Below are 55760 nucleotides of genomic sequence, written 5' to 3'. Positions count from 1 at the left end.
ATTCGTCGGTGCCGCCCCCGGACTCCTGGAGCGCGGCCCAGCGGTCGACCGCCGCGAGCGCGGCCGGCGTGTCGAGGTCGTCGGCGAGGGCCTCGCGGACCTCCTCGACGAGGGCGTCGGCGGACGGTCCATCGGGGCGGGAGACGGCGGCGCGCCAGCGTCCGAGGCGCTCCACGGCGTCCTGGAGGACCCCGTCGGTCCACTCCCAGTCGGCGCGGTAGTGGTGGGAGAGGAGCGCGAGCCGGATGGCGGCCGGGTCGACGCCGTCGCGGCGCAGCTTCGAGACGAAGACCAGGTTGCCCCTGGACTTGGACATCTTCTCGCCGTCGAGGCCGACCATGCCGGCGTGGACGTACGCCTTGGCCATCGGGAACTCGCCGGTGAGGGTCTGGGCGTGCGAGGCGCCCATCTCGTGGTGCGGGAAGATCAGGTCGGAGCCGCCGCCCTGCACGTCGAAGCCCATGCCGAGGTGGTCGAGGGCGATGGCGACGCACTCGATGTGCCAGCCGGGGCGGCCCGCGCCGAGGCTGCCGCCGTCCCAGCTCGGCTCGCCCTCGCGGGCGGCCATCCAGAGCATGGGGTCGAGCGGGTTCTTCTTGCCGGGGCGCTCGGGGTCGCCGCCGCGCTCGGCGGAGAGGTGGCGCATCAGCTCGGTGTCGTAGTTCGAGACCCGGCCGAAGTGCGGGTCGGCGTCGACGGAGAAGTAGATGTCGCCGTCGAGTTCGTAGGCGGCGCCGGAGTCCCGCAGGCGCTCGACGAGCGGGACGATGCCCGGTATGGCCTCGACCGCGCCGATGTAGTGCTGCGGGGGGAGCATCCGCAGGGCCGTCATGTCCTCGCGGAAGAGGGCGGTCTCGCGCTCGGCGAGGCCGACCCAGTCGACGCCGTCGCGGACCGCGCGCTCCAGGAGGGGGTCGTCCACGTCCGTCACGTTCTGGACGTAGTGAACCTGCCGCTTGGTGTCGAGCCACACGCGCTGAACGAGGTCGAACGCGTTGTAGGTCGCCGCGTGACCCATGTGGGTCGCGTCGTACGGGGTGATGCCGCAGACGTAGATGCGGGCGACGGGGCCGGGGACGAGGGTGACTCGTCCGCCGGTCGCGGTGTCGTGGATCCGGAGGTCGCGGCCCTTGCCGGGAAGGGCGGGGACCTCAGAAGCGGGCCAGGCATGCATGACCCGAGCGTAACCGGACAGGTGTTCCGGATACGAACCGGATCCGGGATCTTGACCGATTAGGCGGTCTTGCGGGGCGGATGCGCACGTGCGTACCCCTGAGGGGTGCCTTTCGGTGCCGCTCGGCTTGGCCGAAACCTTTCGGTCGAACCTCTGGGGCGCCGGAGCCGCGCGGGCCCTGGAGCGGCGCCCGGGACGGCGGTTCTCAGACGGGCGGCCAGGGGAGGGCGGGCCACTGCCCCGAGGGCTCCGGGTGGCGTCCGCTCGCCCGCAGGGCCGCCACGCGGGCGCGTACCGCCGCCACCTCGGCGCCGGTGAGCAGTTCGGCCAGTCGGGTGGCGAGCGGCGCTCCGGGCGCCAGGGTCCGGTCGAGGCCGTCGAGGACCTCGACCGCCTCGGCGGTCAGCTCCTCGCCCGCCCATCCCCACAGCAGGGTGCGCAGCTTGTCCTCGACGTGGAAGGTGACCCCGTGGTCGATGCCGTACAGGTGTCCGCCGGGGGCCGGCAGCAGGTGTCCGCCCTTGCGGTCGCCGTTGTTGACGACGGCGTCCAGGACGGCGAGCCGCCGCAGCTCGGGGGTGTCGGCGTGGACGAGGAGGGCGGTGCGGCCCTCGCCGACCTCGGCCTCCCCGACGGCCTTCCAGCCCTCTCCCGGCTCCTCGTCCTCGGTGAGGGCCAGGAGCCGCGCCTCGGGGTCGGCCTCGATCCAGAGCTGGACCATGCCCTCCCCGTACGGGCCTTCGCGCAGGACCGTCGGCGGGACCAGGCCCCAGCCGGTGGCCTCGGAGACCTCGTACGCGGCGACCTCGCGCCGGGCGAGGTTGCCGTCGGGGAAGTCCCACAGCGGCCGCTCCCCCGCGACCGGCTTGTAGACGCAGGCGGCCTCCTGCCCCTCGTGCGCGACGGAGCAGTAGAGGACGGCGTTGGAGGCCTCGCGGATCCGGCCGCGCACGGTCAGCTCACCGCGGGCGAGCAGTTCCGCGCCCGGCAGGGTCTGGGGGCTGCTGCTCATGCTCCGCGGCGGTATCCGTTCTGGCGGGGGCAGACGTGCCCCTCGGGGTCGAGCGGCAGGCTGCACAGCGGGCACGGCGGGCGGCCGGCGTTGACGACGTCCAGGGCGCGCTTGGCGAAGGCCCGGGCCTGGGCGCCGGAGAGGCGGACCCGGAGCATCGGCGGGCCGTTCTCCTCGTCCTGGAGCATGCGCTCCTCGGCCTCGGCGAGGTCCTCCTCGGAGTCCGCGTCGAGCTCCACGAGGGCCTGCGCCTCGACGATCATGCGCTGCTCCTCGCCGTCCCAGGCGAGCGCCATGGTGCCGACCCGGAACTCCTCCTCGACGGGCACGTCGAGGGGGGCGGCGTCCGCGATCTCGGTGGGGGCGACGGCGGGCACGGGCGCGTTGCCCCCGGTGCGCCGGACGACCTCGTCGAGGAGTTCGTCGATGCGCTCGGCGAGGGCGGCGACCTGCATCTTCTCCAGGGCGACGCTGGTGACCCGGCCGCCGGCGGACGCCTGGAGGAAGAACGTACGGCGGCCAGGCAGCCCGACCGTACCGGCCACGAAACGCTCCGGTGGGTCGTAGAGGAACACCTGACGGGACACGTTCCCGACTCCTTGCGTCTCGACGGTCGTACTACAGCGGCGCGTCCACCCTACTGCGCGAAGGGATCACGGTGCGCCCGCACCGCCACCGACCTCGGCCGCCCCGCTGTCCCCGGGACGCTCGCGGGGGGCGAATCCGGCGAAGTCCCCCGTGTCGCCGAGCCGGAGGAGGAAGGGACGCAGGCGCGTGTAGCGGATGACGGTGACCGAGCAGGGGTCGACCTGGACGCGCTGGAAGAGGTCGAGGTGGAGGCCGAGGGCGTCCGCCACGAGCGACTTGACGATGTCGCCGTGGGAGCACATGAGGTAGCAGGCGTCCTCGCCGTGCTCGGCCTCGATCCGCGCGTTCCAGTCGCGCACGGCCTCGACGGCGCGGTTCTGCATGGCGCGCATGGACTCGCCGCCGGGGAAGGCGGCGGCGGAGGCGTGCGCCTGGACGACCTCCATCAGGGGCTCGTCGTTGAGCTCGGCGAGCTTGCGGCCCGACCAGTCGCCGTAGTCGCACTCGTTGATCCGGTCCTCGACGTGGAGCGGGAGGTCCGGACGGGCGTCGAGGAGGGGCCGCAGGGTCTCCCGGCAGCGCTGGAGGGGGCTGGAGACGGCGGCGGCGAGCGGGACGTCCGCGAGGCGCCCGGGAAGGGCGGCGGCCTGCGCGGCCCCGCGCTCGTCGAGCGCGATCCCGGGCGTGCGCCCGGCGAGGAGCCCGGAGGTGTTGGCGGTGGAGCGTCCGTGCCGGACGAGGATCAACGTGGCCATGGCGGCCAGCCTAGGCGGTGCCCGGTGCGGGCCCGTCCCCTCCAAGGGCCTCCGCACGCGCGCGCGTGCGGAACGCAGCACGTCCGGCGGCCCCGCACACGCGCACGTCCGGCGGCCCCGCACACGCGCGCGTGCGGAGCGCCGGGAGCGCCGCGCGAGCCGTACGCATGCATGGCGGAGGCGTTCGGGGGGAGAATGCGCCCCGTGATCGTGGACTCTGCCATCTACCGGGACGGGCGCCGCACGGACGGGCCCGCCGACCTCTCGGACGCCCTGGAGGAGGCGCGGTCGAAGGGCGACGCGTTCCTGTGGGTGGGGCTGCACGAGCCCACGGAGGCGGAGTTCGAGCACGTCACCTCGGAGTTCGCGCTGCACCCGCTGGCCGTCGAGGACGCCCTGAAGGCCCACCAGCGGCCCAAGCTTGAGGTCTACGACGACTCGCTGTTCATGGTGCTCAAGCCGGTCGTGTACGAGCCGGAGAGCGACCGGGTCTCCTCGGGCGAGCTGATGCTGTTCGTCGGCGACTCGTTCGTGGTCACGGTCCGGCACGGCGAGGGGGCCCCGCTGGCGGAGGTGCGCCGACGCCTGGAGGCCGACCCGGAGGTCCTGAGGAACGGGCCGACGGCGGTCCTGTACGCGGTGAGCGACGCGATCGTGGACCACTACCTGGAGGTCGCGGGCGAACTCCAGGTGGACCTGGAGGAGCTGGAGGCGAACGTCTTCGCACCCGCCGGGGACGCGGGCTCCAACACGGCGGCGCGGATCTACACGGCGAAGCGGCAGGTCCTGGAGTTCCGGCGGGCCAGCAATCCGCTGGCCGGGCCGATGGCCCGGCTCACGGCCGGTTCGGTGCCGTTCGTGAACGAGCACTCCCAGCCGTTCTTCCGGGACGTCAACGACCACCTGCTGCGCTCCAACGAGCAGGTGGAGGGCCTGGACCGGCTCCTGTCCGACGTCCTCTCGGCCCATCTGGCGCAGATGGGGGTGCGGCAGAACGACGACATGCGGAAGATCTCCGCGTGGGCGGCCATGGCCGCGGTCCCCACCATGGTCGCGGGGATCTACGGCATGAACTTCGAGCACATGCCGGAGCTGCGCTGGGGCATGGGGTACCCGGCGGTGATCCTGGTGATGACGGGCATCGTCATCACCCTGTACCGGATGTTCAAGCGGCGCGGCTGGATGTAGGCCCCGTTCGTTCGAGCGGCGCGGCTGGATGTAGGCCCCATTCGTTCGAGCGGCGCGGCTGGATGCGGGAACGTTTCCGCCGTGCCGGAGCCCGGATCAGAAGGCGGGGGCGGGGGTCGCCGGCCCTCCGAGCGCGTCGAGCCGCTCGGGCATCCTGAGGTCGATCATCTTGTGCCACCCGGCGGCGCGCTCGTACGCGTACATGCCGTGGATGCCGGCGGCGAGGGCGAGGGCCTTGGGCTTCGGCCACTTCAGGATGCGGCCCATGTGGCGCATCACGGCGAGGCTGACGTCGCGGTAGACCTGGATCTCGACGAGGGCGGACGCGCGCAGGGTCCGCTGGATCAGCCGGCCGTGGCCCCGGCGGGCGAGCCGGAGCAGTTCCTCGTGGCAGTAGGCGAGGTGGTTCGCCTCGTCGTTGTCGATCATGTGGATGGCCTTGCCCAGTTCAGGGTGGTCCCCGAAGTACGTGACGAGCATGTCCATCTGGTCGGCGGCCCGCTGCTCGGTGACCCGGCTGTGGGCGAGGTAGACGATGACGTCCCGCTCGGTCAGCGGCTCGTCGCGGCGGAGCTTGTCGTGCGCGAGGCCGATGCCGCGCTGTTCGAGGAGCATCGTGTAGTCGGTGTCGGGGGGCACCGGGACGGGTTCGAGGCCGCGCTTCTTCATCAGCGCGTTGAAGATCCGGCCGTGCTTGTCCTCGTCGGCGCCGTGCCGGACGATCTTGGGCGCGAGTTCGCGCATCCCGGGGGCGACGAGCGCCGCGATCCGGCCGTTCTCCCAGCCGCCCTGGGCCTCGCCGCTCGCCGCGATCGAGCAGAAGAGCCGGAAGGACTCGTCGTCGTCGATGATTTCCTGGAACAGGCCCTTGGCCGTGAGCATCGCCGCCACCTCCGTGCGGACGTTCGCACTCCGGTACGTCCGGGGGGCACCCCGTCCGGGGAGAACGAGTCAAGTCCGGTCCGGGGCGGCGGGCAACACGGGGGCGGGAACGGTTCGGCCGGAAGAGTGAGCCCCGAGGGCGTAACCAGGGGCCCGCCGGAGCCGTTGTGCTGCGTGACGGCCGTGGCGGGGAAGACCCCCGAGCCCCCACCACGGCCGCAGGCCTCACCGGCGGCTCCGTGCGGGACATCCCGTACGGAGCCGCCGGCGCGTCACGCGAGTCCCGCCCGCTCCAGGGCCTCGACGCCCGCCCGCAGGGCCGCCACCCGCTCGTCCAGGGTGAAGCCGGCCGGGGCGACGGTGAGGGTGGTGACCCCGGCCGCGGCGTAGGCCGCCATCCGGTCCGCGATCCGCTCGACGGAGCCGAGCAGGGTGGTCCGGTCGATCAGCGAGTGCGGCACGGCGGCCGCGGCCCCCGTCTTGTCGCCGGCCAGGTACTTGTCCTGGACCTCGGCGGCCTCCTTCTCGTACCCCATGCGCCGCGCGAGCTGGTTGTAGAAGTTCTGCTTGCGGCTGCCCATGCCGCCGACGTAGAGGGCGGTGTACGGCCGGAACACGTCGGCGAGCGCGTCGACGTCGTCGCCGAGGGCGAGCGGCACGGTGGGACAGACGTCGAAGCCGTCCATGGTCAGGCCGGCCTTCTCGCGGCCCGCGCGGATGTGCCGCAGGGCCGTGTCCTCCAGGTGGTCGGCGGAGGGGAAGATCAGCAGGGCGCCGTCGGCGATCTCGCCGGTCTGCTCCAGGTTCTTGGGGCCGATCGCGGCGATGTAGAGCGGGATGTGCTCGCGCTGCGGGTGCACGGTGAGCTTGAGGGGCTTGCCGGGGCCGTCGGGGAGCGGGAGGGTCCAGTGCTCGCCCTCATAGCTGAGCCGCTCGCGGGTCATGGCCTTGCGGACGATCTCGACGTACTCGCGGGTCCGGGCGAGCGGCTTGTCGAACTTCACGCCGTACCAGCCCTCGGAGACCTGGGGTCCGGAGACGCCGAGGCCGAGCCGGAAGCGGCCGCCGCTGAGCGAGTCGAGGGTGGCGGCGGTCATCGCCGTCATGGCGGGCTGCCGGGCCGGGATCTGCATGATCGCGGAGCCGACGTCGATCCGCTCGGTCTTCGCCGCCACCCAGGCGAGGACGGTGGGCGCGTCGGAGCCGTAGGCCTCGGCGGCCCAGCAGACGTCGTACCCGAGGCGGTCCGCCTCCTGCGCGACGGCGAGGTTGTCGCCGTCCATACCGGCGCCCCAGTAGCCGAGGTTGATGCCGAGCCGCATTCCACGCACCCCTTACCCATCGGTAACGTCTCTGTGGGCGGGACTCTAGCGCGCGGTCGGCGCCTCCGACAGGACGCGGTTGTCCACAGCCTCCCTCCGCGTGGTGCCCCGGCCAGTAATCTCGCGCCCATGGAGCAGAGGCATCTCGGACGTACGGGCCTGCGTGTGTCGCGCATCGGACTCGGCACCCTCACCTGGGGCCGGGACACCGACGAGCACGACGCCGCCGAGCAGCTGAAGGCGTTCTGGGAGGCCGGCGGCACGCTCGTGGACACCGCCGACGTGTACGGCGGGGGCGAGGCGGAGTACCTGCTCGGGCGCCTCATGGAGCGGCTCGTGTCCCGGCAGGACCTCGTCCTGTCGACCAAGGCGGGCAGCGTCCCCGATCCCGACCGGCGCACGGACGGCTCGCGCGGGCACCTGCTCGCCGCGCTCGACGCCTCCCTCGCCCGGCTCGGCACGGACCACGTGGACCTGTGGCAGCTCCACGCCTTCGACCCGCACACGCCCCTGGAGGAGTCCCTCCAGGCGCTCGACATCGCCGTGCGCAGCGGACGGGCCCGGTACGCGGGCGTGGCGAACTTCTGCGGCTGGCAGCTCGCCAAGGCGGGCACCTGGCAGCTCGGCGGGGACCGGACCCGGCTCGCGGGCGCGCAGCTGGAGTACTCGCTGCTCCAGCGGGGCGTGGAGCGCGAGGTGCTGCCGGCGGCCCTGGACCTCGGGATAGGCCTGCTGCCCTCCTCGCCGCTGGGGCGCGGCGTCCTGACCGGGAAGTACCGGAGCGGGACGCCGACGGACTCGCGGGGCGCGTCGGAGACGATGGCGCCGTTCGTGGAGCCGTACCTGGACGACGCGGCGAGCCGGATCGTGGACGCGGTGACGACGGCGGCCGACGGCCTCGCGACGACCCCGCTGCACGTGGCGCTCGCCTGGGTCCGCGACCGGCCCGGGGTGACCGCCCCGATCGTCGGCGCGCGCACGTCGCGGCAGCTCGCGGCCGCGTTGTCGGTGGAGGCGCTTAGTCTTCCTGACGAGATCTGTCGGGCGCTGGACGACGTGTCGGCGCCCGTGCACCGCTATCCGGATCACGACTGGAGCACCTTGTGACCGAGCCTTCCGGGGAGACCGCGCCCGAGGCACCCGAGGACGTGGAGCCCACCGAGGACGTACGGGAGGGGACCGAGACGGCCGGGGAGGCCGGGACGGACCCGGACGACGGGCCGGGGGAGGCCGACGCGACGGGGGACGTGCCGGAGACGGCCGACGGGCCGGAGACGGCCGACGGGCCGGAGGAGACCGGGGAGGCCTCCGAGCAGCCGGCCCGGGACGCCGGGAAGACCGGCGGCTCCGACGACGCGCCCGAGCTGAGCGAGGCGCAGGCCGAGCTGGCGGCGCAGCGGGAGCTGCGGGCGAGGATCGAGGCGCGGAAGGCCGAAAAGGACGGCCCGGTCGCGGCCGGCACCAAGCTGAGCGGGACCGCCGCGGACCTCCTCGCGGCGGTCCGGGCCGTGGAGGGCGGTGCGGCCAAGGGCAGTGCCTTTTACGAGGCGGCCGACCCGGTGCCCCGGTCCCCCGCCCCCGAGCGGGCCCCGGTGGCGGCCCCCCGCTCCCCCGCACCGGAGCACCCCACGGCTCCGGCGCCCGCCACCACGGCCGCCGTCCGCGAGGTCCTGGCCAGGGGCGGCGCTCCGGAGGCGTTGGCCGGGCAGGTGGCCGCCGCGCTCGGCGAGGGCGCGGCCGCGGCGCTGTCCGACGACCCCTGGCAGCTCCTCGCGGTGGCGGGAGTGCGGCCGGAGCAGGCCGACGGCTTCGCGCGGGCGCTGCTCGGCCCCGACTGCGGCCCCGGCGACCCGCGCCGTACGGTCGCCCTCACCGTGTGGCTCCTGGAGCGGGCCGCGCTCCAGGGGCACACCGCCCTGGAGGCCGGGACCGTGCGCGCCGGGCTCGCCGCGCACTCCGTGCCCGACCCCGAGGAGGCGGTCGACACGGCGGTCTCCGAGGGGGCGGTCCACCTCTTCCAGGAAGAGCGGGAGGAACCCGGGGAGGAGGCGGAGGAGCCCGGCGAGGACGCGGACGGGGTCTCGGAAGAGAGCGGGGAGAGCGGCGAGGAGCCGCCCGCGCTGCTCGGCCTCGACCGGTACGCGCTCGCGGAGGAGAGCCTCGCGGAGGGCCTCGCCCGTCTCGTCAGGACGGCCACGGCGGACACCTGGGAGGGCTCCGAGCTCGAACGCGCCGCCGGCGCGCACGGCCTCGTCCTGCACACCGGCGGCGAGGCCGCCCGCGCCGAGCCGGTGGCGCTCGCGGCGGCGGCCCGCGGGCGGGGGCTCCGCGCCCTGGTCGCGGTCCACTCCGACGACGGGCGGCGCGCGCTCGGCGCCGCGGGGGCGGAGGCCGTGACGGTCGCCGCCCTGCTGTCCGGGGCGGCCGGACCGGGCCGGGACGAGGACGGGGCCCTCGCCCTGGACGTCCTGGCGGTGCTCGACGCGCCGCAGCTGGACGTGGAGACGGCCGCGACGCTCGTGGAGTCCCTGCCGGACGGCTGCCGCCTGGTCCTGAGCGGCGACCCGGAGGTCCTCGGGGCCCCGGGCGCGGGCCGGGTCTTCGCCGACGCGCTCGCGGCCGGGGTGTGCCCCCGGATCGCCTCGCGCGTCCCCGACCCGGGGCCGCTCGGCGAGCTGGTGTCGGGCATCGGCGTCGGCGAACTGAACCAGGTCGAGGCACCCGGCAAGGAGGTCGTCATCGTCCCGGTGCGGGACGCGGGCGAGGCCGTGCACCGCACCGTCCAGCTGGTGGCCGACTCGGTGCCCCGGGCGATCGGGGTGCCGCCGGAGCGGACGCAGGTCGTCACGGTCGGCCACGGCGGCTCGGCCGGCACGCGCGCGCTGAACGCCGCCCTCAAGCAGCGGCTCAACCCCGGGCCCGGCCGGTTCGGCGGCTACGACCCCGGCGACCGGGTGGCGTACGCGCCGGTGCCGGGGCGGACGGTCACCGGCACGGTCCTCTCGGCCGACGCCGAGGGCCTGCGGCTGCGCTGCGGGGACGACGAGCTCCTCGTGCCGAAGGAGCGGGTGGAGTCGGCGCTGCGGCACGGCTGGGCGCTCACCGCGCACCAGGCGGCCGGGTCGCGGTGGCCCGCGGTGGTCGCGGTGCTGCCCGGGGACGCGGCCGGGGGCCTGAGCCGGCCGTGGGTGTACACGGCCTTCGGCCGGGCGGAGCGCCATCTGTCGGTCGTGCACGGCGTGGACCAGGCACTGCCCCGGGCGGTGGCCGAGGGGGTGGCCCCGGAGCGCACGACCCGGCTGCGTCCGCTCCTGGAGGGGCTGCTCGCCGCCGGGGAGTAGGGCGGCGCGGGAACGACGGGAGGGCCGGGACGCCTCGTACGGCGTCCCGGCCCTCCCGGGTGTTCGCGTCTCCGCGCCGCCGCCTCCCCGCGGCGGCCCGGAGGTCAGGCGCGGGCCCTCCCGGACGGGCCGCGGCCGTCGCCGTCGTCGCCGTCGTCGCCGTCCGCGTCCTCGTCCTCGTCCTCGTCGAAGACGGAGCTGACGTCGAAGCGACAGACGATCCGCTCGGGATCGGCGTGCTCGAAGGGGGTGTTGAGCCACTCCCCCGGTTCGGGGAGTTCGTCGGCCGCGACGACCCAGAGCGTGGAGTCGCCCTCCTCCAGGCCGAAGTCCTTGTGCCGGGAGGCGATCTCGTCCGGTTCGTACTCGCCGAAGAGCACGCCGAGCGCGGCGAGGGGCGAGACGCCGGCCTTGGCGGCCGCCCCGGTGACGTCCTCGCCGCCGGCCTCGGCGACGCGACGGGCCTGGGCGAGCAGTCGTCGGGGTTCCGCCACGGCGTAGTCGCGGCGGATCAGGAGGCTGAGGGCGTGGGGCTCGTCGGGCCCGGTGTAGGGCGGCAGGGAGCCGTCCGCGCCGGGGATCTCGAAGGGGGTGACCTCGTCGTAGTGGTCGTAGAGGAGTTCGTCGTAGGTCTCGGCCGCCGAGGCCAGGGCGTTGAAGGCCTCGTAGACGGCCGGGTCGTCGTCCCCCGTGCGGCGTTCGACCGCCGCGAGGTGACGGTCCAGTGCGGCTTTGACCGCCTCGGCGGCGGCACGTACCTCGGCAGCGGTGGGCTGCGCAGCATCAGACATGGGACAGACGCTATCCGTACCGGGGCCGTGCCCGCACAATAGATGCGATGCCGGAATACGAATTTGTCGACGTGTACGTGCCGCGCGGCGTCTCCCGCAAGGAGGCGACGCGCCTGCTGACCGACCATGCCGAGTACGGACACTGGGAGTTGGACCGTCTGAGCCTGCACCGGGACGGGAGCCGCAGAGTGCGGCTGAAACGGCGGATCATCCGCCAGGTCAGGGCGACCTGGTAGACCGGAGAACGACGAGAAGGGGCCCCGCGGTGTGCGGGGCCCCCGTGCGTGGTGCGCGTCCGCGCGTGGTGCTCGTCACACGGCCCCGGGCCGTGCGGCGGGCTCAGGCGGCGCGGCGGGCGCGGCGGTAGATCAGCGAACCGGCGAGCAGCAGTCCGGCGCCGGCGGGGACGATCACGCCGAGCGGCCCGGAGCCGGTCTCGGCGAGCTCCTCGACGGCCCGCGGCGTCGTCCCGGTGTGCGTGCCGGGGGTGTTCGACCCGCCGTCGGTGCCGGGGGTGCCCGGGTTTCCGGGGGTCCCGGGGTTGCCCGGGTTTCCGGGGTTCTCCGGGGTCTCCGGATTCCCCGGCCGCGTCGGCTCGACGCCGTTGCCGCAGTCGTTGCCCGCGGCCGGGTTGAGGAGCCCGATGACCGAGACGCTGTTGCCGCACACGTTCACCGGGACGTCGACCGGCACCTGGACGTTGTTGCCGGAGCCCACGCCGGGCGAGCCGCTCGTGTGGCCACCGGCGGAGGATCCGCCACCGGGCTTGCCCGGCTTGCCGGACCCGGAGACGTTGGCGCACTTGTTGCCCATCGCCGGATTCAGCAGTCCGACGACGCTGACGGTGTTTCCGCAGGCGTTCACCGGCACGTGGACCGGGACCTGGACGGAGTTCCCGGACGCGACGCCCGGGGAGTTCACGGCCGCGCCGTTCGCACCGGAGTCGGCGTACGCGTGACCGCCGCCGATCGCGGCGAAGACGCCGCCGGCGGCCGCGACGGTGATGAGGCCCTTGCGCGTGACCTGTCGCATAGCTTGTTCCCTGCCTGCTCGGCTTCCAAAGGGTGCCACCGGGCGGAGGGCCCGGGGCTGAAATGGCCACCGGCCCCGGAGTGCATGGCACGCACTCCGGGGCCGGACCGGCTCACGCCCTCACGGGGCGGGGCACAACGTCAGGCGTTGACGCAGGTGTTGCCGAAGGCGGGGTTCAGCAGGCCGATCACGGAGACCGTGTTGCCGCACAGGTTCACGGGAACGTGAACCGGCACCTGGACGACGTTGCCCGAGAGGACACCGGGGGAACCGATGGCCGCACCCTGGGCACCCGCGTCGGCGACGGCCATGCCCGCACCCGCGAGAACGAGACCGCCAGTGGCAGCCGCAGCAGCGACGACCTTCTTGATCATTATTCCTCCTAGTTGGCAATGCGGCCCCAGCCGCGGACCGCACACCTGTAACGAGGGGGAAGGGTGGGGGCTACGAGCCCCCGGGTTCATTCACTCTTTTCGGGCAAGGGCAAACGCGCGGACGAATTCGGCGCGCGTCGGCGGTGATCGCGCTCAGGAGGCGTCCAGGAAGCGGTCCAGGACGCGGGCGCCGAACTTGAGGCCCTCGACCGGGACCCGCTCGTCCACGCCGTGGAACATGCCGGCGAAGTCGAGCTCCGGCGGGAGCTGGAGCGGGGCGAAGCCGAAGCAGCGGATGCCGAGGTCGTCGAAGGACTTGGCGTCGGTGCCGCCGGAGAGCATGTACGGCACGGCGCGGGCGATCGGGTCCTCGGCGCGCAGGGCCAGCTGCATGGCGTCCACCAGGGCGCCGTCGAAGCTGGTCTCCAGGGCCTTGTCGCCGTGCACGTCCTCGCGCTTCACGCGGGGGCCGAGGATCCGGTCGAGGTCGGCCAGGAACTCCTGCTCGTACCCGGGCAGGAAGCGGCCGTCGACGTGCGCCGTGGCCTGGCCGGGGATCACGTTCACCTTGTAGCCGGCGCCGAGCATGGTCGGGGCGGCCGAGTTGCGCAGGGTGGCCCCGATCATCTTGGCGATGCCGCCGAGCTTGGCGAGGGTGGCGTCCATGTCCTCGGGGTCGAGGGGGGTGCCCAGGGCGTCCGAGAGCTCGTCCAGGAAGGACCGGACGGTCTTGGTGACCCGCACCGGCCACTGGTGGCGGCCGAGGCGGCCCACGGCCTCGCAGAGCTCCGTGATGGCGTTGTCGTTGTTGGTCATCGAGCCGTGGCCCGCGGTGCCCTCGACGGTCAGCCGCATCCAGTGCATGCCCTTCTGGGCCGTCTCCACCAGGTAGAGCCGCAGGTTCTCGTTGACGGTGAAGGAGAAGCCGCCGACCTCGCCGATCGCCTCGGTGACCCCTTCGAAGAGGTCCCGGTGCTCGTCGACCAGGTACCGGGCGCCGTAGGTGCCGCCGGCCTCCTCGTCGGCGAGGAAGGCGACCACGACGTCGCGCGGGGGCTTGCGGCCGCTGCGCATCCGGTCCCGCACGACCGCGAGGGTCATCGCGTCCATGTCCTTCATGTCGACGGCGCCGCGGCCCCAGACGCAGCCGTCGGCGATCTCCCCGGAGAAGGGGTGGTGGGTCCAGTCCTCGGCGTTGGCCGGGACGACGTCGGTGTGGCCGTGGATCAGCAGGGCGGGCCGCGACGGGTCCTCGCCCTCGATCCGGGCGACGGTGGAGGCCCGGCCCCGGTGCGACTCGAAGATCTTCGGTTCGAGGCCGACCTCGGCCAGCTTCTCGGCGACGTACTCCGCCGCCGCCCGCTCCCCCGGCCCCGAGTGGTCGCCGTAGTTGCTGGTGTCGATGCGGATGAGGTCGCGACAGAGGTCGACTACCTCGTCCTCGCCGCGGACGCTCCCGGCCGTGTTCGACTCGCTCACGCTGCTTCCTCCCACTACGTGCCCCCACGTGATCGCTGGTGGTCACCCCCCATCCTCCCGCGTGGCCCCCTCATGACCCAAGGCCGCCCGCCGACCGTCATGCGGCTGTCACATGCCGGGGGCCGACCGGGGTGGTGATCGACCACCCCGAATGTTTGCTATGGTTTTCCTCGTCGGAAGGGCCCAGCGGCCAGGAAGACAGACACCTTGTCCGGGTGGCGGAATGGCAGACGCGCTAGCTTGAGGTGCTAGTGCCCTTTATCGGGCGTGGGGGTTCAAGTCCCCCCTCGGACACCACACGGAGTCCCGGTCGAGATCTTCTCGACCGGGACTTTCGCATGGGCGCGCACACGCGCGCACGCGTACGGACGGCCACGAGGCGGAGCGGTGAGACGCAGGACCAGGCCCCCGGCGTCGCCGCTGCCCCAGCGGGACGGGATCGATCCCGTGCGGGTGCGGCTGCCGGAGGATCCGGACGGCGCCTGGGGGACCGTACGGGACCATCTGGTGGGTCGGTACGGGGCGGTCGTCGGGGCCGGGCGGGTCGAGGAGATGCTGCGGGAGGGGCGGTTCGTCGGGGTCGACGGGCCGGTCTCCGGGGACGAGCCGTACGCCGCGGGGCGGTGGATCTGGTTCCACCGGGACTTCCCGCCGGAGCCGCCGGTGCCGTTCGGGGTCGGGGTCGTGTACCGGGACGAGCGGATCGTGGTGGCGGACAAGCCGCACTTCCTGGCGACGGTGCCCCGGGGGCGGCACGTCACGGAGACCGCGACGGCGCGGCTGCGGCGGGACCTGGGGCTGCCCCGGTTGCAGGCCGCGCACCGGCTCGACCGGCTGACGGCGGGGCTGGTCCTCTTCGTCGTGCGGGAGGAGGACCGGGGGGCGTACCAGACGCTGTTCCGGGACCGGGCCGTGCGCAAGGAGTACGAGGCGGTGGCGCCGTACGACCCGGCGGTGGAGCTGCCGGTGACGGTGCGGAGCCGGATCGAGAAGGAGCGCGGGGTGATGGCCGCCCGGGAGGTGCCGGGCGAGCCGAACGCCGAGAGCCGGATCGGGCTGGTCGCGCACGCGGGCGGGCTCGGCCGGTACCGGCTGGTGCCGGTGACCGGGCGGACGCACCAGCTGCGGGTGCACATGAACGCGCTCGGGCTGCCGATCCTGCACGATCCGGTCTATCCGGTGGTCCGTGAGGACGGGCCGGAGGACTTCGGGCGTCCGCTGGGCCTGCTGGCGCGGACGCTGGAGTTCACCGACCCGTTCTCGGGCCGCGCGGTGCGCTTCGAGAGCCGGCTGCGGCTCAGTGGCCCCGGCTGATCCACTCCTGGAGGTGGGGGGCCTCGGCGCCGACGGTGGTGGTGTCGCCGTGGCCGGTGCGCACCACCGTCTCCGGCGGCAGGGCGAGGAGCTTGTCCCGGATCGAGTCGACGATCGTGGGGAAGTCCGAGAAGGACCGGCCGGTGGCGCCGGGGCCGCCCTGGAAGAGGGTGTCGCCGGTGAAGACCGTGCCGAGCTCCGGCGCGTACAGGCTGACCGCTCCCGGGGCGTGGCCCGGGGTGTGCAGGACCGTGAGGTCGGTGCCGGCGATGGTGAGGACCTGGCCGTCGGCGAGGTCGCCGTCCGGGCTGTGGTCGGGGTGGGTCTGCTTCCACAGCGGCAGGTCGGCGGGGTGGAGCAGGATGCGGGCGCCGGTGGCGGCGGCGAGCGCCGGGGCCGCGTCCACGTGGTCGTTGTGGGCGTGGGTGCAGACGATGGCGCGCAGGGTGCGTCCGTCGAGCGCGGCGAGGATGGCCCCGGCGTCGTGGGCGGCGTCGATGACGATCGCCTCGGTGTCGTCGCCGACGATCCAGACGTTGTTGTCGACGTCCCAGGTGCCGCCGTCGAGGCTGAAGGTGCCGGAGGTGACGAGGTGGTCGATCCGGGCGGTCATCACAGCACCACCACCGAGCGGAGGACGTCGCCCTCGTGCATGCGGGCGAAGGCCTTCTCGACCTCGCCGAGGCCGATGGTCTCGGTGACGAAGGCGGCGAGGTCGATGCGGCCCTGCTGGTGCAGGTCGACGAGCATCGGGAAGTCGCGGGAGGGCAGGCAGTCGCCGTACCAGGAGGACTTGAGCGCGCCGCCGCGGCCGAAGACGTCGAGGAGGGGCAGTTCGAGCTTCATCTCGGGGGTGGGAACGCCGACGAGGACGACGGTGCCGGCGAGGTCGCGGGCGTAGAAGGCCTGCTGGTACGTCTCCGGGCGGCCGACGGCCTCGATGACGACGTCGGCGCCGAAGCCGCCGGTGAGTTCGCGGATCGCCTCGACGGGGTCGGTGGAGCGGGAGTCGACGGTGTGGGTGGCGCCCATCGCCTTCGCCGTCTCCAGCTTCCGGTCGTCGATGTCGACGGCGATGATCTTCGAGGCTCCGGCGAGGCGGGAGCCGACGACCGCCGCGTCGCCGACGCCGCCGCAGCCGATGACGGCGACGGTGTCGCCGCGGCCGACGTTCCCGGTGTTGAGGGCGGCGCCGATGCCGGCCATGACGCCGCAGCCGAGGAGGCCCGCGACCTCGGGGGCGACGGTGGGGTCGACCTTGGTGCACTGGCCGGAGGCGACGAGGGTCTTCTCGGCGAAGGCGCCGATGCCGAGGGCCGGGGAGAGCTCCGTGCCGTCGAGCAGGGTCATCTTCTGCTTCGCGTTGTGGGTGTCGAAGCAGTACCAGGGGCGGCCGCGCAGGCAGGCGCGACAGGTGCCGCACACGGCCCGCCAGTTGAGGATCACGAAGTCGCCGGGGGCGACGTCGGTGACGCCCTCGCCGACCGACTCGACGATTCCGGCGGCCTCGTGGCCGAGGAGGAAGGGGAACTCGTCGTTGATGCCGCCCTGCTTGTAGTGGAGGTCCGTGTGGCAGACGCCGCACGCCTGGATCTTCACGACGGCCTCGCCGGGACCGGGATCGGGGATCACGATCGTCTCGACCCGTACCGGTTCGTTCCTGCCGGGGGCGATGACCCCCTGGACGTGCTGCGGCATCGCGAACTTCCTTCTCTGCGAACGGATCTTGCAAGGCTCCTGCGTACCACTATCTCCCGACAAAAGGCGAGACCCCCGCAGGCCGTGCCCGCGGGGGTCCCTTGACGGTACGTCAGTCCGTGGGGATCCGTCGGTCGCGCGGGGAACCGGCGGTCGCGCGGACCCGGCCGCGGACCAGGAACCAGCCGCCGACGAGGGCCGCCGCGATGAGCGGGAGGCAGTTGACGGTGGTGCGGCTGATGCCTTCGTCCATCCACATCAGGACGAGGACGGAGCCGAGGAAGACCAGGGTCACGATCTGGGTGTACGGGGCCCAGGGCAGGCGGTAGCCGGGGCGGGCGAGCCTGCCCTGCTCGGCCCGGCGCCAGAACAGCAGCGAGCAGACCATGATCATGGCCCAGGTGCCGATGATGCCGATCGAGGCGAAGTTGAGGACCAGCTCGAAGGCCTCGCCGGGCATGACGTAGTTGAGGGCGACGCCGAGGACGCCGAAGCCCGCGGTGAGCAGGATGCCGCCGTAGGGGACGCCGCCCTTGTTCATGACGCCGGTGAAGCGGGGCGCGGAGCCGGAGAGCGACATGGAGCGCAGGATGCGGCCGGTGGAGTACAGGCCCGAGTTGAGGCTGGAGAGGGCGGCGGTGAGGACGACGAGGTTCATCACGCCGGCGGCGCCGGGGATGCCCAGCTTGTCGAAGACGGTGACGAAGGGGCTCTGGTCGCCGGAGTAGGCCGTGTACGGCAGGAGGAGGGCGAGCAGGACGACGGAGCCGACGTAGAAGAGGCCCACGCGCCACATGATCGAGTTGATCGCCTTCGGCATGATCTTCTCGGGGTTCTCGGTCTCGCCGGCGGCGACGCCGCACAGCTCGACGGAGGCGTAGGCGAAGACGACGCCCTGGATGAGCAGCAGCATCGGCATCATGCCGTTGGGGAAGACGCCGCCGTTGTCGGTGATGTTGGCGAGGCCGGGGGTGTGGCCGCCGACGTCGTGGGAGGTCACGACGAGGAAGATGCCGACCAGCATGAAGGCGACCAGGGCGGCGACCTTGACGATGGCGAACCAGAACTCCATCTCGCCGAAGTACTTCACGGAGATGAGGTTGGCGGCGAGGACGACCGCGAGGGCGATGAGGGCGAGGATCCACTGCGGGACGTCGCTGAACATCGACCAGAAGTGGGCATAGGTGGCGGCCGCGGTGATGTCGGCGACGGCGGTGGTCGACCAGTTGAGGAAGTAGAGCCAGCCGGCCGTGTAGGCGCCCTTCTCGCCCATGAACTCGCGCGCGTAGGAGACGAAGGCGCCGGAGGAGGGGCGGTAGAGCACCAGCTCGCCGAGGGCCCGCACCACGAAGAAGGCGAAGACGCCGCAGACGGCGTAGGCGATGAAGAGGGAGGGCCCGGCCTGGGACATCCGGCCGCCGGCGCCCAGGAAGAGCCCGGTGCCGATGGCGCCGCCGATGGCGATCATGTTGATGTGCCGGGACTTGAGGTCCTTGCGGTATCCGGCGTCGCCGGCGTCGACGTGGGGGGTGGCGGCCGTGGGCCCGCCGGATGCCGCCGGTGCGGCGGACAGCGGGTCGGCCGCGGTGACGCGGTCACTCATGGAGTTGTTCGCCTTCGTGAGGGGGCTGGGCGGTACCCGGTCGCACCCGGTGGGGGGTCTCCCCGGTACGACCAGCGCACATCCTCACGGCACGGGGCGGTGACTGACTGTGGCGCATGTCACTGAACGCCCATATTTGAGCTAGTTCAGAGCTTGCGTCCGGTTGTCAGGGCGCGAGGACGTCCAGCTCCTGGAGGGCGCCGACGGCGATCTGGCGGGTCAGCTCCTCGGCGCGGGCCGCGTCCCGCTCCCGTACGGCCTCGGCGACCTGGACGTGGAGGGTGACGGCGGCCGGGTCCGGGTCCTCGAACATCACGTGGTGGTGGGTGCGGCCGGTGAGGACCTCCGCGACGACGTCGCCGAGGCGGGCGAACATCTCGTTGCCCGAGGCGTTGAGGACGACCCGGTGGAAGGCGATGTCGTGGACGAGGTACTCCTCCAGGCGCCGGCCGCGCGAGGTGGCGACCATGCCGAGGGCCTCCTCGGTGAGCTCCCGGCACTGCTCGGGGGTGGCGTTCACGGCCGCGAGGCCGGCGGCGACGGGCTCGACGGCGGAGCGGAGCACGGTGAGCGAGCGGAGCTGGCGGGGGCGGTCGGCGCCGGCCAGGCGCCAGCGGATGACCTGGGGGTCGTACACGTTCCAGCTCGCGGTGGGCAGCACGGTGACGCCGACGCGGCGGCGGGACTCGACGAGGTGCATGGACTCCAGGACCCGGACGACCTCGCGGACCACGGTCCGGGAGACGTCGAAGCGCTGGGCCAGTTCGTCGGTGCGCAGCACGGTGCCGGGCGGGTACTCCCCCGCGGTGATCGCGAGGCCCAGGGTGGCCAGGACGTGGGAGTGGAGGCCCTGGGCCTGTGTCGTCATGGAGGCCAGCCTATGCGGGTACGCGGGGACGGACACAGCCGGAGCGGGGGCCGGGGCGGCCCCCGGAGCAAGATCCGGAATTAAAAGTACTACTTTTATGTCACAGTCACTTGAATACGTCGTACCCAATGGGTTTCATGAGCGCGACGGACAACGGAATCGATGTCGAAGAAGACAGCGAGGCACCCCATGAGCAGCACCCCCCAGGCCCCTCCCGTCGTCGTCGTGATGGGCGTCGCGGGGACCGGCAAGACCACCATCGGTCCGCTGGTCGCCGAGGCCCTCGGCCTCCCCTACGCCGAGGGCGACGACTTCCATCCGGCGGCCAACGTCGCCAAGATGTCGGCCGGCGTCCCGCTGGACGACGAGGACCGGGGCCCCTGGCTCGACGCCATCGGGGAGTGGGCGCACGGCCGGGCCGGACTCGGCGGCGTGGTGAGCAGCTCCGCGCTGAAGCGGGCGTACCGGGACCGGCTGCGTGCCGCCGCGCCCGGCGTCGTCTTCCTGCATCTGTCCGGTGACCGGGAGCTCATCGAGGGCCGGATGGCCGCGCGCAAGGGGCACTTCATGCCGACGGCGCTGCTCGATTCCCAGTTCGCCACCCTGGAGCCGCTCCAGGCCGACGAGGCCGGCGTCGCCGTCGACGTGTCCGGCACCCCCGAGGAGATCACCGACCGGGCCGTCGCCGCACTGCGCGGCCGGGCCGGCTGACCTCCTCCGCCCCCCTTCTTTTTCTCCTGCCCGTACGAAGGACACCACCGTGACCAGTCTCAGCGTCGAGATCCTGGCAGCGGACGCCGCCGAACCGATCACCTCGGCAGGCAACGCCCAGCTCGGGATCGCCGTGCTCGCCGGCATCGCCGTCATCGTCCTGCTCATCACCAAGTTCAAGCTGCACGCGTTCCTGGCGCTGACCATCGGGTCGCTGGCGCTCGGCGCGTTCGCGGGCGCGCCGCTCGCGGACACCATCAAGTCCTTCACCACCGGCCTCGGCGCCACCGTCGCCGGTGTGGGCGTGCTGATCGCCCTCGGCGCCATCCTCGGCAAGCTGCTCGCGGACTCCGGCGGCGCGGACCAGATCGTCGACACGATCCTGGCGAAGGCGAGCGGCCGGGCCATGCCGTGGGCGATGGTGCTCATCGCCTCCGTGATCGGTCTGCCGCTCTTCTTCGAGGTCGGCATCGTGCTGCTGATCCCGGTCGTGCTGCTCGTCGCCAAGCGCGGCAACTACTCCCTGATGCGGATCGGCATCCCGGCCCTCGCCGGCCTCTCCGTGATGCACGGGCTCATCCCGCCGCACCCCGGCCCGCTCGTCGCGATCGACGCGGTCGGCGCCAACCTGGGCGTCACCCTCGCCCTCGGCCTCGTCGTCGCGATCCCGACCGTGATCATCGCCGGACCGGTCTTCTCCCGGTACGCGGCCCGCTGGGTGGACATCAAGGCCCCCGAGAACATGATCCCAACCCGGCCCTCCGAGGACCTGGAGAAGCGTCCCGGCTTCGGCGTCACCGTCGCGACCGTGCTGCTGCCGGTCGTCCTGATGCTGGTGAAGGCGCTCGTCGACATCGTCGTGGACGACCCGGAGAACGGCGTCCAGAAGGTCACCGACGTCATCGGCTCGCCGCTGATCGCGCTGCTCGCGGCCGTCATAGTCGCGCTCTTCACCCTGGGCCGGGCGGCCGGCTTCACCAAGGAGCGCCTGTCCTCGACCGTCGAGAAGTCCCTCGCCCCGATCGCGGGCGTCCTGATGATCGTCGGCGCGGGCGGCGGCTTCAAGCAGACCCTGATCGACATCGGCGTCGGCCAGATGATCCTGGACTTCTCCAAGAGCTGGTCCATCCCGGCCCTGCTGCTCGCCTGGCTGATCGCGGTCGCGATCCGGCTCGCGACGGGCTCGGCGACGGTGGCGACGATCTCGGCGGCGGGGCTCGTGGCTCCGCTGGCGGAGGGCATGTCGACCGGCGAGACGGCGCTGCTCGTCCTCGCGATCGGTGCCGGTTCGCTCTTCTTCAGCCACGTCAACGACGCCGGGTTCTGGCTGGTCAAGGAGTACTTCGGCATGAACGTCGGCCAGACGATCAAGACCTGGTCGGTGATGGAGACGATCATCTCGGTCGTGGGCATCGTGTTCGTGCTGCTGCTGTCGCTGGTGTTGTAGGCCCGGTACGACCGCTACTCGCTTGCTCCTTCGAGGATCGGGAGAAGCCGCGCGGCGAAACCCCGGACATCGGCCGAGACGTCCTGGGCGGCCGTGCGGAGCAGATCGAGGGTACGCGGGTCGTCACGGCCCAGATCGGTGAGGACCCGGAGAGCGGTACGCCGCACCTCCGGGTCCTCGTCGTTCGCGGCCCGGTCGTGCGCCAGGGACAGTGTGCCGAGGTCGCGGTGCCGGTCGCGGAGGGCCTCAAGAGCCGCGGAGCGGACGACGGGGCTCGGGTCGTGAACGGCGCGTTCGCGGGTGAGGCGCCCGCCCCGAACCCGGTCGGCCCGCGCCAGCAGACTGCCCGTCATCGCCGCACGGGCCTCGGCGTCCTCCTCCTTCGCGGCAAGGGCCTGGAGGAAGTCGAGCACCTCCAAGGACTGGTCGAAGGGGAGGAGTGCGGCAAACGCGGCCCTCCTGACCAAGGGCGTCTCCCCGAAGAGGGCCTGGGCTACGACGGCTTCCAACGTCCCGGCGTCCTCGGGCGGATCGTAGCGATACGAAGAGAGGGCAGCCACCCGGACTCCGGGGTCCTCATCGTGGAGCAGGCGGTCCAGGAGGACGGACCGCGTACCGTCCCGGTCATTCCACTCCCTGCCGATGGTATCCACGAGCTGCCTCCGGATTTCGGGAAACGGATCGTGGCGCACCCGGTACAGGACCACTCGGCGGGCCTCGCCGTGTCGGTGTGTGAGACCCGCCAGAGCCATCAGGGCGGCCGAACGCAATCCCGTGTCCTCCGCGTCGGCCATGCGCAGGGCGACGACGAGCAGCCTCTGCTCGTCATCGCCCATGGGGAAGAACGAAAGGGTGCTCAAAGCGCTCTCGCGCGTCTCGGGCTCGCCGTCCTCCGCGTTCCGGAGCAGGAGCACACGGATCTCACGGTCCCGCATCTGATGGAGGGTGATGTTCCGGATGATGCCGAGCCTTGTCGGGGTACTGCCCTCCCGCAGGGCCCTCAGCAGCCATGCGCGGGCTTCCGGCGCCGTCACGGCCGTCCGCGTCAGAGCGGCGAGAACGGACTCTCTCGCGTCGTGGTCCGTCTCGTGCCGGAGGCGGTCCAACAGGAAGGGCACGGTCTTCGGCCCCGGGTCCTCGTCGTGTCCCAGCTCGTCCACCATCGCGGCCCGCAGTCCGGCGTGCGTCTCGTGGACGAAGCGGTCGCGCAGCAGGTCCTTCGCGCCCGGCAGTCCGGCCTCGACCGCCTGCAGGGTCGCCACCAGGCGCGTGCTCGGATCGGGGTTGCCCCGAGCCTCTTTCCAGAGGACCGAGGACAGGTTTCCGGATTCGTGGTGAAGGAAGTGCAGGCGGATCTCGGCGGCCTCCCAGCCGATCCCGTCCGTGATGAAGCGGATTCCCCGGGTCCGGTGATCACGGGACCAGGCGTCGTGCCACCGGAGGTAGAGCCGGCGGGCGCTCGCGTGGTCGCCCAGTCCCGTCAGGGCCCGGGCGATGTCCTTGAACCCAGGACTTCCCCGGTCGAAGAACACGTTGTACTCCCGGCATAGTTCCAGGAGCCGGATCAACCGGCGGACGATCGAAGCCGCTTGGGGGGCCAGCGGTCCGGGCCGGCGCACCTCGGCCAAACAGCGCGCGGCAAACGGGAGGCCCGCCACAGCCCTGTCGTCCTCACTGTCCAGCGGTCGCGCGGGCACTTGGGGACCGAGCAGCCGGTCGATCACACGTGCCACGAAACGCTCGTCGAGGAGTCCCACCAGCAGGAGCAGGGTCTCGTGCCACGCCGGATCCTCGGCCTTCGCGACGTACAACTCCCCCAATTCCTCCTCCGAGACCGTGCGCTCGTGATTGAAGCGGTGGGCCAGGTCCGTCGCCGCCAGGTACTCCAGGAACGTGCGGTGGACGAAGCCGTAGATCTCGCCGCCGTAGCGGCTGAGGATGAAGTTGCGGTGGCGGAACTGGTCCAGCATCACCCGGGCCGCCGTCGCCGCGCGGTCCGGTGGGAGGGCGTAGCGGTCCTTCAGGTACTCCTCGAAGCTCTTCAGGAGGTCGGGGCCCGCGATGTGGTTGCCGGAGATGCCGCCGTGGCCCTCCTGCATCTGGCGGGCGATGAGGCGCAGGAGTTCGCGCTTGTCCTCGGGGCCGAGGTACGGGAGGTGCTCCTCGACCCGGCGGTCCTTGAGGTACTTGCTGGGATCCCAGTGCTCCACAAGGACGTCGACGGCGTGCTCGTACACCGTGCGCCGGTCGCGCGGGAGTTCGCGGCGGCGGCCGATGATGGCGAGGATCGTGAGGATGAGAGGGTTGCCCGCGAGTTCGCGGACGGAGGTCGACGCGTCGACGGCCGTGGTGACGCGTTCGATCAGCTTCCGGGCCTGGGCGGGGTCGTCGGGGCACGCGAGCGAGAACCACTGCTCCGCGAACGCGCCGATCTGCTCCCGGTCCAGGTCCTGGAGCATGAAGTTGGTGAAGCCCGCTCCGTCCAGGACGGCCCGCTGGTAGCCGTAGCCGCGCGAGGTGACGACGATCCGGGCCAGGGGATGGCGGGCGGCGAAGCCCGCGATGCGGCGGGTGACCGCGTCCCTGATGTCCTTTTCGAAGAGTTCGTCCAAGCCGTCGAAGATCACGAGGGCGGAGTACGGGCCCACCCCCGCCAGGAGCGCGGTCAGCGTCTCCGGCGGAAGCCCGAGGCCCTCCGTCGCGTGCTGGTGGGCGAGGAAGTCCTCGAAGGTCCGCTCCCGCCAGGCGGGCTGCGCGTACTCCCGGAGTTCGACGATCAACGGGAGGCTGCCGCGCAGGGCATGGAGGTCCGCGGGGGGTTCGGGAGAAGTAAGGGTGAGTGCCAGGTAGCGGGCCAGGGTGGACTTGCCCGAGCCCGGGTGGCCGAGCAGGACGACGCGGTCGTGCTCGGGCGCCGTCAGGACGTCGAGCACGGGCAGCGGCGGACGCTCCCGGTACGCGCGGCGGACGCGGTCGGCCGTCTCCCGGTCGATGCCGGGCGGCAGGTCGTGGAGCTCCGCCTCGGCCGGGTCCATCAGGCGGCGCAGGAGTTCCTGCGGCAGTTCCACGGGCGGCGGGTCGGCACGTACGGACTGGGGGACGAAGACGTCGCGCAGTTGGAGGACCGGGTGTTCGTCCTGTTCACGGAGCGGGGTGAGGACCTCCAGATCGAGGCGGCCGTAGCGCTGACGGACGCGGGTGGCGTAGGCCTGGCGGGCGGACTCGATCTCCGGCGGCGCGGGCTGGGACGGTACGGATCCGACGGTGACGTGGACGTCGCCCCGGACCCCGCTGATCTGGGTGAGGGGCCCCTGGACGGAGGCTCCGGACGCCGTCTGCGGCGCCTTCCGGCGCTTGAAGAACCCCCTCACGGCGTGGAGGAGGCCGGCGGTTCGACGCGGACCGAACCGCCCACCCCGTCGATCTGGTGCAGGCCCCCCGCCGTACGGGCTCCGTGGGCCGACTGCGTCCCGCCGCCCTGGCCCTCCGCGGGAGCGGCCGTGGGCGGGGCGGCCGCACCGCCTCCGGTCCTGATGACGACGTCGCTCGTGACGTTCCTGACCTGGTACAGGGAGCCGCCGGTGACCGCGTGGTCCGCCGACTGCTGGGAGCCTCGCGCGAAAAGGCCCACCAGAGTCAGGACGAACCCCGCCACCGTGAAGAACAGGCTGAGCACGCTGCTCCACTTGTCGGCGGCGTCCAGGCCTTGGAGCACGAGGAAGGTCGCGAGGCCGCCGAGGGCCACGACGCCGCCGACGAGCATCAGCAGTACACGTTTTGTCACACCGTCATCTTGCCCCGGCGCGGGATCCCCCGTCAGCCCACCGCCTTCACCGCCGCCCGGCCCGCCGCGCGGCCCGAGAAGACGCAGCCGCCGAGGAAGGTGCCTTCGAGGGAGCGGTAGCCGTGGACGCCGCCGCCGCCGAAGCCCGCCGCCTCGCCCGCCGCGTACACGCCCTCCAGGGGCTCGCCGCCCTCCGTCAGGACGCGGGAGTCGAGGTCGGTCTCCAGGCCGCCGAGGGACTTGCGGGTGAGGATGTTGAGGCGCACGGCGATCAGCGGGCCCGCCCCGGGGTCCAGGATGCGGTGCGGGGTCGCCGTGCGGATGAGCTTGTCGCCCAGGTACTTGCGGGCGCCCCGGATCGCCGTGACCTGGAGGTCCTTGGTGAAGGGGTTGGCGATCTCGCGGTCGCGGGCGGTGATCTCGCGGCGCAGCGCGGCCTCGTCGATCAGCGGCTCGTCGGTGAGCGCGTTCATGCCCCGGACGAGGGCGGAGAGGTCCTTCTCCACGACGAAGTCGACGCCCTTGTCCATGAAGGCCTGGACGGGCCCGGGCACGTCCGCCCGCGCGCGCCCGATGACGTCGCGGACCGACTTGCCGGTCAGGTCGGGGTTCTGCTCGGAGCCCGAGAGGGCGAACTCCTTGCCGATGATCTTCTTGTCGAGGACGAACCAGGTGTGGTCGTACCCGGTCCGCGTGATGTGTTCGAGGGTGCCGAGGGTGTCGAAGCCGGGGAAGAGCGGCACGGGCAGGCGTTTGCCGGTGGCGTCGAGCCAGAGGCTGGACGGGCCGGGCAGGATGCGGATGCCGTGGCGGGCCCAGATGGGGTTCCAGTTCTCGATGCCCTCGGTGTAGTGCCACATCCGGTCGCGGTTGATGTGGTGGGCGCCCGCCTTCTCCGCGATGCCGAGCATCAGTCCGTCGACGTGCGCGGGGACGCCGGAGAGCAGCTTGGCGGGCGGGGTGCCGAGGCGGGCGGGCCACTGGGCGCGGACGAGGTCGTGGTTGCCGCCGATGCCGCCGGAGGTGACGATCACGGCCTGGGCGCGCAGCTCGAAGGAACCGGTGGCCTCGCGGCCGCTGGCGGTGCCCCGGGGGGCGGCGGAGGGTTCCAGGACCTCGCCGGTGACGGTGTCGACGGCTCCGGCGGTGCGGCCGAGGCCGGTGACGCGGTGGCGGAAGCGGAGCTGGACCAGGCCCCGGGCGACGCCCTCGCGGACCTTCCGCTCGAAGGGGGCGACGAGGCCGGGGCCCGTGCCCCAGGTGATGTGGAAGCGGGGGACGGAGTTGCCGTGCCCGGTGGCGTCGTAGCCGCCGCGCTCGGCCCAGCCGACGACGGGGAAGAAGCGCACCCCGCGCGCGTGGAGCCAGGCGCGCTTCTCGCCGGCCGCGAAGTCGACGTACGCCTCGGCCCACTTCCTCGGCCAGTGGTCCTCGGTCCGGTCGAAGCCGGCGGTGCCGTACCAGTCCTGGAGGGCCAGGGCGTGGCTGTCCTTGACGCGCATGCGGCGCTGCTCGGGCGAGTCGACCAGGAAGAGGCCGCCGAAGGACCAGTGGGCCTGGCCTCCGAGGGACTGCTCGGGCTCCTGGTCGAGGAGGATCACGGTGCGGCCGGCGTCGACCAGCTCGGCGGTGGCGACGAGTCCGGCGAGACCGGCCCCGATCACGATCACATCAGCGTCGTAGGACATGGACCGCATCTTGGATACACCGGTGTATCCAGTCAACCGTTCGGACGCGCGGTCTCGCGGGGCGGCCCCGCCGGGTGGTCCCGCCGGGTTGTCCTGCCGGACGGCTTTGGTTGGATGGCGCCATGAGTTCCGCCGAAGAGCTTCTCGACGTCGTCGACGAGCAGGACCGGGTGGTAGGACGGGCCCCGCGCGGTGAGGTGTACGCGCGGGGCCTGATCCACCGCTGCGTCTTCATCCGGGTCCGGGACGCCGACGGCAGGGTCTTCGTCCACCGCAGGACGCCGACGAAGCTGGTCTTCCCCTCGATGTACGACATGTTCGTCGGCGGTGTCGTCGGCGCGGGCGAGTCCTACGACGAGGCCGCCCTCCGCGAGGCCGAGGAGGAGCTGGGGGTGCGGGGGCTCCCCCGCCCCGAGCCGGTGCTGCGCTTCCTGTACGACTCCGGGGGCGTGGCCGGGAAGTGGTGGTCGGCCGTGTACGAGGTCCGCTGCGACCTGCCGGTGGACCCGCAGGCCGAGGAGGTCGCCTGGCACGCCTTCCTGACGGAGGACGAGCTGGCCGCGCGGCTCGGCGAGTGGGAGTGGGTCCCGGACGGACTCGCCGCGTACGAGCGGCTGCGGGCGGTCGCGGAGGGCTGAGGGGCGGGCCCCGGGAGCCGCGCTGAAGCGGGCGGGGGCTCGGGCCGGGGGCCCGGTGAAGCGGGCGCGGGCTCGGCCCCGGTGGTTCCGGTGCGTCGGGCGGTCCGATGATCAGCCCGTTAGGGTGCACGTGTGAGCGATTTCGTGCAGAGTCTGCGGCTCTGGTTCGCGCCCCAGCGGATCCGGGACGAGGGGGACACCCCCGACTACCGCTTCTCCCTCGCGAACGAGCGGACCTTCCTCGCCTGGGTCAGGACCGCGCTCGCCCTGATCGGCGGCGGCTTCGCCGTCGACCAGTTCCTGCCGGACCTGCGGTGGGGGGTGCGGGTCGGGCTCGCGCTCGCGCTGCTCGCCGCCGGGGTCCTCTGCGCCCTGCGCGCGGTGAACCACTGGGTGCGCTGCGAGCGGGCGATGCGGCGCGGCGAGGACCTTCCCGTGTCCCGGTTCCCGGCGGTCCTCAGCCTCGCGGTGGCCGTGGTGGCGCTCGCGATGGTGGTGGTCGTCGTCTTCGGCTGGGCCGGGTAGTGGAGGGACCGCCGGACGCGGTGGTGACCCGGGACCCCGGGCTACAGCCGGAGCGGACCCGGCTCGCCTGGCGGCGCACCACGCTCTCCTGCACGGTCGTGACGGTGCTCGCCGTCAAGCTGGCCGTCCAGGACGAGACCACGCCCCGGGGGCTGGCCGGGCTCGCCCTCTCCGCCCTCGCGTGGGTCCTGTTCCTGTTGGTGGCCCACCGCCGGATCCGCTCCCTGGACACGGCCAGGCCGCGTCCGCTCACGCACCGGGGCGCGCTGCTCGCCGCCGCGTGCACGATCGGTCTCGCCTTCTTCGGGGCCGCGCTGATCTGGTGAGCCCGGCGGCCCCCGGCGCGGAGGCACGGAGGCACGGGGACACGGACACGGCACACCCTCCGAACCAGGACGAGAGGGACGTATCGGACTAGCCTGGAAAGGTCAGCCGTTCCCTCACGGAGGCCATGTGATGACCGTTCTCCACCACGAACACCCCACGCACGCCCACGCCCACGGCCCGGACTGCGGCCACCGGGCGGTGGACCACGGCGACCACGTCGACTACGCGCACGACGGGCACCTGCACCGCGAGCACTCGGGCCACTGGGACGAGTGCGAGCCGGCCGGTCACGTCTCCCACGAGGCGCACGCGCACGAGCACGGACCCGACTGCGGCCACGAGTCGGTGACGCACGGCGACCATGTCGACTACGTGCACGACGGACACCGGCACGCGGCGCACGACGGACACTGGGACGACCACTGATCTGCTGACCGGGCCGGCGCCTCGCCCCCGGACGTACCGCTTCCGACTTCCCCCGGACCGGGGCCGGCTGACACTCTTTCCCCCCGTCAGATCCGGCTCTCACCCGGGGGAATCCCTTGTCTTCCACCGACCCCTACGTGGTCACCCTTGCTCCGCGCGTGCACGCCTTCGTCCAGCCCGACGGCGGCTGGTGCCTGAACAACGCCGGCTTCCTCGGCGACGCGGATGAGTCCCTGCTCGTCGACACCGCCGCCACCGAACGGCGGGCCCTGCTGCTGCGCGAGGCGGTCCTCGCCGAGGGCCTTCCGCTGCCGCGCACCGTCGTCTCCACCCACCACCACGGGGACCACACCTACGGGAACGGGGTGTTCGCCCCCGAGGCGCGGATCGTGGGGCACGAGAACTGCCGGACCGAGCAGCTCGCGGCCGGGCACCAGCTCCATCTGATCTGGCCGCAGACCGACTTCGGGCGGGTCGAGATCCTGCCGCCGTCCGTCACGTACACCGACCGCCTGACGCTGCACGTCGGCGGGATCGAGGTGCGGGTGCTCCACCCGGGCACCGCGCACACCACGGGCGACTCGGTCGTGCACCTGCCCGAGCAGGGGGTGGTCTTCACGGGCGACCTGGTCTTCCAGGGCGGGACGCCGTTCCTGCCGATGGGGTCGCTCGCCGGTTCGCTGCGCGCGCTCGCCCTGCTGCGCGCGCTCGACGCGCCGACGGTGGTGCCGGGGCACGGGCGGGTCACCGACCCCTCCGCGTACGACGCGACGGAGCGGTACCTGCTGTGGGTGCGGGACCTTGCCGCCGAGGGGTACGCGAAGGGGGACGCGCCGCTGGAGACGGCGCGGCGGGCGGAGCTCGGCGAGTTCGCCGCGTGGCGGGAGAGCGAGCGCCTGGTGGCGAACCTGCACCGGGCGTACGCGGAGCTGGAGGGCCTGCCGGAGGGGAACCCGCTCGACCTGGCGGTGGTCCTCGGCGACATGGCGGCGATGAACGGCGGGGTGCCGGTGGCCTGTCACGCCTGAGCCGCCGGAGGGCGTGCGCCGAGGGAGCGACCGCCCCTCGGTGCACGCCCTCCGCGCCTTCGGGGTCTTCGGCGCCTTCAGCGTCTTCGGCGGGGGCGCGCGCGGAGTGTGGCGGACACCCCTCTGGACGACATACCGACTGGTCGGTCATCATGAGGGCCGACCGCAGCCGATCCGGAGGTACGCCCGATGAGCTCCGCCCCTGACCCGCAGTCCACGACGCGGGAGGTGCCCCCGCCAGGTCTCGACCCCGAGCGGCTGCGCGGTCTCCTCGACCGCGAGCGGCCCGGCCTGGTGGGCGGTCCCCTCGAAGCCCGGCTGATCGAGGGCGGGCGCTCGAACCTGACGTACGCGGTGACCGACGGCACCGACGCCGGCCGCTGGGTCGTCCGCCGGCCCCCGCTGGGTCACGTCCTGGCCACCGCCCACGACATGCGGCGCGAGCACCGCGTGATCAGCGCCCTGCGCGCGACGGAGGTGCCCGTCCCCGGGACGGTGCTGTTCTGCGAGGACGAGTCGGTGCTCGGAGCGCCGTTCTACGTCATGGAGTTCGTCGAGGGGACGCCGTACCGCTCGGCCCGCCAGCTCGCCCCGCTGGGCCCCGAGCGCACCCGCGCCGCCGTCCTCGGCCTGGTCGACACCCTCGTCGACCTGCACGCCGTGGACCCCGACGCGGTCGGGCTCGGCGACTTCGGGCGGCCCGACGGCTTCCTCGACCGGCAGCTGCGCCGCTGGGGCAAGCAGCTCGACGCCTCGCGCGGCCGGGAGCTGGCCGGGATCGACGAGCTGCACGCCGCCCTCGGCCGGGCGCTGCCCGCCTCTCCCCCGCCCACCGTGATCCACGGCGACTACCGGCTCGACAACGTCCTCGTCGGCCCCGACGACCGGATCAGGGCCGTCCTCGACTGGGAGATGTCGACGCTCGGCGACCCGCTCACCGACCTCGGCCTCCTCGTCATGTACAGCACCCCGCTCGACCTGCCGGGCTCCCCCATCTCCACGACCGCCACGGCCGCCGGGCACCCGAGCGCCGCCGAGCTGGTCGAGCGCTACGCGGCCCGCTCGGGCCGCGACACCTCCGCCCTCTCCTGGTACACGGCCTTCGCCTGGTTCAAGCTCGCCGTGATCCTGGAGGGCATCCACTACCGCTACACCCTCGGCCAGACGGTCGGCGCCGGCTTCGACCGCATCGGCGAACTCGTCCCCGTCTTCATCGAGCACGGCCTGACCACCCTTCAGGAGGGCTGAACCCCATGGACTTCGCCTACGACGCGCGCACCGAGGAGCTCCGCGCGAAGCTCCTCGCCTTCATGGACGAGCACGTGTACCCCGCCGAGGCCGTCGCCGAGGAGCAGCGGGCCCGGCTCGCCTCCCCGTGGGACACCCCGGCGGTGGTCGAGGAGCTGAAGGCCGAGGCCAAGCGGCAGGGCCTGTGGAACCTCTTCCTCCCCGACGCCGCGTACGGGGCGGGGCTGACGAACCTCCAGTACGCGCCGCTCGCCGAGATCACCGGCCGCAGCCCGCAGCTCGCCCCGACCGCCCTCAACTGCGCGGCCCCGGACACCGGGAACATGGAGCTGCTCGCCGAGTTCGGCGACGAGGCGCAGAAGAAGCAGTGGCTGGAGCCGCTCCTCGCGGGCGAGATCCGTTCGGCGTTCGCGATGACCGAGCCCGACGTCGCCTCCTCCGACGCCACCAACATCGAGACCCGGATCCGGCGGGACGGCGACTCGTACGTGATCGACGGGCGCAAGTGGTACATCTCGGGGGCGATGAACCCCGACTGCGCGGTCTTCATCGTCATGGGCAAGACCGACCCCGACGGCACCGACCTCCGCCGCCAGCAGTCGATGGTCCTCGTGCCGCGCGACACCCCGGGCGTCGAGGTGCGGCGCGCGATGCGGGTGTACGGGTACGAGGACCACTACCACGGCGGCCACGCCGAGGTGGTCTTCGACGGCGTGCGCGTCCCGGCCGCGAACCTGGTCGGCGAGGAGGGCGGCGGCTTCGCCATCGCGCAGGCCCGGCTCGGCCCCGGCCGCATCCACCACTGCATGCGGCTGATCGGCATGGCGGAGCGGGCCGTGGAGCTGATGTGCCGGCGCGCGGTCTCCCGCACCGCCTTCGGCAAGGAGCTCGCCCAGCAGGGCGTCGTGCAGAACTGGATCGCGGACGCCCGGGTGACCATCGAGCAGCTGCGGCTGCTCGTCCTCAAGACGGCCTGGCTCATGGACACCGTCGGCAACCGGGGTGCGCACACCGAGATCCAGGCCATCAAGATCGCGACCCCGCGCGCGGTCGTCGACATCATCGACAAGGCGGTGCAGGCGCACGGCGCGGGCGGGGTGTCGCAGGACTTCCCGCTGGCCGAGCTGTGGGCGGCGGCGCGGACGCTGAAGCTGGCGGACGGGCCGGACGAGGTGCACCAGCGGTCGCTCGCGCGCCGGGAGCTGAAGAAGTACCTGTAGGACCCGTCCGGCCGGCCGCACCCCCGGGAGGGGGTGCGGTCAGGGGCGCAGGGCCCGGAGCAGCAGGTCGGCGAGGTGGCCGGCGACCTGCTGGGGGCTGAGGGGGCCGTCCGGGCGGTACCAGGTGGACAGGTGGTGCACGGAGCCGAAGTGGTAGTCGACCACCAGGTCGGCGGGGGTCGCGGAGGAGAACACCCCGGCCTTCTGGCCCTCCTCGATCAGGGCCCGGAACCGCTCGTGGTAGCGGCGGCGCTCGGCCCGCACCCGCTTGTTCTTCTCCGGGCTCAGGTGGTGCATGGAGCGGAAGAAGATCGAGGCGTCGTCGAGGTTCTCGATGGTGGTGACGACGACGTCGGCGGCGGCGTCGCGCAGCCGCTCCTCCACGGGCGCGTCGGCGTCGGCGAAGGCGTCGAGCCGCTCCTGCTGGAGGCGCAGGACCCGGGAGTAGACCTCCTGGAGGAGGTCCTCCTTGGAGCCGAAGTAGTGGTAGAGGGCGCCCTTGGTGACCCCGGCGGCCTCGACGATCTCCTGGACGGAGGTGCGGTCGTAGCCCCGCTCCGCGAAGAGCCGGGTGGCGGCGGCGAGGAGCCTCTGGGGGACGGGGGTACCGCTCCCGTCCGTCGTCCTGGCCATGCTCCGCCGCCTTCCTTCATGCTTCTTCGTGATCGTTTTCGGTCAGGGGAACGAGTTCCCGCCGGACAGATCTTCCCATCCGCCGGGGACTACGGCCGACCGGCGCCCGTCTCCCAGGTCCGCTGGACGTGGTTCATGGTGCCGAGCCAGCGCTCGGGGTCGGTGGCCCGGTTGCGGTAGTAGCCGGCGACCTCGGGGTGGGGCAGCACGAGGAAGCGGTCGGCCGCGACGGCGTCGATCAGGGCGTCCGCGACGTCCTCGGGCTCGATGGCGGTGGGGGCGAGGACCAGCTCGCCCGCGCTCCCGGCGGCGGTCAGCATGTCCGTGCGGACGCCCTGCGGGCAGATGGCGTGCACGGAGAGGCCGCGGTGCCGGTAGGTGAGGGAGAGCCACTCGGCGAAGGCGTACGCGCCGTGCTTGGAGACGCTGTACGGCGCCGCGCCGATCATGGTGAGGAGTCCGGCGGCGGAGACGGTGGAGACGAAGCGGCCGCTGCCGCGCTCCAGCCACTCCGGGAGCAGGGCGCGCGCCGCGCGGACGTGGGCCATGACGTTGACGTCCCAGGCGGCGGCCCAGACGTCCTCGTCGGCGAAGGCGTCGCCGGGCGAGGACAGGCCGGCGTTGGCGCACCAGACGTCGACGGTTCCGCCGAGGGCCGCGCGGGCCTCGTCGACGACGGCGGAGGCGTCGCCGGGGACGGCGATGCCGCCGATCTCGGCGGCGACCGCCCCGGTACGGTCGGCGTCCAGGTCGTTGACGACGACGCGGGCGCCCTCGGCGGCGAAGCGGCGGGCGAGGGCGGCTCCGATGCCGCCGCCCGCGCCGGTGACGACGACCCCGGCGCCCCGGAGGTCCGCCCCGGCGCCCGTGCCGGCACCGGCGCGCGCGCCCGTACTCGTACCGGCACCCGTGTCCGCACCCGTGCCCGTGTCCGCGCCCATGTATGGACCCACCTCTCCGCGACTCTCCGGTCCGTCCGGTCTCCCCGGGACGACGACCTCGGCAGACTAACCGGTCGGTATGCGGAGAGGGAAGGGTCGGCGGGAGGAGGACCCCTCCGCACGCCTCGTTCCCCCGGGCGGTCGGGAGCGCTAGCGTGCGTGCCCATGTCATGTGCCCCGGCCGGGGCCGCGATCGAGGAGGTTCGCGCATGGGTCTGTCGCGACGGAGTCTGCTGGCCGCCGGAGGCGCCCTGGGGGCGGTGGCGGCGACCGCGCACCCCGCCACCGCCGGGACACCGGGCCGGGAGACGGGGGCTCCGGGGCGGGAGAACGGACGGCACCGGGTGCGCACCGGCTTCGAGCGGCTCGCGGCGGACGGGTACGCGCCGCTCGCCGGGCAGCGGGTCGGCGTCGTCACCAACCCGACCGGCGTGACCCCGGACGCCCGCCACCTCGTGGACGTGATGCACGCCGACGAGCGGGTGGACCTGATCGCCGTCTTCGGCCCCGAGCACGGCTTCCGGGGCACCGCCCAGGCGGGCGGCTCGGAGGGCCGGTACGACGACCCGGCGACCGGACTGCCCGTCTACGACACGTATCTGAAGAGCGGGCGGCCGCTCGCGGACGTCTTCACCGCCTCCGGCGTGGACACGGTCGTCTTCGACATCCAGGACGCCGGCGCGCGCTTCTACACCTACATCTGGACGCTGTACGACTGCATGGAGGCCGCCGCCCTCGCCGGGAAGCGGTTCGTGGTCCTGGACCGGCCGAACCCGGTGACCGGGCGCGCGGCGCTCGGGCCCGTCCTGGACCGGGCGTTCGCCACCTTCGTCGGGCGCGAGCCGATCGCGCAGGCGCACGGCATGACGGTGGCCGAGCTGGCGCTGCTCTTCAACGGCGAGTTCCTGGCCGCGCCCGTCGCCCTGGAGACCGTGCGGATGTCGGGGTGGCGGCGGTCGGACTTCTTCGACGCCACGGGGCTGCCCTGGGTGCCGCCGAGCCCGAACATGCCGACGCCGGAGACCGCGCTCGTCTACTCCGGCACCTGCCTCTTCGAGGGCACGAACCTCTCCGAGGGCCGGGGCACCACCCGCCCCTTCGAACTCCTCGGCGCCGAGGGGGTCGACCGCCGGTGGGCGGAGGCGGCGAACGCGCTCGGCCTGCCCGGGGTCCGCTTCCGCGAGGCCTACTTCGCGCCGACCTTCTCCAAGTTCCAGGGGAAGACGGTGGGCGGGGTGCAGCTCCACGTCCACGACCGGGAGTCCTTCGACCCGGTACGGACCGGGATCGGGCTCCTGGTCACCGCCCGCCGTTCGTGGTCCGGCTTCGCCTGGCGGCCGGACAACTGGATCGACAAGCTGACCGGCTCGACCCGGGTGCGGACCCTGATCGACGCGGGCGCGGACACGGACGAGGTCGTCGGGGCGTGGCAGGCGGACCTGAAGGCCTTCCGGGCGGTGCGGAAGGAGTACCTGCTGTACCGCTGAGGGCCGCCCCGGGAAGGGGGGGTGTCCCCCGTGTCCCGAGGGGGCGGGCGGGAGGCCGGGGAAGGGGGCGGGCGGGATGTCCCGACGGCGTCCCGCCGACCACGCTGGTCCCATGCGTACCGTCACCCTCCCGAAGTCCTCCTTACGGCGCCGGCTTTCCGTCGCCGGGCTGCTGCTCGCCGTCTGTCTCGGCGGCCTCGCCCCGGCGCCGGCCGGCGCGGCTCCCCCGGGCACCAGCGCTCCGGCGGCCGTCGCCGACCCGGCGCGCGAACTCGCCCGCTCCGCGCACCCCCTGGCCGATCTGCGGCCGCTCGACCGGATGATCGGCTCCGCCACGGTCGTCGGCATCGGCGAGGCCACCCACAGCTCGGCGGAGTTCTTCACCGCCAAGCACCGGATCTTCGAACACCTGGTGGAGGAGAAGGGGTTCACCACCTTCGCCCTGGAGGCCAACTGGTCCACCGGGCTCCTGATCGACGCGTGGGTGCGCACCGGCCGGGGCGACATCGAGGCGATCATGCGGGACGAGTTCCAGGAGTCGTACCGCCTCTGGAACACCGGGGAGTACCTCGACCTGTTCCGCTGGATGCGGGAGTACAACCGGCTCCACCCCGACCGCCCGATCCGCTTCATGGGCAACGACCTCGGGTACGCGGGCCCGAACCTCTTCGACGCCGTCACCTCGTACGTCTCCCGCACCCGTCCGGCGCTCCTGCCCCGCTTCCGGGAGCTGTACCGGGAGTCGCGGCCCACGGGCGGGGTCGAGGAGTGGATGAAGGGGTACCTGGGCCGGCCGCTCGCCGAGCGGCGGCGGATGGCCGACGACGTGAACCGGGCCCTCGCCCTCCTGGAGCGGCAGCGGCCGGGCGGGGGCGCCGGGGCACGGGAGGCGCACGCCTGGGCCGTGCGGCACGCGCGCGCGATCGCCCAGGTCGGCACCGAGTACGCCCACGACTTCGCGACCCCCGAGGGGGTCGCGGCGGCGATGCTGTACCGCGACCGGGTCATGGCGGAGAACACCGTGTGGTGGCAGCGCAGGACCGGACACCGGATGGTGCTCTCCGCGCACAACGGGCACGTGGGGTACGTGACGCCCAGCCCGGAGCAGTACCCGCGGCTCCAGGGCGCCTTCCTGCGGGACGCGCTCGGCCGGGACTACGTGAGCGTGGGCGCCTCCTTCGGGCGGGGGTCCTTCCACGCTCACGACACCGGGGCGCCGGGCGAGCCCCTGCGGGTCTTCACCGTCGGCCCGCTCGGGCCGGACAGCGGCGCCCACACCCTGGACCGGGTCGCCTCCGGGCCGTTCTACCTGGACATGAGGCGGACGACCCCGGCGGCGCGCGAATGGCTCGGGACGTCCCGGCCGGACCGGAACATCGGGACCGCGTACCCCTGGCCGGGCGACACCGTGCCCGGTCGGCTCTCCGCCTCGTACGACCTGCTGATCCACTTCCCCCGGATCTCGGCGGCCCGGCTGCGCTGAACCCCCGCCGAGGGTCTGGACGGGCCCGTGCGCGGGCATGCTGGCCGTGGAGCCGCCGCCCGCGCACGGGGCGCACTCGGTGCCGCGGCCCCCTCGATGCGGAGGGACGGTCGTGCCGTGGCCGGGATGAGTGTGGAGCCGTACCGGGAGATCTGCTTCGACCAGGACGGCGACGGTCCGCCGGGGCAGGCGTCGGCGCTCGCCGCGCTGGCCCGGCAGGGGGTCTCCGACCTGTTCCTCCTCGCGCACGGGCGAAACGGTTCGCCGTCCGGCGCGACCCGGCTCTGCTCGGACTTCTTCGCCCCCTTCCCCGGGCTGCTCGCCCCGGGGGCCGAGGCCGGGTACGCGGGGGTGGTCTGGCCCTCGGCGGTGTGCACGGGCGAGCCGGGCCGCGACCACCGGGCCCTCGCGACGGTCCTCCCGGAGAAGGAACCGGTCCTGGAACGGCTCACCGGTCTCCTCGCCTCGGGGCCGGCGGAGGAGGCGGAGTTCGCGGAGTTCGGTTCGCTGCTGCGGGAGTTGGCGGACGCGGCGGACGCCGAGGGGTCGGTGCCGGCGTTCCTGGTCGCGGACCCGGTGGAGGTGTGCGGCCGGTTCGCCGACGCCCTGGACCCGGATCTCCCGGAGGGCCCGGAGCGGTACCGGCGGGGGGCCCGGGAGGCGCTGCGGCAGACCGCGTACCACGTGCTCGGGCGGCGGGCCGGGCACGTCGGGGAGCAGGGGCTCGGGCCGCTGCTCGGCGAGGTCGCCCGCGCCGCCCCCGGGCTCCGCGTCCACCTCGTCGGGCACGGCGCGGGCGCCCGGCTCGTCGCGCACGCGCTGCGGGGGCTGCCCGCCGGGGCCCGGCCGGTCGCCTCCGTGACGCTCCTTCAGGGCTCCTTCTCGCACTACGCGTTCGCGGCGCGGCTGCCGCACGCGCCCGAGCGGGCCGGGGAGCTGCGGGACCTCCAGCACCGGATCAGGGGACCGCTGGTGGCCTGCCACTCGCGGCACGACGCGGCGCTCGGGGTGCTGTACCCGATGGCGTCGCGGCCCTCGGAAGACCCGGGCCCGGCCGGTGCGGACGATCCGCGCTGGGGGGCGATCGGGCACGACGGGGTGCGGGCGGTGCCGGGGACGGTGGCGCGGAGCCTGGCGGCGGTCCTGCGCACGGGGGTGCCGGGGGCGGGCTGCGTGAACGTGGACACGGCGGAGGTGGTCCGCTCGCACGACGACCTCTGCCGTCCGGAGCTGGCCCGGGTGGTGGTGTCGGCGTCGGGGACGGGGCGCTGAGCCGGGGCGACCTGCCGGACGCGGTGGTTCCGCCCCGTCCCACGGGCCCCTTCCGTCCCGCTGATGGCTGCCATCCGCATTTCGATGGAACACAGACGGCTTCCCGTTCGTCCCTCTGATACCGCGGAAGGACCAGCGACGGAGGTGGCGGGAGATGGCCGGTTTCCGGAGTCTCGCGAGACAGGTGCGCGATCCGGGGTGCGACACGGCGCTGCGCAGGTACTCCCTGCGCAAGTGCCTGGAGCGGTTCGCCCCGTACGGGCACCGCGCGACCTGGGACCACCTGTGCCGCAGGCACAGGTTCGGACCGGAGGACCGGGAGCTCGACCCGGGACGGCTCGTGGCGGCGCTCGACGAACTGGAGGAGGCGCGGGCCGTGTGGCTCGCGTACGAGGAGGAGTTCGCCGCCCGGCGGCGGCGCGAGAAGCACGAGGGGCTGCGCCGGCTCGGCGCGCTCGACGACTGGCACCGGCGGGTCTGGGGCGGCAACGGCGTGGTCCGGTGCGGCGATCCCGGGCTGCATCCGTCGGACCCGCTGCCGGAGGTGCTGCGGCGGCTGATCACGGCCCTGGAGCGCGGCCCGGGCGAGGCGTGCCCGGTGTGCGCGGGGCCCAGGATCGAGTGGGCGGGCCCCGGCGACCGGTACGAGCCGTGGCACGGCCCGGTGTGCGCCGACTGCGGCGTGGGCGTCCCGCGCGCGGTGCTCACCTCGGGCGTGCTGGCCCGGGCCCGGTCCGACGGGAGCCGACGGCTGGCGTCGGCCGCGTGACTTCTCGGGGCGCCGGGGCCGAAGGGCCCCGCGGCGCCCCGTACACGCGTCCGGGCGGACCCGTCCCCGCGCGGGACGGGCGCCGGATGCCCGGGGGCTTCGCGCGCGGTGAGCAGGGGGTGAGCACGGGGGCAGGCACGCGGTGGACGCGCGCACCCGCCGTACGGCTCCTACGCCCCGTCGTCCTCCGGGGCCGGGCGGCGCACCGGGAGGAGGCGGGAGCCCGCCATCCGCTCGCCGAAGGCGTCGTCGGGGTTGGACAGGACACAGGTCTCCAGGGAGAGACAGCCGCAGCCGATGCAGTCCGTCAGGTGGTCGCGGAGGCGGCCGAGCTGCTTGATGCGCTCGTCGAGTTCGGTGCGCCAGGCCGCCGAGAGGCGGGCCCAGTCCTCGTTGGTGGGCGTACGCTCCTCGGGGAGCCGGGCGAGCGCCTCGCGGATGGTGGCCAGGGGGATCCCGACCCGCTGCGCGGCCCGGACGAAGGCGACCCGGCGGAGGGTGTCGCGGCCGTAGCGGCGCTGGTTCCCGCTGGTGCGGCGGCTGCTGATGAGCCCCTTGGCCTCGTAGAAGTGCAGGGCGGAGACGGCGGCCCCGCTGCGGGCGGAGAGCTGGCCGACGGTGAGCTCGTGAATCTTCTCTGGAATCTGCGGCACCCCGCGACCCTACGGTAACCGTCCCTGCGTCCGGTCGGGCGTTGACAGCGGTCCGCCCGCACCACAATGCTGAGCAAGCGCTTGGACAGCGCGACCGGAGCGTGCGGGGCGCCCGGGGACGGCAGGACGAGAGGGAGCAGGGACATGGCCGAGCCGAGGATCTTCACCTCCGCCGAGGAGCTGCGCGCGGGGGTCGGCGAGCAGCTGGGACACAGCGACTGGCTGGAGGTCGACCAGAAGCGGATCGACCTCTTCGCGGAGGCCACCGGCGACCACCAGTGGATCCACGTCGACCCGGAGCGCGCCGCCGCCGGGCCGTTCGGCACCACCATCGCGCACGGCTATCTGACGCTGTCGCTGCTGCCGGTGTTCGTCCCGCAGGTCCTGGCGGTCGAGGGCGTGAGGATGGGCATCAACTACGGCACGGAGAAGGTGCGCTTCCCGGCCCCCGTGCCGGTCGGCTCGCGGCTGCGCGCCACGGCCGTCCTGGCGAAGGTCGAGGAGGTCGCGGGCGGCGTGCAGGTGACGGCGGCGGTGACCGTGGAGCGCGAGGGCTCCGAGAAGCCGGTCTGCGTCGCCGAGTCGGTCTCCCGCTACTACTTCTGAGCGCCGACCATCCTGAGGACGAGGTCGGCGTAGAGCGCGCCGACCTCGTCGGGGGTCCGGCGGCCCTGGGTGTTGAACCAGCGCGAGACGTCGATGCAGAGGGACAGCACGGCGACCGTGGTGCCGGCCACGTCGGGGACGTCGAACTCCCCGGCCGCCACGCCCTCGTCGATGATCCTGCGCACGGCCGCGTCGGACTCGCGGCGCAGCTCCACGATCTCTGCGCGGTGCTCGGGGCCGAGGGCGTCCAGCTCGTACTGGACGACGCGGGCGGTGGTGTGGCGCTCGGCGTGCCAGCGGACGAAGGAGTGGACGGCGTCGGCGAGCCGCCCGGCCGCCGTGCCCCCGCCGTCGGCGGCGGCCCGGAGGATCTCCAGGGCCTTGTCGTGGCCGATCCGGCTGATCCGGTGGAGCAGCTCTTCCTTGGTCTTGTAGTGGATGTAGAGCGCGGCCGGGCTCATCCCGGCGCGGCCGGCGATGTCCCGGGTGGTGGTGGCGTGGTAGCCGCGCTCGGCGAACGCCTCGACGGCGGCCACCAGCAACCGCCGCGCCGCCTCGGGCGTGACCTCGCCCCAGGGCATGTCCTCGCCCCCGGGCGTCTCCTCCGCCGCGCTCATCCCACACTCCTCTTCGGTCCCCGTCAGCACGGACCACCATACAACGAGGGTGAGCAAGCGCTTAGAGCCTGTCCGACGGACCCGGCCCCGATCCGCCGGACAGACCCTGGAGCCGTCGTCCCGGCCGTCCGTCCGGTTCCGCCGCCGCGATCGGTTCGGGAGCCTCGGAGGTGACGCCGAGGTCGTGGCGCATCGCGGCCCTCATGGCCCGGAGCAGGTTCCAGACCTCCGCCTGGTCCCGGGCGGCGGTGGCCATCGTCTCGCCGGGCCCGGGCGCTCCCCGTTCGAGGCGCTTGACCTGGCCGTAGACCCCGCTGAGGGCCCGGTTGACCGAGCTCATCCGGGCGAGCACGGCGTCGGGGCCGATCATCTGCGCCTCGGAGTGCCGGTCGCGGTGGTCCGCCTTCGCCTGTTCGAGGGCCTCCGTGTCGGACTCCTCGACGGCCCGCTCCCGCATGACGTGCAGGTGCTTGTTGAGCGCCGTGGTGAACTGGCGCGCCGCCCGGTTGAACTCCACGTAGCAGGTGCGCCGGAGGAGCAGGTTCTCGCGCACCTCCTCCTGGTCCCGGAGCAGGACCATCTCCCGCCGCCTCGCGCGCTCGGAGGCCCGCTGGGTGAAGAACGTTCCCCCCAGCGTGCCGGCCACGCCGGCCACCGCGATGATCACCGAACCCAGATCCACACCATCCCCCTCGAAGCCGTCGGCGACCCCATCACCGCCCACGGCCGGATCGGCTGTCAAGCCTTTCCGGCCGTGCGGTGGAGCCCGTTCAGAGCTTCTGGAAGGGGTCGTGTTCGGCGAGGAGCTTCTCCAGGCGGGCCTGGTCGACGCGGCTGACGATCTGGCCGGCCTCCTGCCGGTCGCGGACGACCTTGGCGAGGGTGAAGGCCGAGGTCGTGAGGTAGAGGACCGAGACCGCGAGGAAGGCGCGCACCCAGGCGCTGGCGTCGAGCTGGTAGACCCCGATGGACACGGCCGCGATCGCGATCCCGAAGGAGATGACGGCCTGCATGTAGTAGGCGGCGGTGTTCTGCTGCTTGACCGGTGTGTCGCTCATGCCGGACAGCATCGGACGGATGTGGTCCCCGCCACATCCGTCCGCGTACTCACTCCCCCTCATCCCCCGTACTCAGGGGCTCGGAAGGGCTCAGGCGCTCGGAAGGACTCAGGGGCTCGGAAGGACTCAGGGCCTCAGAAGGCCGAGACCCCCGTCAGCGCCCGGCCGATGATCAGCTTCTGGATCTGGCTGGTGCCCTCGTACAGGGTCATCACGCGCGCGTCGCGGACCAGCTTGCCGACCGGGTACTCGTCGATGTAGCCGTAGCCGCCGAAGACCTGGAGGGCGTTGTTGGCGGCGCGGACGGCGGCTTCGGAGGCGTACAGCTTCGCCTGGGAGGCGGCGGTGGCGAAGTCCCGGCCGCGGTCGATCAGGTCGGCGACCCGCCAGGTGAGCAGCCGGGCGGCCTCCACGTCCACGGAGACGTCGCTGATCAGCTCCTGCACCAGCTGGTACGAGGCGATCGGCTTTCCGAACTGCTCGCGCTCCCCCGCGTACCGCAGGGCCGCGTCGAGGGCGGCCTGGGCGATGCCGACGCATCCGGCGGCCACCGACATGCGCCCCTTGGCGAGGGCGGACATGGCGACGGCGAAGCCCTTGCCCTCGGGGCCGAGCATGGCGGCGGCCGGGACCCGGACGTCCTCCAGGACCAGTTCGGCGGTGGCCTGGCCGCGCAGCCCGAGCTTGCCGTGGACGGGGCGGCGGGTGAGGCCGGGGCTGTCGGCGGGGACGAGGAAGGCGGAGACGCCCTTGTGCCCGGGGGCGTCGTTCGTCCGGGCGAAGAGCAGCACCACGTCGGCCCAGGTGCCGTTGGTGATGAACATCTTGGTGCCGCTGACGACGTAGTCGTCGCCGTCCCGGACGGCCCGGGTGGCCAGGTTCCCGGCGTCGGATCCGGTGCCCGGCTCGGTGAGGCCGAAGCAGCCGAGCGCCTCGCCGGCCGCGAGCCGGGGCAGCCACGCCCGCTTCTGCTCCTCGCTCCCCCACGAGGCGATCGTCTTGGCGACCAGGCCGAGCGAGACGGAGACGATGCCACGCACGGAGGAGTCGCCGCGGCCCAGCTCCTCGGTCACCAGGCAGTACGCGAGGTGGTCGCCGCCCGAACCGCCGTACTCCTCCGGGATCGTGAGGCCGAGGAAGCCGACGGCGCCGAGCTTCTTCACGATCCCCCGGTCCACCTCCTCCGCGCGGTCCCACGCGGTGGCGTGCGGGCTCACCTCACGTGCGACGAAGTCCTCGGCGAGCCGCCGTACGGCCTCCTGCTCCTCGCTCAGCGCCAGATCCACCGTGCCACCTCACCCGTCCGACCGCGGTCACTTTAATTACCACTGCTAGTTTTACAAGCGCAGGCCTACTATGTGCGCCATGGCCCGACCGCGCAAGCCTCTGCTCAGCCGAGACCGCATCGTCGAGACGGCGGGCGCGCTGGTCGACGCGGAGGGCCTCGCCGCGCTCTCCACCCGGCGGCTCGCGGCCGAGCTCGGGGTGAGCGGACCCTCGCTCTACAACCACTTCCGCACCAAGGACGAGATCCTCGACGCCGTCGCGGACGCGGTGAGCGCGAAGATCGACCTGTCGATGTTCGCGGAGGACGACCCCCGCGACTGGCGGACGGCGCTGCACGACTGGGCGGTCTCCTACCGCGCCGCCCTCGCCGACCACCCGCACATCGTCCCGGTCCTCGCCCGGGGGCCCGGCCGCCGGCCGGCCGGTCTGCGGGTCGCCGACGCCGTCTTCGGCGCGATGGTCCGCGCGGGCTGGCCCCCGGCCCAGGCCACGCACATCGGCGCCCTGATGCGGTACTTCATCACCGGCTCGGCCCTCGGCTCCTTCGCCCGCGGGTTCGTCGACGACGAGACGGCGTACGACCCCGCCGAGTACCCCCACCTCGGGCAGGCCCACCTCCTCGCGGAGCACCGCCGGCAGGTCGACGAGGGCGCCTTCGAGACGGGCCTGCGGGCGCTCCTCGACGGCCTGGCCGCGCAGTACGCCTCGCGGACGGACCGGGCCGACCGGACGGACCGGCGGGGTGGTGGGCGCGACGGTTCGGCCGGCGCCGAAGGGTGAGTGCGGCAGTCTGGGGACATGACGGCCAGTGACCTCGCCGCGCTCGCGGCGCTCTTCGCGGACGAGAGCCGCGCCGCGTTCCTGCTCGCCCTGCTCGACGGACGGGCCTGGACCGCCGGGGAGCTCGCCCGGCACGCCGGGGTGGCGCCGTCCACCGCGAGCGAGCACCTCGGGAAGCTGGTCGGGGGCGGGCTGCTCACGGAGGAGCGGCAGGGCAGGCACCGGTACGTGCGGCTCGCCGACCCCGGGATCGCGCACCTCGTCGAGGACCTGGCCGCCCGGTCCGGTCCCCCGGCGCCGGCGCGGCCCCGTTCGCTGCGGGAGGCGAGCGCGGGGGAGGCGATGGCGCGCGGCCGGACCTGCTACGACCACCTCGCCGGACGGCTCGGCATCGCGATCGCGGAGGCGCTGACGGCGCGGGGCCTCCTCCGGCAGGACACCGGGTTCGCGCTCACGGACCGGGGCCTGGCGTGGTTCGGCGAGCAGGGCATCGCCCTGGTGCGGAAGGGGCGGCGGCCCGTCGCGCGCGGCTGCCTCGACTGGACCGAGCGCCGGCCGCACCTCGCGGGGGTCGCGGGCGCCGCGCTCTGCCGCCACGCGCTCGACGCCGGGTGGTGCGTGCGGATCGGGTCCGAGCGGGCCGTGAAGGTGACCCCGGCGGGCGAGGAGGCGCTGCGGGCGTGCCTGGGTATCGCGCCGGAGGCGCTGCGGTGACGGTCCCGGACAGGCCCCGGGTCCGTCGGACCTCAGTCCGCCCACCGCCATTCGACGCCGTACGCGCCCGGCGGGCACTTCATGGGCAGCAGGTGCGCCGTGTGGGAGGCGTCCAGGGGCGCGAGCTGCCGGTTCCGGGGCTCGGCGCCGAGTCGCGCGCGGTAGTAGTGCCAGCACGTCGACGGCACCGCCGAGGGGTGGAAGCGGACCTGGAGCAGATAGGTCCGCAGGGGGGTGGTGACGCGGCGTTCGTAGTGGTGGGAGACGCCCGCGGTGGAGGCGGAGCGGAGCGTGTACTCGACGACGGCGGTCTCGTTCCTGGCCAGTCGGCGGCCGAGCGGGATCTCGGCGACCACGCAGTTCGGTTCCGGCTGCGACCGGATGCTCGGGGGCGGCCCGTGGGGGACGGTGAGGCCGACCGCGTCGGGCTCCGCCGAGTCCAGGGTGTGGATGACCGTCAGGTGCCGCGCGTCGTCGCGGACGGCCCTGACCGCGACGGTGACGCGGATCTCGTCGATGAGCCGGTGCTCGTTCACGCGCAGCGACTCGTGGACGACCAGGCGTCGCAGACCGGCGTTGAAGTGCGGGAAGGTGTCGCCGAGGACCTTTTCGAGGTCGGAGTTCTCGCCGTAGACGCCGCGGACGGCGGCCGGGTCGTGCTGCGGGACCCAGCCGCGCGGCCGTCGCCTGAGCAGTGAGCGCAGGGCGCCGCGCGGAAGGCCGAGGAAGGGCTCCAGGGCGTCGACGGCGCGCAGGGACTGGGGCCTCTCCGGCAGGCTGCGGCCGCTCTGCCAGTAGCTGAGGGTGGCGAGGCTGAGGGTGATCCCGCACGACTCCAGATGGTCGCGCACGCGGTCCAGCGGCAGGCCCCGCCGCCGCAGGGCCTCTCTGAACACGGCCGCGAACATCGTGTCCGTGCCGTCGGTGTGGGGGGTGTTCGGCATGGCGTCTTCCAGCGGGCGGGGACGACGGACGGGCGGGACGCGGAGCTCCGTCGGAGAGCGGCCGGGGGCCGCTCGCCTCGTTGCGCGAGCGACCCCCGGCCGGTCCTGTCACGGACGTGTTCAGTTGGTGTTGAGCGTCAGCCCGTAGTGGCGCAGGGCGTCGTCGAGCGGCTGGAAGTGCGAGGTGCCTCGGGAGTTGACCCCGCCGGTGCACTCCTGGCCGATCGGGCCGCCGGAGGTCATGCCCTGGGCCTGGTTGCCGGAGATGTACGCGCCGCCGCTGTCGCCGCCCTCGGTGCAGACGCTGGAGGTGGCCAGACCGGTGACGACCGTGTCGGGGCCGCCGTTCAGGTCCTTGTAGGTGACGGTGTTGTTGTAGGAGCCGATCGTGCCGCAGGTCCAGCCGGTGGTGGCGCCGGACTTGCAGATCGCGGCGCCGGACGAGGCGCGGCTGCCGCCCTTGACGGCGACCGTGCCGGTGCTGCCCTGGCCCCAGGTGCCGACGCTGGTGACGATCGAGTGACCGGAGTTGACGGTCAGGATGCCCATGTCGACGCTGCGGGTGCCGAGCGCGTAACGGGTCTTGTAGCCCTGGGCGAAGGCCGTCCCGTCGTAGCGCAGGGTGTTGGTGACGCAGTGTCCGGCGGTCACCAGGTACTGCTTGCCGGAGCTGTCGCGGGCGCCGTAGCCGACGGAACAGTAGTTGCTGGTGTTGTTGAACGTCATCTTGCTGCCGGGGTGGATCGCGGCCTGGGGCGCGAACTCCCGCTGACCCCGCACGATCTCGACGGCGGAGCCGTGCTTCGCGGCCGCGGCGAGGAAGGCCCTGGCGGCGGCGCCCCGCTCGTTGTTGACCTTGACGGTCACCTTGTCGGAGGCCAGGTCCACGGACCATCCGACGACCCCGGAGGGGACCTTCTTCGCGGCGAGGGCGTCGAGTTCGGCCTTGATCCCGTCGAGCGCGGCCTGACCCCGGGCGGGCACCCGGGCGGCGAGGCCGGCCTTCTCGATCCTGGCCTCCTCCGCCGTGTCGCCGGCGTTGACGGTCAGCGTGCCGGAGGCGTCGAAGAAGGCGCCGTCGCCGGATATCCCGCTCTTCACCAGCCGGGCGAGCACGGCCTGCTGGACGTCCTGCCGGTCCAGGCGGTCGGCCGCGGCCTTCTCGCTCACGCCGAGCGAGGCGGCCAACGCCTTGACCATCTCGGGCTGGTAGCGGGGGGCGGGCTCCGTGCGAGGGGCGGGCTCCGTGCCCTGCGCCTGCGCCGCGGTCTGGATCCCCAGGGCCGCCGAGGCCGAGAGCGCGATGCCGAGCGCGGCCAGGCGGTACTTACGAGAGTGACGCACGTTGATTCCTTCCGGATGACAGCCGGGAACCCGATGGGGGGTGTATCGCCGGAATGCGCCAAAAACGCACCGACGAAGGGCGGTTCCTGCCTGACGGGGAGTGGGAAACTCGCCGTGGCCCGAACTATTGCGTAGCGATCGAATGAACTTCAAGGCACGTGCGTCGGGCAGTTTTTAACAGAATTCGCGGATCTCCTGTTGACCGGAGAGCGCCGCTGTTCGACCGGAGAGCGCCGCTGCCGACCGGAGATCGCCTCGCCGGAATCCGATCGGCATATGCCGGGATGCCGGCCGCCCGGTACGGCGAAGGGATACGTACGGGACGGGATACGCGCGATACGTACGGGATACGTATAGGTGATTCGCCGTTTCCGGATATTCAGGGCCCGGGCCGGTTCGTAGGTTGATGGGGTCCGGCCGGCGGCCGAGCGGACAGGAAGTCGAACGGGCCCCTGGGAGCCCGGCCCGCCGCACGGGAAAGCGCGGAACCGAGGAGACGGCACCATGACCAAGGTCTACTTCCAGGTCAATGTCCCCATAAAGAACTCCGTACGGCCCGAGCAGTGCGGGCTGCACGTCTTCACCGGCCCGGCCGACACCTGGTCGGACGCCCTCCGCATCGCGCGCGAGACCTGCGACACGGCGGCCGCCGCGCAGAGGGCGGGCTTCCCGCTGCCCCGCCGGCGCCCGGACGGCTGGGGAGCGCGCGGGCTGCGTCCCGGCTGGGTGTTCGACTGGACGGCCGCGACCGTGGACGCCTGGGCCCACGACGGAACGTTCCGGGACCGCGGGCCCCTCCTGTCCCGGCGGGGCACCCCCTAGGGGTGCCCGATCCCGATCCGCCGGACGGGCCTCAGGGCGTGCGTCCCAGCCGGTGGGCGAGGTCGCGGCGGGAGAGCGCCCCGGTCTTGCGCATGGCGCGGGCGATGTGCTGCTCCACCGTCCGGGGGGAGAGGTGGAGGGTCGCGGCGATCTCCCGGTTGGTCAGGCCGGAGACCGCGAGCTGGGCCACCTCCGTCTCCCGGGGGGACAGCTCGTCGGCGTGCGAGGGGCGCCCGGGCGGCCGGCCCTTCTTCGCCGGCAGGCGGGTGCGCAGCAGGGCCCTGGCCCGCGCCGCGTCCCAGACGGCCCCCAGCTCGGTGAAGCTCCGGGCGCAGGATTCCAGTTCGGCGACGGCCGACAGGGTGGCGGGGCGGTCGGGGGCCGGGTCGGGTGGTGCGGCGGCGCCTTCGGTCTCCGCGGCAGGAACGGGGCCCGCCCCGGTGCGCCTCCCGGCATCCGCACCGGTGTCGGACTCGGCGTCCGTCCCGGTGCCGGGTCCTTCGTCCGGCCCGGTGTCCGCTCCGGTGTCCGGCCCGCCGTCCGGCCCGCCGTCCGGCTCTCCGTCCGCCGCGAGCACGCAGCGCGCGGCGCCCTCCGCGGTCAGCGCGCGGGTGTAGGGGCGGGGCAGCTCCGCGTAGGCCGCCGAGGCCTCCCGGTACAGCTCCGCGGCCCGCAGCAGCCCGGCCCTCCCCTCCCCGTCCGGCGCCTCCGTCTCGGCGAGTACGGCCCTGCTCCAGATCAGCGCGGCCCCGGCGGCGGGCGCGTCGCCCCGGCCGAGGCCCCGGGAGAAGTCCCGGACCACGGTGTGCGCCGCGGCCCCGTCACCCGCGCGCGCCAGCGCCTCCACGGCCCACGGCGCGAGTTCCGCGGCCCACGGCCACACGCCCTTCGCGGCCACCACCGCCCAGGCGGCGCGCGCCTGTTCCGCCGCGGCCTCCACCTCCTGGCGGGCCAGGGCGAGGCGGATCATGGCACCGGCCGCCGTCGCGCCCAGCGGCACGGGCAGCTTCTCCGTCCCGAAGGTCCCCCGCTGGGACAGCCAGGACATCGCCTCCCCCCAGTCGCCCTGGGCGACCGCGAGCAGACCGCGCACGACGTAGGCGTCGGAGGCGATGAACGGCATGTCGGCGGTCGAAGCGACGAACTCCTCGCACCGCTCGGCCAGGCCCGGCCACCGGCCGGTCCACCACTCCTGGAGCAGCCGCGTTCCCAGCGCGCTCTGTTCGGTGTAGGGCGCGCCGTTCCGTACGGACAGGTCGCGTCCTTCCGCCAGCAGGTCCTCCGCCCTCGTGTGGAAGCCGAGCCAGACCGCGGAGTCCGCGGCGTTGCACAGGCCGCGTGCCGCCTGCCGGGCGCACGCGGGGTCGGTGCCCTCCACGGGCAGTTCCTTCACCAGTTCCCACGCCTCCGGGTCGGCGCAGCTCATGGCGAGCCCGATCCGGTTGGCCAGGACCGCCGTGCGCATGGCGTCGTCCCCGCTGGCGTCGGCGGCGGCCACCGCCTCGGCCAGCCAGCCCCGGTGGACGTCGATGGAGTGGCCCGGCCAGTAGGGGGTGAGGAGCGCCGCCATGGCCCGCGCGGCCAGACCGGGCCGGACCTCGCGCAGTTCGGCGGCGGCGGTCTCCAGGACCCGCCAGCCCTCGGGGAACCGGCCCATCTGGTTGCACAGCATCAGCCCCAGGTCAAGCCGCAGTTCTCCGCGCACGGCCGGGGGGAGGGAGGCGTCCCGCACGATCTGCGCGAGGACCTCCACGGTCTGGTCCGAGCGCAGCCCGGTCACCGCGCTGCGGGCGAGGAGCGGTGCGAGGCGGGCCCGGCTGCGCGGGGGCAGGCCGGGGGTGGCCAGCGTCCGTTCGAGGAGCACGATGGCCTGCTCGTGCCGGCCGGACGCCGCCGCCGACTCGGCCGCCCTCTCCACTGCCCCGAGCCATCTGCGGGTGTCGCCGGCCGCCCTGTGGTGCTCGGCCACGGCGTCCCAGGGCACGGGCTGTCTGCGGCCCAGCGCGTCCGCCGCCCGCCCGTGCAGGTCCTGGCGGACGGGGCCGGGCACGGAAGCGCGGACGGCCGGTGCGGCCAGCGGGACGGCGAAGCCGTAGCGGCCCTCGGCGGGCTCGGCCAGGGCCGCGACCTCCAGGGCCCGCAGCAGCGCGTCGCCTCCCGTCGCGGTGCCGAGCCCCGAGACCGCGATCAGCTCGTCGCGGCCGGCGGGCCCGTCGAGGACGGCGGCCGCCCAGACCACCGGCCGGTGGGCCGGGGACAGCGCGTGCGTGCGGCTCAGCACCAGCTCCGCGAGGCGGGCCGGCACCCCGGCCGCCTCCACCTCCGCGGCCGTACCGGCGAAGGGCGGATGCCGTTCCCCCAGTACGGCGAGGAGGTCGACGACCACCCGGGGCACCCCGCCGGTCAGTTCGCACAGCCTGCGCACCGCCTCGGGCGTGCAGTTCCCGCCCAGCGCCTCCGCGGCGGCCCGCCGGACGCGTTCCTCGTCCCAGGGTTCCGGCCGGTGCCGGAGCACCGTGAGCCGGGGCGGGTACGCCGTCGGCGGGGCGCCCAACGGCAGTCCGGGCACGGGAAGTTCCTCGGGGCGGTAGGCCACGGCCGCCGCCGAGCCCGGCCCCAGGCCCTCCAGGACCCGGCGCAGCCGCCGCAGCTCGTCCTCGTCCGCCCGGTGGACGTCGTCCACCAGCCACAGGGTCGGCACCCGCCGGTGCGCGTCCTCGTCCGGCGGCCCGCCGTCGGCCCCGCACCGCCACCGCACGCGGACCGTCTCCGCCGTCCCGGGCAGGTCGGCGAGTTCCTGGAGCAGATGGCTCTTCCCGGTGCCGGCGGCGCCTTCGACGAACAGCAGCACCGGTTCGGCACGCCCGTCGGCGAGGACCCGGGCCAGGGGCCGCAGAGCGGAACCACGCGCCTCGTTCACGCCGTCATCCTCGCTCTCCTTCTTCCGGGCGGACCGGATTCCTTCCGGGCCGACCGCAGTTCTTCCGGGCGGACCGGGGTTCTTCCGGGCGGACCGGGGTTCTTCCGGCGGCACGGAGTTCTTCCGGACGGTCAGGACCGGCCCGGACCGGGGCGGGGCGGGAATTCCGCGCGACGCATTCCGCTCCCGTTCCCGGATCACCGGTCCGCGCGAGTCGATTCCGGAACCGTATCAAGGAGGCAACGGCAGCACACGGGCACGGGAGCGGGATTTTCACCGTCCCTCCCCGTACGAAACGGAAAAAGCCGCGCGACGCGAAATCGTCGGCGGCGAGTGGCCGGATTCGCGAGGGGTCGCTCGCGTTCGGCCCGGTATTCCACAAGAACGAGTGCCCGGGCGCGCGGAAGAGCCTTCGGCGACGGGCGCGCCGCGGAGCACGCCCGGCCGACCGCGGAAAAGCAGGGCGCGATGCCATCCGGCCGGGACTGCCCGAGGGCGGCGCGCACAGCTCGTTCCGCACGCCCGTGCACAATGCCGGCCGACCGAGGCTGGGCCGGTCCCGCACGGGTTTCGCACGGGGCCGCGAGTCCGGTCGGCCGGCACCCGAACCTAGGGTCCCGCGCGCGCTCCCGAACATCCGGAGAGCCGGTTCCACGGATACGCAATCAACCCTCTGGTGCCGTCCCGGGCGTCGTGCACCGCTCCCCGGGCCGTCGCGGCCCGCGTCGAGATAAATAGGTGTCCGTATGTGCGGCACCCGGATGGTCTTGCGGTCGCTCCCGTTCGTAGGTTTCCGCCCATCGGTCGATCATCCGCCCTCCACGGCGGCCGACCGCACCACGACGGGCCACGGGCGCACCGATCCCCGCCCTTCGTGCACACCCCCACCTGCCGACCCCCCACAGCAGAACGGGCGGCATCCGGAAAGTAAGGAACCACAGTGCACGGTTTCACCCCCCTCCGCATATCCCTCGCGGTCGCGACCGCCGCCGCGGTGATGGGCACCGGCGTCGCCTTCGCCGGCGGCTCCTCCGACACGGCCCCTCCCGCCCGCACCGGCGAGGTCACCGCCCCCGTGGCCACCGACGTCACCGGCGCCACCGAGCTCGTCCAGGGCTTCATCGTCGGGTACAAGTCCCGGGCCGCGGAGGCGAAGTCGAACGCGGCGGCCGAGAAGGACGCCGAGGCCAAGGCCGGCAAGACCGGCGAACCGGTCTCCTTCGAACGCCGTCTGGGCACGGGCGCAGCCCTGGTCGAGCTGCCCGAGGCCGACGAGGTCCGGGACGCGCAGAAGGTCGCGGCGGCCTTCCTGGCCGACCCGGACGTCGCCTACGTCGTCCCCGACCGCCGGGTGTACGCCACCGCGGTCGACCCCGCCGAGTACGAAGCCCAATGGGACCTGTACGAGACCACGGCCGGCATGAACGTTCCTCCGGCCTGGAAGCGGGCCACCGGCAAGGGCGTCACCGTCGCGGTCATCGACACCGGCATCACCAAGCACGGCGAGCTGGGCTCCAAGGTGCTGCCCGGCTACGACTTCGTCTCCGACACCTGGACGGCCAACGACGGCGGGGGCCGCGACAACGACCCCTCCGACCCCGGGGACTGGCTGAAGAAGGGCGAGTGCGGCAAGGACAAGAACGGCAACCCCGTTCCGTCCGGCGACAGGAACAGCTCCTGGCACGGCACCCACGTCGCCGGCACGATCGCGGCCGCGGCCGACGGGTCCGGCACGGTCGGCGTGGCCCACGAGGCGAACATCCTGCCCGTCCGCGTCCTGGGCAGGTGCGGCGGAACGACCTCCGACATCATCGACGCCGTCACCTGGGCGTCGGGCGGAACCGTTACCGGCGTGCCCGCCAACAAGAACCCCGCCGCGGTCGTCAACATGAGCCTGGGCGGCAAGTTCACCTGCGACCAGGCCTACAACGCCGCCCTCAAGGGCGCCAGGGACCGGGGCACCACCGTCGTCGTGTCCGCCGGCAACGACAACACGGACGCCGCCGCCTACAGCCCGGCCGGCTGCGCCGACGTCATCACCGTCGCCGCCTCCGACCGCGAGGGCAACCGGGCCTCCTACTCCAACTACGGCAAGGTCGTCGACGTCACCGCCCCCGGCGGCGAGACCGCCGTGCGCGCCGCGGACGGCATCCGGTCCACGCTCAACAAGGGGACCAAGTCCCCGGGCGACGAGACCTACGCCTCCTACCAGGGCACCAGCATGGCCGCCCCGCACATCGCCGGCCTGGCCGCCCTGCTGAAGCAGAAGAGCCCCTCCCTCACCCCCGCCCGGATCGAGCAGACGATCAAGAGCAACACCCGCGCGCTGCCCGGCACCTGCTCCGGCGGCTGCGGTGCCGGCCTCTCCGACGCCGACAAGACCCTGAGCGCCGTCACCGGCGGCTGATCCGGGTCCCGCACCGGCCTGTCCCTTCCCCGATGTCCGCGCAGCCCCGGCGACTTCCCCCGCCGGGGCTGCGCGGCATCGCGTCGGCCGTCCGCCGACGATTCCCCCCACGCAGAAGGAAGACGATCGCATGAAGCGCGGAAGCCTCGGCATCACGGCGGGAGCCTGCGTGTTACTGGCGGCCTGCGGGTACCGGCTGCTGCCGTTCACGGCCTCGCCCGGAGAACCCGTCGTCATCGGAACGGCGAACAGCCTCACCCGCCTCGACCCCGCCGGGGGCTACGACAGCGGGTCCTGGGCGCTGTACAGCAACATCTACCAGGCACTGCTCACCTTCGACCCCGGGGCGACCGTCCCCCGGCCGGACGCGGCCGAATCGTGCGGGTTCACCGGGTCCCTGACCACCTACCGGTGCAGGGTGCGCGAGGACCTCGTGTTCTCCAACGGGCATCCGGTCACCGCCGAAGCCGTGAAGCACTCGTTCGACCGCATCCTGGACATCCGCGATCCGCTCGGGCCCTCGCCGCTGTTCGCGAACCTCGTCTCGGTGGAGGTGAGCGGCCCCTTCGTGACCTTCCACCTCGCGACGGCGGACGCCACCTGGCCCTCCAAGATCGCCACGCCGGCGGGGTCCATCGTCGATCCGGCCGAGTTCCCCCGGAGCGCGCTCCGGACGCGGCGGACCTTCCCGGGTTCGGGCCCCTACGTCGTCTCCTCCCACGAGGAGGGCGCCCGGATCGCCCTCGTACCGAACCCCTCGTACCGGGGAGCCGTTCCCGAGAAGGGCGAGCCGGTCGAGATCCGCTACTACAAGACCTCCCAGGAGGTCGAGAAGGCGTGGGACGCGAAGGAGATCGACATCGCCCACGCCGGGCTCACCGCCGCGACGCTGGCGACCCTGGAGGGCGGCGAGGACCCGGACGTGCGCCTCTCCGTCGGGGAGAGCACGGTGGGGCGCTACCTCGTCCTGAACACGCGCCCGCCGCACCGGCCCCTGGGGGACGTCGCGGTCCGCGGAGCCGTCGCCGCGCTCGTCGACCGGGGGCGCCTGGCGGAGACGGTGTTCAAGGACACCGTGTCGCCGCTCTACTCGCTCGTCCCGCGCGGCGTCACGGGACACGGCACCGACTTCTACGACGTGTACCCCGAATCGGACCCGGAGTGGGCGGCGCGGCGGCTGCGCGACGCCGGCGTTCCCACTCCGGTGCAAATCACCCTGGGCCACCAGGTCGGCAGCGCCGCCGTCGAGGCGCGCGCACTGAAGGCGCAGCTGGAGCGGAAGGGGCTGTTCCGGGTGGAGCTGGTCGAGGAGGCCGACTGGGTCGCGTACCAGGAGCGGTACAAGAGCGGTGAGTTCGACGCCTACGTCCTGCAGTGGAGCCCCGACTTCCCCGATCCCGACACGTTCGTCCAGCCGCTGGTGGGGAGCGGCAACGCCCTTCACAACGGCTACGCGTCGGCCTCGATCGACGGTTCCATCGAGGTGACGCAGCGGTTCGTCGACCGCGCCAGGAGCGTCGAGCGGTTCCGGGCGATCCAGCGGGTGGTGGCGCGGGACGTCCCGCTGGTGCCCCTCTGGCAGAAGAAGAACTACGTGGCGGCCCGGCCGGCGGTCGCCGGGGGCCACTACCTCGTCGCGGACAACAGCGGGGTGTGGCGGCTGTGGGAGCTGCGGCGGGAGCGGTCGACGGGGTAGCCGCGCTCTCGGCACGGTCCGGGGCCCGGCTCGGGCACCGGGCTCGGCATCGGGTTCGGGGTCGGCATCGGGTTCGGGGTCGGGGTCGGGGTCGGCTTTGGCCTCTGCTCCAGGCCCCCGGGCTCCGGGCTCCGGGCCCCGGGCCCCGGGCCCCAAAAATATTGCGGTGGGCCCCGAACGATCCTCCGCCTACCGTCGGGGCATGCAGAAGTCGTCCTCCCGGCTCGCGCTCGCCGCGGCCGGTGTCACCGTCGTCCTGTGGGCCTCCGCCTTCGTCTCCATCCGCAGCGCGGGTGCCGCCTACTCCCCCGGCGCGCTCGCGCTCGGACGGCTCCTCTCCGGGGTCCTGGTCCTCGGCGCCGTCCTCCTGGTCCGGCGGGAGGGATTGCCGCCCCGGGCGGCGTGGCCCGGGATCGCGGTCTCGGGGCTGCTCTGGTTCGGGGTGTACATGGTGGTGCTCAACTGGGGCGAGCAGGAGGTCGACGCGGGCACGGCCGCGATGGTGGTGAACGTCGGACCGATCCTGATCGCCCTGCTCGGCGCGCGGTTCCTCGGGGAGTCCCTGCCGCCCCGGCTCCTCGCGGGCATGGCGGTGTCGTTCGCGGGGGCGGTGACGGTCGGCCTCTCGATGTCCCGGGGCTCCTCCGGCGGCCACGCCTCGGTGCTGGGGGTCCTCCTCTGCCTGCTCGCGGCGGTGGCGTACGCGGGCGGGGTCGTCGCCCAGAAGCCGGCGCTCGCGCACGGCAGCGCGCTCCAGGTGACGACCTTCGGGTGCCTGGTGGGGGCGGTGGCGTGCCTGCCGTTCGCCGGGCAGCTGGCCGGGGAGGTGGGGCGGGCGCCGCTGTCGGCGACCCTGAACATGGT

Annotated in this window: 52 protein-coding genes and 1 tRNA gene (2 of these 53 cut by a window edge); 26 read left to right on the top strand and 27 right to left on the bottom strand. The window is 73.4% G+C overall.

Features of this window, described 5'->3' with window-relative positions; all coding sequences use genetic code 11:
* From mshC to ACWGSR_RS16995, 4 genes are all read right to left on the bottom strand, one after another.
* Positions 1–1174 carry the 5' portion of a cysteine--1-D-myo-inosityl 2-amino-2-deoxy-alpha-D-glucopyranoside ligase gene (mshC, locus tag ACWGSR_RS17010; RefSeq protein WP_376244981.1) on the bottom strand. 56 nt of this gene lie to the left of the window's left edge, so the window shows 1174 of its 1230 coding nt (coding positions 1–1174); the start codon lies at positions 1172–1174; its stop codon lies beyond the left edge, outside the window.
* A 205-nt stretch (positions 1175–1379) separates the two neighbouring features.
* Positions 1380–2186: an SCO1664 family protein gene (locus tag ACWGSR_RS17005; protein WP_453567190.1), complete on the bottom strand. Its 807-nt coding sequence runs from the start codon at positions 2184–2186 to the stop codon at positions 1380–1382.
* Positions 2183–2773, bottom strand: a complete 591-nt coding sequence (locus ACWGSR_RS17000; protein WP_376244976.1) for a DUF3090 domain-containing protein — start codon at positions 2771–2773, stop codon at positions 2183–2185. The genes ACWGSR_RS17005 and ACWGSR_RS17000 overlap by 4 nt, the downstream gene beginning before the upstream one ends.
* Positions 2774–2839: 66 nt before the next feature.
* Complete coding sequence (locus ACWGSR_RS16995) at positions 2840–3529, bottom strand: histidine phosphatase family protein (RefSeq protein ID WP_376244974.1); 690 nt, start codon at positions 3527–3529, stop codon at positions 2840–2842.
* Positions 3530–3724: 195 nt separating this feature from the next.
* Here ACWGSR_RS16995 and ACWGSR_RS16990 point away from each other — a divergent pair, with 195 nt between their 5' ends.
* Positions 3725–4717, top strand: a complete 993-nt coding sequence (locus ACWGSR_RS16990) for a magnesium and cobalt transport protein CorA (protein ID WP_453567188.1) — start codon at positions 3725–3727, stop codon at positions 4715–4717.
* Between the two features lie 96 nt (positions 4718–4813).
* On the opposite strand, the gene ACWGSR_RS16985 is transcribed toward ACWGSR_RS16990, so the two are convergent.
* A complete protein-coding gene (locus tag ACWGSR_RS16985; protein ID WP_453567186.1) occupies positions 4814–5599 on the bottom strand; it encodes a ferritin-like domain-containing protein in 786 nt (261 codons plus the stop codon).
* Positions 5600–5871: 272 nt separating this feature from the next.
* Entirely contained in the window at positions 5872–6921 is a 1050-nt protein-coding gene (locus tag ACWGSR_RS16980; protein WP_121828642.1) for an LLM class F420-dependent oxidoreductase, read from the bottom strand.
* 129 nt (positions 6922–7050) lie between these two features.
* Here ACWGSR_RS16980 and ACWGSR_RS16975 point away from each other — a divergent pair, with 129 nt between their 5' ends.
* Both ACWGSR_RS16975 and ACWGSR_RS16970 read left to right on the top strand, forming a co-directional pair.
* Positions 7051–8028, top strand: a complete 978-nt coding sequence (locus ACWGSR_RS16975) for an aldo/keto reductase (RefSeq protein WP_376244964.1) — start codon at positions 7051–7053, stop codon at positions 8026–8028.
* Positions 8025–10262 carry a helix-hairpin-helix domain-containing protein gene (locus ACWGSR_RS16970; RefSeq protein ID WP_453567183.1) on the top strand — a complete coding sequence of 746 codons (2238 nt, stop codon included), beginning with the start codon at positions 8025–8027 and terminating at the stop codon, positions 10260–10262. Before ACWGSR_RS16975 ends, ACWGSR_RS16970 begins: the two co-directional genes overlap by 4 nt.
* Positions 10263–10366: 104 nt before the next feature.
* Here the strand turns inward: ACWGSR_RS16970 and ACWGSR_RS16965 are convergent, their stop codons facing one another.
* A complete protein-coding gene (locus ACWGSR_RS16965; protein ID WP_453567181.1) occupies positions 10367–11053 on the bottom strand; it encodes a hypothetical protein in 687 nt (228 codons plus the stop codon).
* Positions 11054–11100: 47 nt separating this feature from the next.
* On the opposite strand from ACWGSR_RS16965, the gene ACWGSR_RS16960 reads away from it, so the two are divergent.
* Complete coding sequence (locus tag ACWGSR_RS16960) at positions 11101–11289, top strand: DUF5703 family protein (protein ID WP_015032473.1); 189 nt, start codon at positions 11101–11103, stop codon at positions 11287–11289.
* 103 nt (positions 11290–11392) lie between these two features.
* Here ACWGSR_RS16960 and ACWGSR_RS16955 read toward each other — a convergent pair whose 3' ends face one another.
* The 3 genes from ACWGSR_RS16955 to ACWGSR_RS16945 form a co-directional block, all read right to left on the bottom strand.
* Positions 11393–12085 carry a chaplin gene (locus tag ACWGSR_RS16955; protein WP_376235010.1) on the bottom strand — a complete coding sequence of 231 codons (693 nt, stop codon included), beginning with the start codon at positions 12083–12085 and terminating at the stop codon, positions 11393–11395.
* A 140-nt stretch (positions 12086–12225) separates the two neighbouring features.
* The gene (chpH, locus tag ACWGSR_RS16950) at positions 12226–12459 is read right to left on the bottom strand and encodes a chaplin ChpH (RefSeq protein WP_030218232.1); all 234 of its coding nucleotides are present in this window, start codon (positions 12457–12459) and stop codon (positions 12226–12228) included.
* A gap of 153 nt (positions 12460–12612) precedes the next feature.
* Positions 12613–13938, bottom strand: a complete 1326-nt coding sequence (locus ACWGSR_RS16945) for a M20/M25/M40 family metallo-hydrolase (RefSeq protein ID WP_366377781.1) — start codon at positions 13936–13938, stop codon at positions 12613–12615.
* 209 nt (positions 13939–14147) lie between these two features.
* Between ACWGSR_RS16945 and ACWGSR_RS16940 the strand changes: the two genes are divergently transcribed.
* Together ACWGSR_RS16940 and ACWGSR_RS16935 are read left to right on the top strand one after the other, a co-directional pair.
* Positions 14148–14235: transfer RNA gene (locus ACWGSR_RS16940), tRNA-Leu, on the top strand.
* Between the two features lie 90 nt (positions 14236–14325).
* Positions 14326–15252: a pseudouridine synthase gene (locus ACWGSR_RS16935; RefSeq protein WP_453567179.1), complete on the top strand. Its 927-nt coding sequence runs from the start codon at positions 14326–14328 to the stop codon at positions 15250–15252.
* On the opposite strand, the gene ACWGSR_RS16930 is transcribed toward ACWGSR_RS16935, so the two are convergent.
* The 4 genes from ACWGSR_RS16930 to ACWGSR_RS16915 form a co-directional block, all read right to left on the bottom strand.
* Positions 15236–15865, bottom strand: a complete 630-nt coding sequence (locus tag ACWGSR_RS16930) for an MBL fold metallo-hydrolase (RefSeq protein ID WP_376235015.1) — start codon at positions 15863–15865, stop codon at positions 15236–15238. The two genes, ACWGSR_RS16935 and ACWGSR_RS16930, sit on opposite strands and share 17 nt — an antisense overlap.
* Positions 15865–16950, bottom strand: a complete 1086-nt coding sequence (locus ACWGSR_RS16925) for an S-(hydroxymethyl)mycothiol dehydrogenase (RefSeq protein ID WP_376235017.1) — start codon at positions 16948–16950, stop codon at positions 15865–15867. The genes ACWGSR_RS16930 and ACWGSR_RS16925 overlap by 1 nt, the downstream gene beginning before the upstream one ends.
* A gap of 112 nt (positions 16951–17062) precedes the next feature.
* Positions 17063–18553 carry an amino acid permease gene (locus ACWGSR_RS16920; protein WP_376235020.1) on the bottom strand — a complete coding sequence of 497 codons (1491 nt, stop codon included), beginning with the start codon at positions 18551–18553 and terminating at the stop codon, positions 17063–17065.
* A gap of 166 nt (positions 18554–18719) precedes the next feature.
* Positions 18720–19421, bottom strand: a complete 702-nt coding sequence (locus tag ACWGSR_RS16915) for a FadR/GntR family transcriptional regulator (protein ID WP_366377776.1) — start codon at positions 19419–19421, stop codon at positions 18720–18722.
* 189 nt (positions 19422–19610) lie between these two features.
* Between ACWGSR_RS16915 and ACWGSR_RS16910 the strand changes: the two genes are divergently transcribed.
* Together ACWGSR_RS16910 and ACWGSR_RS16905 are read left to right on the top strand one after the other, a co-directional pair.
* A complete protein-coding gene (locus tag ACWGSR_RS16910) occupies positions 19611–20132 on the top strand; it encodes a gluconokinase (RefSeq protein WP_376235022.1) in 522 nt (173 codons plus the stop codon).
* Between the two features lie 49 nt (positions 20133–20181).
* A complete protein-coding gene (locus ACWGSR_RS16905; protein WP_376235025.1) occupies positions 20182–21579 on the top strand; it encodes a GntT/GntP/DsdX family permease in 1398 nt (465 codons plus the stop codon).
* A 14-nt stretch (positions 21580–21593) separates the two neighbouring features.
* On the opposite strand, the gene ACWGSR_RS16900 is transcribed toward ACWGSR_RS16905, so the two are convergent.
* Genes ACWGSR_RS16900 through ACWGSR_RS16890 form a run of 3 tightly spaced genes read right to left on the bottom strand, consistent with a single transcriptional unit; the run spans position 21594 to position 27051 of the window.
* Positions 21594–24950: a HEAT repeat domain-containing protein gene (locus tag ACWGSR_RS16900; protein WP_453567175.1), complete on the bottom strand. Its 3357-nt coding sequence runs from the start codon at positions 24948–24950 to the stop codon at positions 21594–21596.
* Positions 24947–25363, bottom strand: coding sequence for a hypothetical protein (locus tag ACWGSR_RS16895; RefSeq protein WP_453567173.1), 417 nt, complete (start codon positions 25361–25363; stop codon positions 24947–24949). Before ACWGSR_RS16895 ends, ACWGSR_RS16900 begins: the two co-directional genes overlap by 4 nt.
* Before the next feature lie 32 nt (positions 25364–25395).
* Entirely contained in the window at positions 25396–27051 is a 1656-nt protein-coding gene (locus tag ACWGSR_RS16890) for an FAD-binding dehydrogenase (protein ID WP_453567171.1), read from the bottom strand.
* Between the two features lie 122 nt (positions 27052–27173).
* Between ACWGSR_RS16890 and ACWGSR_RS16885 the strand changes: the two genes are divergently transcribed.
* The 7 genes from ACWGSR_RS16885 (at position 27174) to ACWGSR_RS16855 (ending at position 32463) form a co-directional block, all read left to right on the top strand.
* The gene (locus tag ACWGSR_RS16885) at positions 27174–27689 is read left to right on the top strand and encodes an NUDIX hydrolase (RefSeq protein ID WP_453567169.1); all 516 of its coding nucleotides are present in this window, start codon (positions 27174–27176) and stop codon (positions 27687–27689) included.
* 132 nt (positions 27690–27821) lie between these two features.
* Entirely contained in the window at positions 27822–28214 is a 393-nt protein-coding gene (locus ACWGSR_RS16880) for a YidH family protein (protein ID WP_376235036.1), read from the top strand.
* Positions 28215–28237: 23 nt separating this feature from the next.
* Entirely contained in the window at positions 28238–28540 is a 303-nt protein-coding gene (locus tag ACWGSR_RS16875; RefSeq protein ID WP_453567166.1) for a DUF202 domain-containing protein, read from the top strand.
* 130 nt (positions 28541–28670) lie between these two features.
* Complete coding sequence (locus ACWGSR_RS16870) at positions 28671–28967, top strand: hypothetical protein (RefSeq protein WP_376235040.1); 297 nt, start codon at positions 28671–28673, stop codon at positions 28965–28967.
* 116 nt (positions 28968–29083) lie between these two features.
* Positions 29084–29995 carry an MBL fold metallo-hydrolase gene (locus ACWGSR_RS16865; RefSeq protein WP_453567164.1) on the top strand — a complete coding sequence of 304 codons (912 nt, stop codon included), beginning with the start codon at positions 29084–29086 and terminating at the stop codon, positions 29993–29995.
* A 189-nt stretch (positions 29996–30184) separates the two neighbouring features.
* Positions 30185–31243, top strand: a complete 1059-nt coding sequence (locus ACWGSR_RS16860) for a phosphotransferase family protein (RefSeq protein WP_453567162.1) — start codon at positions 30185–30187, stop codon at positions 31241–31243.
* Positions 31244–31248: 5 nt separating this feature from the next.
* A complete protein-coding gene (locus ACWGSR_RS16855) occupies positions 31249–32463 on the top strand; it encodes an acyl-CoA dehydrogenase family protein (protein WP_453567160.1) in 1215 nt (404 codons plus the stop codon).
* Between the two features lie 39 nt (positions 32464–32502).
* On the opposite strand, the gene ACWGSR_RS16850 is transcribed toward ACWGSR_RS16855, so the two are convergent.
* A complete protein-coding gene (locus ACWGSR_RS16850) occupies positions 32503–33096 on the bottom strand; it encodes a TetR/AcrR family transcriptional regulator (RefSeq protein WP_376235049.1) in 594 nt (197 codons plus the stop codon).
* A gap of 89 nt (positions 33097–33185) precedes the next feature.
* A complete protein-coding gene (locus ACWGSR_RS16845; RefSeq protein ID WP_376235052.1) occupies positions 33186–34037 on the bottom strand; it encodes an SDR family oxidoreductase in 852 nt (283 codons plus the stop codon).
* A gap of 209 nt (positions 34038–34246) precedes the next feature.
* On the opposite strand from ACWGSR_RS16845, the gene ACWGSR_RS16840 reads away from it, so the two are divergent.
* The 4 genes from ACWGSR_RS16840 to ACWGSR_RS16825 all read left to right on the top strand — a co-directional run bounded on the left by ACWGSR_RS16840 (position 34247) and on the right by ACWGSR_RS16825 (position 39048).
* A complete protein-coding gene (locus ACWGSR_RS16840; RefSeq protein WP_453567157.1) occupies positions 34247–35524 on the top strand; it encodes an exo-beta-N-acetylmuramidase NamZ family protein in 1278 nt (425 codons plus the stop codon).
* Between the two features lie 112 nt (positions 35525–35636).
* Positions 35637–37007 (top strand): erythromycin esterase family protein, encoded by a 1371-nt coding sequence (locus ACWGSR_RS16835; RefSeq protein ID WP_453567155.1) that lies wholly within the window; start codon positions 35637–35639, stop codon positions 37005–37007.
* 126 nt (positions 37008–37133) lie between these two features.
* The gene (locus tag ACWGSR_RS16830; protein ID WP_453567252.1) at positions 37134–38279 is read left to right on the top strand and encodes a serine-threonine protein kinase; all 1146 of its coding nucleotides are present in this window, start codon (positions 37134–37136) and stop codon (positions 38277–38279) included.
* Between the two features lie 154 nt (positions 38280–38433).
* Positions 38434–39048: a hypothetical protein gene (locus ACWGSR_RS16825; RefSeq protein ID WP_376235062.1), complete on the top strand. Its 615-nt coding sequence runs from the start codon at positions 38434–38436 to the stop codon at positions 39046–39048.
* Positions 39049–39218: 170 nt separating this feature from the next.
* Here the strand turns inward: ACWGSR_RS16825 and soxR are convergent, their stop codons facing one another.
* Positions 39219–39701: a redox-sensitive transcriptional activator SoxR gene (gene soxR / locus ACWGSR_RS16820; protein ID WP_376235064.1), complete on the bottom strand. Its 483-nt coding sequence runs from the start codon at positions 39699–39701 to the stop codon at positions 39219–39221.
* A 144-nt stretch (positions 39702–39845) separates the two neighbouring features.
* On the opposite strand from soxR, the gene ACWGSR_RS16815 reads away from it, so the two are divergent.
* Positions 39846–40307 carry a MaoC family dehydratase gene (locus ACWGSR_RS16815; RefSeq protein WP_376235067.1) on the top strand — a complete coding sequence of 154 codons (462 nt, stop codon included), beginning with the start codon at positions 39846–39848 and terminating at the stop codon, positions 40305–40307.
* Here ACWGSR_RS16815 and ACWGSR_RS16810 read toward each other — a convergent pair.
* The 4 genes from ACWGSR_RS16810 to ACWGSR_RS16795 form a co-directional block, all read right to left on the bottom strand.
* Positions 40298–40924 (bottom strand): TetR/AcrR family transcriptional regulator, encoded by a 627-nt coding sequence (locus ACWGSR_RS16810; protein WP_376235070.1) that lies wholly within the window; start codon positions 40922–40924, stop codon positions 40298–40300. The genes ACWGSR_RS16815 and ACWGSR_RS16810 overlap by 10 nt on opposite strands.
* A gap of 61 nt (positions 40925–40985) precedes the next feature.
* Positions 40986–41606, bottom strand: coding sequence for a hypothetical protein (locus ACWGSR_RS16805; RefSeq protein ID WP_376235072.1), 621 nt, complete (start codon positions 41604–41606; stop codon positions 40986–40988).
* An 88-nt stretch (positions 41607–41694) separates the two neighbouring features.
* Positions 41695–41982, bottom strand: a complete 288-nt coding sequence (locus ACWGSR_RS16800) for a YiaA/YiaB family inner membrane protein (protein ID WP_351973625.1) — start codon at positions 41980–41982, stop codon at positions 41695–41697.
* A 134-nt stretch (positions 41983–42116) separates the two neighbouring features.
* Complete coding sequence (locus ACWGSR_RS16795; protein ID WP_453567151.1) at positions 42117–43268, bottom strand: acyl-CoA dehydrogenase family protein; 1152 nt, start codon at positions 43266–43268, stop codon at positions 42117–42119.
* A gap of 79 nt (positions 43269–43347) precedes the next feature.
* On the opposite strand from ACWGSR_RS16795, the gene ACWGSR_RS16790 reads away from it, so the two are divergent.
* A complete protein-coding gene (locus tag ACWGSR_RS16790; protein WP_453567149.1) occupies positions 43348–44049 on the top strand; it encodes a TetR/AcrR family transcriptional regulator in 702 nt (233 codons plus the stop codon).
* Between the two features lie 18 nt (positions 44050–44067).
* Entirely contained in the window at positions 44068–44763 is a 696-nt protein-coding gene (locus ACWGSR_RS16785; RefSeq protein ID WP_383320171.1) for an ArsR/SmtB family transcription factor, read from the top strand.
* Between the two features lie 32 nt (positions 44764–44795).
* Here ACWGSR_RS16785 and ACWGSR_RS16780 read toward each other — a convergent pair whose 3' ends face one another.
* Together ACWGSR_RS16780 and ACWGSR_RS16775 are read right to left on the bottom strand one after the other, a co-directional pair.
* Positions 44796–45707, bottom strand: a complete 912-nt coding sequence (locus ACWGSR_RS16780; RefSeq protein ID WP_376235079.1) for a hypothetical protein — start codon at positions 45705–45707, stop codon at positions 44796–44798.
* 120 nt (positions 45708–45827) lie between these two features.
* A complete protein-coding gene (locus ACWGSR_RS16775; RefSeq protein ID WP_453567146.1) occupies positions 45828–47051 on the bottom strand; it encodes a S1 family peptidase in 1224 nt (407 codons plus the stop codon).
* A gap of 504 nt (positions 47052–47555) precedes the next feature.
* Here ACWGSR_RS16775 and ACWGSR_RS16770 point away from each other — a divergent pair.
* Positions 47556–47873 (top strand): hypothetical protein, encoded by a 318-nt coding sequence (locus ACWGSR_RS16770; protein ID WP_376235083.1) that lies wholly within the window; start codon positions 47556–47558, stop codon positions 47871–47873.
* 31 nt (positions 47874–47904) lie between these two features.
* Here ACWGSR_RS16770 and ACWGSR_RS16765 read toward each other — a convergent pair whose 3' ends face one another.
* Positions 47905–50793 (bottom strand): LuxR C-terminal-related transcriptional regulator, encoded by a 2889-nt coding sequence (locus ACWGSR_RS16765; RefSeq protein ID WP_453567144.1) that lies wholly within the window; start codon positions 50791–50793, stop codon positions 47905–47907.
* A gap of 940 nt (positions 50794–51733) precedes the next feature.
* Here ACWGSR_RS16765 and ACWGSR_RS16760 point away from each other — a divergent pair.
* The 3 genes from ACWGSR_RS16760 to ACWGSR_RS16750 form a co-directional block, all read left to right on the top strand.
* On the top strand, positions 51734–53200 hold the full coding sequence (locus ACWGSR_RS16760) for a S8 family peptidase (RefSeq protein WP_453567142.1): 1467 nt from the start codon (positions 51734–51736) through the stop codon (positions 53198–53200).
* Between the two features lie 130 nt (positions 53201–53330).
* On the top strand, positions 53331–54896 hold the full coding sequence (locus tag ACWGSR_RS16755) for an ABC transporter substrate-binding protein (protein ID WP_453567140.1): 1566 nt from the start codon (positions 53331–53333) through the stop codon (positions 54894–54896).
* A 202-nt stretch (positions 54897–55098) separates the two neighbouring features.
* Positions 55099–55760 carry the 5' portion of a DMT family transporter gene (locus tag ACWGSR_RS16750; RefSeq protein ID WP_376235092.1) on the top strand. Its footprint extends 265 nt past the window's final position, so the window shows 662 of its 927 coding nt (coding positions 1–662); it begins with the start codon at positions 55099–55101; the stop codon falls past the right edge of the window.

This window comes from Streptomyces sp. NPDC055632, from assembly GCF_053618675.1.
The sequence above is the reverse complement of the archived record's forward strand: the minus strand, read 5'-3'. Positions and strand labels throughout refer to the sequence as shown.

What these genes read in the sequence shown, in the direction of transcription:
- ACWGSR_RS16785 (WP_383320171.1), top strand. Translation starts at nt 44,068, where the DNA reads ATGACGGCCAGTGACCTCGCCGCGCTCGCGGCGCTCTTCGCGGACGAG.
- ACWGSR_RS16975 (WP_376244964.1), top strand. Translation starts at nt 7,051, where the DNA reads ATGGAGCAGAGGCATCTCGGACGTACGGGCCTGCGTGTGTCGCGCATC.
- ACWGSR_RS17005 (WP_453567190.1), bottom strand. Translation starts at nt 2,186, where the DNA reads ATGAGCAGCAGCCCCCAGACCCTGCCGGGCGCGGAACTGCTCGCCCGC.
- ACWGSR_RS16815 (WP_376235067.1), top strand. Translation starts at nt 39,846, where the DNA reads ATGGCCGAGCCGAGGATCTTCACCTCCGCCGAGGAGCTGCGCGCGGGG.
- ACWGSR_RS16780 (WP_376235079.1), bottom strand. Translation starts at nt 45,707, where the DNA reads ATGCCGAACACCCCCCACACCGACGGCACGGACACGATGTTCGCGGCC.
- ACWGSR_RS16960 (WP_015032473.1), top strand. Translation starts at nt 11,101, where the DNA reads ATGCCGGAATACGAATTTGTCGACGTGTACGTGCCGCGCGGCGTCTCC.
- ACWGSR_RS16845 (WP_376235052.1), bottom strand. Translation starts at nt 34,037, where the DNA reads ATGGGCGCGGACACGGGCACGGGTGCGGACACGGGTGCCGGTACGAGT.
- ACWGSR_RS16800 (WP_351973625.1), bottom strand. Translation starts at nt 41,982, where the DNA reads ATGAGCGACACACCGGTCAAGCAGCAGAACACCGCCGCCTACTACATG.
- ACWGSR_RS16925 (WP_376235017.1), bottom strand. Translation starts at nt 16,950, where the DNA reads ATGCCGCAGCACGTCCAGGGGGTCATCGCCCCCGGCAGGAACGAACCG.
- chpH (WP_030218232.1), bottom strand. Translation starts at nt 12,459, where the DNA reads ATGATCAAGAAGGTCGTCGCTGCTGCGGCTGCCACTGGCGGTCTCGTT.
- ACWGSR_RS16885 (WP_453567169.1), top strand. Translation starts at nt 27,174, where the DNA reads ATGAGTTCCGCCGAAGAGCTTCTCGACGTCGTCGACGAGCAGGACCGG.
- ACWGSR_RS16810 (WP_376235070.1), bottom strand. Translation starts at nt 40,924, where the DNA reads ATGAGCGCGGCGGAGGAGACGCCCGGGGGCGAGGACATGCCCTGGGGC.
- ACWGSR_RS16930 (WP_376235015.1), bottom strand. Translation starts at nt 15,865, where the DNA reads ATGACCGCCCGGATCGACCACCTCGTCACCTCCGGCACCTTCAGCCTC.
- ACWGSR_RS16915 (WP_366377776.1), bottom strand. Translation starts at nt 19,421, where the DNA reads ATGACGACACAGGCCCAGGGCCTCCACTCCCACGTCCTGGCCACCCTG.
- ACWGSR_RS16835 (WP_453567155.1), top strand. Translation starts at nt 35,637, where the DNA reads ATGCGTACCGTCACCCTCCCGAAGTCCTCCTTACGGCGCCGGCTTTCC.
- ACWGSR_RS16965 (WP_453567181.1), bottom strand. Translation starts at nt 11,053, where the DNA reads ATGTCTGATGCTGCGCAGCCCACCGCTGCCGAGGTACGTGCCGCCGCC.
- ACWGSR_RS16755 (WP_453567140.1), top strand. Translation starts at nt 53,331, where the DNA reads ATGAAGCGCGGAAGCCTCGGCATCACGGCGGGAGCCTGCGTGTTACTG.
- ACWGSR_RS16980 (WP_121828642.1), bottom strand. Translation starts at nt 6,921, where the DNA reads ATGCGGCTCGGCATCAACCTCGGCTACTGGGGCGCCGGTATGGACGGC.
- ACWGSR_RS16920 (WP_376235020.1), bottom strand. Translation starts at nt 18,553, where the DNA reads ATGAGTGACCGCGTCACCGCGGCCGACCCGCTGTCCGCCGCACCGGCG.
- ACWGSR_RS16830 (WP_453567252.1), top strand. Translation starts at nt 37,134, where the DNA reads ATGAGTGTGGAGCCGTACCGGGAGATCTGCTTCGACCAGGACGGCGAC.
- ACWGSR_RS16855 (WP_453567160.1), top strand. Translation starts at nt 31,249, where the DNA reads ATGGACTTCGCCTACGACGCGCGCACCGAGGAGCTCCGCGCGAAGCTC.
- ACWGSR_RS16790 (WP_453567149.1), top strand. Translation starts at nt 43,348, where the DNA reads ATGGCCCGACCGCGCAAGCCTCTGCTCAGCCGAGACCGCATCGTCGAG.
- ACWGSR_RS16825 (WP_376235062.1), top strand. Translation starts at nt 38,434, where the DNA reads ATGGCCGGTTTCCGGAGTCTCGCGAGACAGGTGCGCGATCCGGGGTGC.
- ACWGSR_RS16870 (WP_376235040.1), top strand. Translation starts at nt 28,671, where the DNA reads ATGACCGTTCTCCACCACGAACACCCCACGCACGCCCACGCCCACGGC.
- ACWGSR_RS16995 (WP_376244974.1), bottom strand. Translation starts at nt 3,529, where the DNA reads ATGGCCACGTTGATCCTCGTCCGGCACGGACGCTCCACCGCCAACACC.
- ACWGSR_RS16910 (WP_376235022.1), top strand. Translation starts at nt 19,611, where the DNA reads ATGAGCAGCACCCCCCAGGCCCCTCCCGTCGTCGTCGTGATGGGCGTC.
- ACWGSR_RS16770 (WP_376235083.1), top strand. Translation starts at nt 47,556, where the DNA reads ATGACCAAGGTCTACTTCCAGGTCAATGTCCCCATAAAGAACTCCGTA.
- ACWGSR_RS16890 (WP_453567171.1), bottom strand. Translation starts at nt 27,051, where the DNA reads ATGTCCTACGACGCTGATGTGATCGTGATCGGGGCCGGTCTCGCCGGA.
- ACWGSR_RS16985 (WP_453567186.1), bottom strand. Translation starts at nt 5,599, where the DNA reads ATGCTCACGGCCAAGGGCCTGTTCCAGGAAATCATCGACGACGACGAG.
- ACWGSR_RS16990 (WP_453567188.1), top strand. Translation starts at nt 3,725, where the DNA reads ATGCGCCCCGTGATCGTGGACTCTGCCATCTACCGGGACGGGCGCCGC.
- ACWGSR_RS16860 (WP_453567162.1), top strand. Translation starts at nt 30,185, where the DNA reads ATGAGCTCCGCCCCTGACCCGCAGTCCACGACGCGGGAGGTGCCCCCG.
- ACWGSR_RS16850 (WP_376235049.1), bottom strand. Translation starts at nt 33,096, where the DNA reads ATGGCCAGGACGACGGACGGGAGCGGTACCCCCGTCCCCCAGAGGCTC.
- ACWGSR_RS16840 (WP_453567157.1), top strand. Translation starts at nt 34,247, where the DNA reads ATGGGTCTGTCGCGACGGAGTCTGCTGGCCGCCGGAGGCGCCCTGGGG.
- ACWGSR_RS16955 (WP_376235010.1), bottom strand. Translation starts at nt 12,085, where the DNA reads ATGCGACAGGTCACGCGCAAGGGCCTCATCACCGTCGCGGCCGCCGGC.